Annotated in this window: 51 protein-coding genes and 1 pseudogene (1 of these 52 running past the window's edge); 30 read left to right on the forward strand and 22 right to left on the reverse strand. The window is 62.5% G+C overall.

The features are described from left to right. Positions 1-908: 908 nt before the first annotated feature. Positions 909-1,880: pseudogene (locus tag EKL02_RS16830) on the forward strand (integron integrase); the annotation flags it as partial. Positions 1,881-1,930: 50 nt separating this feature from the next. Here the strand turns inward: EKL02_RS16830 and proC are convergent. Beyond that, positions 1,931-2,755, reverse strand: coding sequence for a pyrroline-5-carboxylate reductase (proC, locus tag EKL02_RS16835; protein WP_128903110.1), 825 nt, complete (start codon positions 2,753-2,755; stop codon positions 1,931-1,933). A gap of 47 nt (positions 2,756-2,802) precedes the next feature. Beyond that, positions 2,803-3,510 carry a YggS family pyridoxal phosphate-dependent enzyme gene (locus tag EKL02_RS16840; protein ID WP_128903111.1) on the reverse strand — a complete coding sequence of 236 codons (708 nt, stop codon included), beginning with the start codon at positions 3,508-3,510 and terminating at the stop codon, positions 2,803-2,805. A gap of 106 nt (positions 3,511-3,616) precedes the next feature. On the opposite strand from EKL02_RS16840, the gene EKL02_RS16845 reads away from it, so the two are divergent. Genes EKL02_RS16845 through EKL02_RS16855 form a run of 3 tightly spaced genes read left to right on the forward strand, consistent with a single transcriptional unit; the run spans position 3,617 to position 6,318 of the window. Further along, positions 3,617-4,660 carry a type IV pilus twitching motility protein PilT gene (locus tag EKL02_RS16845; protein ID WP_128903112.1) on the forward strand — a complete coding sequence of 348 codons (1,044 nt, stop codon included), beginning with the start codon at positions 3,617-3,619 and terminating at the stop codon, positions 4,658-4,660. A gap of 30 nt (positions 4,661-4,690) precedes the next feature. After that, positions 4,691-5,827 (forward strand): PilT/PilU family type 4a pilus ATPase, encoded by a 1,137-nt coding sequence (locus EKL02_RS16850; protein WP_128903113.1) that lies wholly within the window; start codon positions 4,691-4,693, stop codon positions 5,825-5,827. A gap of 5 nt (positions 5,828-5,832) precedes the next feature. After that, entirely contained in the window at positions 5,833-6,318 is a 486-nt protein-coding gene (locus EKL02_RS16855; protein ID WP_128903114.1) for a glutathione peroxidase, read from the forward strand. A gap of 27 nt (positions 6,319-6,345) precedes the next feature. Here EKL02_RS16855 and EKL02_RS16860 read toward each other — a convergent pair whose 3' ends face one another. Together EKL02_RS16860 and EKL02_RS16865 are read right to left on the reverse strand one after the other, a co-directional pair. Then, a complete protein-coding gene (locus EKL02_RS16860) occupies positions 6,346-7,071 on the reverse strand; it encodes an LrgB family protein (protein WP_128903115.1) in 726 nt (241 codons plus the stop codon). Next, complete coding sequence (locus EKL02_RS16865; RefSeq protein ID WP_128903116.1) at positions 7,068-7,400, reverse strand: CidA/LrgA family protein; 333 nt, start codon at positions 7,398-7,400, stop codon at positions 7,068-7,070. The genes EKL02_RS16860 and EKL02_RS16865 overlap by 4 nt, the downstream gene beginning before the upstream one ends. A 64-nt stretch (positions 7,401-7,464) precedes the next feature. On the opposite strand from EKL02_RS16865, the gene EKL02_RS16870 reads away from it, so the two are divergent. Continuing rightward, positions 7,465-8,016, forward strand: coding sequence for a cob(I)yrinic acid a,c-diamide adenosyltransferase (locus tag EKL02_RS16870; protein ID WP_128903117.1), 552 nt, complete (start codon positions 7,465-7,467; stop codon positions 8,014-8,016). A gap of 9 nt (positions 8,017-8,025) precedes the next feature. Here the strand turns inward: EKL02_RS16870 and folE2 are convergent, their stop codons facing one another. Genes folE2 through EKL02_RS16890 form a run of 4 tightly spaced genes read right to left on the reverse strand, consistent with a single transcriptional unit; the run spans position 8,026 to position 11,913 of the window. Beyond that, positions 8,026-8,832 carry a GTP cyclohydrolase FolE2 gene (folE2, locus tag EKL02_RS16875; protein ID WP_128903118.1) on the reverse strand — a complete coding sequence of 269 codons (807 nt, stop codon included), beginning with the start codon at positions 8,830-8,832 and terminating at the stop codon, positions 8,026-8,028. A gap of 43 nt (positions 8,833-8,875) precedes the next feature. Beyond that, positions 8,876-10,750 carry a 1-deoxy-D-xylulose-5-phosphate synthase gene (gene dxs, locus EKL02_RS16880; protein WP_128903119.1) on the reverse strand — a complete coding sequence of 625 codons (1,875 nt, stop codon included), beginning with the start codon at positions 10,748-10,750 and terminating at the stop codon, positions 8,876-8,878. Positions 10,751-10,774: 24 nt separating this feature from the next. Then, complete coding sequence (locus tag EKL02_RS16885) at positions 10,775-11,665, reverse strand: polyprenyl synthetase family protein (protein WP_128903120.1); 891 nt, start codon at positions 11,663-11,665, stop codon at positions 10,775-10,777. Continuing rightward, positions 11,662-11,913 (reverse strand): exodeoxyribonuclease VII small subunit, encoded by a 252-nt coding sequence (locus tag EKL02_RS16890; RefSeq protein ID WP_128903121.1) that lies wholly within the window; start codon positions 11,911-11,913, stop codon positions 11,662-11,664. Before EKL02_RS16890 ends, EKL02_RS16885 begins: the two co-directional genes overlap by 4 nt. Before the next feature lie 161 nt (positions 11,914-12,074). Between EKL02_RS16890 and EKL02_RS16895 the strand changes: the two genes are divergently transcribed. The 3 genes from EKL02_RS16895 to EKL02_RS16905 are packed head-to-tail and all read left to right on the forward strand — an operon-like array spanning position 12,075 to position 15,843. Continuing rightward, positions 12,075-13,076, forward strand: a complete 1,002-nt coding sequence (locus EKL02_RS16895) for an extracellular solute-binding protein (protein ID WP_206732415.1) — start codon at positions 12,075-12,077, stop codon at positions 13,074-13,076. A 7-nt stretch (positions 13,077-13,083) separates the two neighbouring features. Beyond that, positions 13,084-14,760, forward strand: a complete 1,677-nt coding sequence (locus tag EKL02_RS16900; protein ID WP_241687751.1) for an iron ABC transporter permease — start codon at positions 13,084-13,086, stop codon at positions 14,758-14,760. A gap of 48 nt (positions 14,761-14,808) precedes the next feature. Then, positions 14,809-15,843 carry an ABC transporter ATP-binding protein gene (locus EKL02_RS16905; RefSeq protein ID WP_128903566.1) on the forward strand — a complete coding sequence of 345 codons (1,035 nt, stop codon included), beginning with the start codon at positions 14,809-14,811 and terminating at the stop codon, positions 15,841-15,843. 71 nt (positions 15,844-15,914) lie between these two features. Here EKL02_RS16905 and EKL02_RS16910 read toward each other — a convergent pair whose 3' ends face one another. The 5 genes from EKL02_RS16910 to EKL02_RS16930 form a co-directional block, all read right to left on the reverse strand. Further along, positions 15,915-17,183 carry a TolC family outer membrane protein gene (locus EKL02_RS16910; protein ID WP_164932055.1) on the reverse strand — a complete coding sequence of 423 codons (1,269 nt, stop codon included), beginning with the start codon at positions 17,181-17,183 and terminating at the stop codon, positions 15,915-15,917. Between the two features lie 350 nt (positions 17,184-17,533). Continuing rightward, positions 17,534-19,705, reverse strand: coding sequence for a TonB-dependent receptor (locus tag EKL02_RS16915; RefSeq protein ID WP_128903123.1), 2,172 nt, complete (start codon positions 19,703-19,705; stop codon positions 17,534-17,536). Between the two features lie 50 nt (positions 19,706-19,755). Continuing rightward, on the reverse strand, positions 19,756-20,859 hold the full coding sequence (locus EKL02_RS16920) for an ABC transporter ATP-binding protein (RefSeq protein ID WP_128903124.1): 1,104 nt from the start codon (positions 20,857-20,859) through the stop codon (positions 19,756-19,758). Then, a complete protein-coding gene (locus EKL02_RS16925; RefSeq protein WP_128903125.1) occupies positions 20,852-22,606 on the reverse strand; it encodes an iron ABC transporter permease in 1,755 nt (584 codons plus the stop codon). Before EKL02_RS16925 ends, EKL02_RS16920 begins: the two co-directional genes overlap by 8 nt. An 11-nt stretch (positions 22,607-22,617) precedes the next feature. Continuing rightward, positions 22,618-23,712, reverse strand: a complete 1,095-nt coding sequence (locus tag EKL02_RS16930; protein ID WP_128903126.1) for an ABC transporter substrate-binding protein — start codon at positions 23,710-23,712, stop codon at positions 22,618-22,620. Positions 23,713-24,030: 318 nt separating this feature from the next. Here EKL02_RS16930 and EKL02_RS16935 point away from each other — a divergent pair, with 318 nt between their 5' ends. After that, positions 24,031-24,891, forward strand: a complete 861-nt coding sequence (locus EKL02_RS16935) for an alpha/beta hydrolase (protein WP_128903127.1) — start codon at positions 24,031-24,033, stop codon at positions 24,889-24,891. 32 nt (positions 24,892-24,923) lie between these two features. Here EKL02_RS16935 and EKL02_RS16940 read toward each other — a convergent pair whose 3' ends face one another. Together EKL02_RS16940 and EKL02_RS16945 are read right to left on the reverse strand one after the other, a co-directional pair. Then, positions 24,924-25,691 (reverse strand): aldolase/citrate lyase family protein, encoded by a 768-nt coding sequence (locus tag EKL02_RS16940; RefSeq protein WP_128903128.1) that lies wholly within the window; start codon positions 25,689-25,691, stop codon positions 24,924-24,926. Beyond that, on the reverse strand, positions 25,688-26,350 hold the full coding sequence (locus tag EKL02_RS16945) for a GntR family transcriptional regulator (protein ID WP_128903129.1): 663 nt from the start codon (positions 26,348-26,350) through the stop codon (positions 25,688-25,690). Before EKL02_RS16945 ends, EKL02_RS16940 begins: the two co-directional genes overlap by 4 nt. 217 nt (positions 26,351-26,567) lie before the next feature. On the opposite strand from EKL02_RS16945, the gene EKL02_RS16950 reads away from it, so the two are divergent. The 12 genes from EKL02_RS16950 to alr all read left to right on the forward strand — a co-directional run bounded on the left by EKL02_RS16950 (position 26,568) and on the right by alr (position 38,301). After that, the gene (locus EKL02_RS16950) at positions 26,568-27,401 is read left to right on the forward strand and encodes a carbon-nitrogen hydrolase family protein (protein WP_206732416.1); all 834 of its coding nucleotides are present in this window, start codon (positions 26,568-26,570) and stop codon (positions 27,399-27,401) included. Next, entirely contained in the window at positions 27,394-28,296 is a 903-nt protein-coding gene (locus EKL02_RS16955; RefSeq protein ID WP_164932056.1) for a proline iminopeptidase-family hydrolase, read from the forward strand. Before EKL02_RS16950 ends, EKL02_RS16955 begins: the two co-directional genes overlap by 8 nt. 91 nt (positions 28,297-28,387) lie before the next feature. Next, positions 28,388-29,044 carry an energy transducer TonB gene (locus EKL02_RS16960; RefSeq protein WP_128903131.1) on the forward strand — a complete coding sequence of 219 codons (657 nt, stop codon included), beginning with the start codon at positions 28,388-28,390 and terminating at the stop codon, positions 29,042-29,044. Positions 29,045-29,114: 70 nt separating this feature from the next. Then, positions 29,115-30,008: a MotA/TolQ/ExbB proton channel family protein gene (locus EKL02_RS16965; RefSeq protein WP_128903132.1), complete on the forward strand. Its 894-nt coding sequence runs from the start codon at positions 29,115-29,117 to the stop codon at positions 30,006-30,008. Positions 30,009-30,010: 2 nt separating this feature from the next. Beyond that, entirely contained in the window at positions 30,011-30,442 is a 432-nt protein-coding gene (locus tag EKL02_RS16970) for a biopolymer transporter ExbD (RefSeq protein ID WP_128903133.1), read from the forward strand. A 69-nt stretch (positions 30,443-30,511) separates the two neighbouring features. Continuing rightward, on the forward strand, positions 30,512-30,943 hold the full coding sequence (locus tag EKL02_RS16975) for a biopolymer transporter ExbD (RefSeq protein WP_206732417.1): 432 nt from the start codon (positions 30,512-30,514) through the stop codon (positions 30,941-30,943). A 15-nt stretch (positions 30,944-30,958) separates the two neighbouring features. Continuing rightward, on the forward strand, positions 30,959-32,203 hold the full coding sequence (locus EKL02_RS16980) for a hypothetical protein (protein ID WP_128903134.1): 1,245 nt from the start codon (positions 30,959-30,961) through the stop codon (positions 32,201-32,203). A 70-nt stretch (positions 32,204-32,273) separates the two neighbouring features. After that, entirely contained in the window at positions 32,274-33,665 is a 1,392-nt protein-coding gene (locus EKL02_RS16985; protein ID WP_128903135.1) for an ethanolamine ammonia-lyase subunit EutB, read from the forward strand. 38 nt (positions 33,666-33,703) lie between these two features. Then, positions 33,704-34,525 carry an ethanolamine ammonia-lyase subunit EutC gene (eutC, locus tag EKL02_RS16990; protein ID WP_128903136.1) on the forward strand — a complete coding sequence of 274 codons (822 nt, stop codon included), beginning with the start codon at positions 33,704-33,706 and terminating at the stop codon, positions 34,523-34,525. A 117-nt stretch (positions 34,526-34,642) separates the two neighbouring features. Further along, positions 34,643-35,743, forward strand: coding sequence for a PepSY-associated TM helix domain-containing protein (locus tag EKL02_RS16995; protein ID WP_128903137.1), 1,101 nt, complete (start codon positions 34,643-34,645; stop codon positions 35,741-35,743). Between the two features lie 106 nt (positions 35,744-35,849). Then, complete coding sequence (locus EKL02_RS17000; RefSeq protein WP_128903138.1) at positions 35,850-37,109, forward strand: D-amino acid dehydrogenase; 1,260 nt, start codon at positions 35,850-35,852, stop codon at positions 37,107-37,109. Between the two features lie 16 nt (positions 37,110-37,125). Then, positions 37,126-38,301: an alanine racemase gene (alr, locus tag EKL02_RS17005; protein WP_128903139.1), complete on the forward strand. Its 1,176-nt coding sequence runs from the start codon at positions 37,126-37,128 to the stop codon at positions 38,299-38,301. 55 nt (positions 38,302-38,356) lie between these two features. Here alr and EKL02_RS17010 read toward each other — a convergent pair whose 3' ends face one another. From EKL02_RS17010 to EKL02_RS17020, 3 genes are read right to left on the reverse strand one after another with little or no spacing between them, the layout of a single operon-like run. After that, positions 38,357-39,220, reverse strand: a complete 864-nt coding sequence (locus EKL02_RS17010; protein WP_128903140.1) for a M48 family metallopeptidase — start codon at positions 39,218-39,220, stop codon at positions 38,357-38,359. 1 nt (position 39,221) lies between these two features. Beyond that, on the reverse strand, positions 39,222-39,779 hold the full coding sequence (locus tag EKL02_RS17015) for an SH3 domain-containing protein (protein WP_128903141.1): 558 nt from the start codon (positions 39,777-39,779) through the stop codon (positions 39,222-39,224). Further along, positions 39,776-41,701 carry an adenylate/guanylate cyclase domain-containing protein gene (locus tag EKL02_RS17020; RefSeq protein ID WP_164932057.1) on the reverse strand — a complete coding sequence of 642 codons (1,926 nt, stop codon included), beginning with the start codon at positions 41,699-41,701 and terminating at the stop codon, positions 39,776-39,778. The genes EKL02_RS17015 and EKL02_RS17020 overlap by 4 nt, the downstream gene beginning before the upstream one ends. A 208-nt stretch (positions 41,702-41,909) precedes the next feature. Between EKL02_RS17020 and EKL02_RS17025 the strand changes: the two genes are divergently transcribed. The 5 genes from EKL02_RS17025 to EKL02_RS17040 are packed head-to-tail and all read left to right on the forward strand — an operon-like array spanning position 41,910 to position 46,257. After that, the gene (locus EKL02_RS17025; RefSeq protein WP_128903143.1) at positions 41,910-43,010 is read left to right on the forward strand and encodes an aromatic ring-hydroxylating dioxygenase subunit alpha; all 1,101 of its coding nucleotides are present in this window, start codon (positions 41,910-41,912) and stop codon (positions 43,008-43,010) included. Positions 43,011-43,034: 24 nt separating this feature from the next. Then, a complete protein-coding gene (locus EKL02_RS17030) occupies positions 43,035-43,982 on the forward strand; it encodes a DMT family transporter (protein ID WP_347232093.1) in 948 nt (315 codons plus the stop codon). A 36-nt stretch (positions 43,983-44,018) separates the two neighbouring features. Continuing rightward, complete coding sequence (locus tag EKL02_RS17035) at positions 44,019-44,876, forward strand: sulfurtransferase (RefSeq protein ID WP_128903144.1); 858 nt, start codon at positions 44,019-44,021, stop codon at positions 44,874-44,876. Between the two features lie 9 nt (positions 44,877-44,885). Then, positions 44,886-45,527 (forward strand): alpha/beta hydrolase, encoded by a 642-nt coding sequence (locus EKL02_RS18305; protein ID WP_164932058.1) that lies wholly within the window; start codon positions 44,886-44,888, stop codon positions 45,525-45,527. Continuing rightward, a complete protein-coding gene (locus EKL02_RS17040) occupies positions 45,520-46,257 on the forward strand; it encodes a methyltransferase domain-containing protein (protein ID WP_164932059.1) in 738 nt (245 codons plus the stop codon). The genes EKL02_RS18305 and EKL02_RS17040 overlap by 8 nt, the downstream gene beginning before the upstream one ends. Positions 46,258-46,275: 18 nt before the next feature. Here the strand turns inward: EKL02_RS17040 and EKL02_RS17045 are convergent, their stop codons facing one another. The 3 genes from EKL02_RS17045 to polA all read right to left on the reverse strand — a co-directional run bounded on the left by EKL02_RS17045 (position 46,276) and on the right by polA (position 52,492). Continuing rightward, positions 46,276-48,720, reverse strand: a complete 2,445-nt coding sequence (locus EKL02_RS17045; protein ID WP_128903146.1) for a patatin-like protein — start codon at positions 48,718-48,720, stop codon at positions 46,276-46,278. Positions 48,721-48,859: 139 nt separating this feature from the next. Next, positions 48,860-49,594, reverse strand: a complete 735-nt coding sequence (locus EKL02_RS17050) for a ZIP family metal transporter (protein ID WP_128903147.1) — start codon at positions 49,592-49,594, stop codon at positions 48,860-48,862. A 132-nt stretch (positions 49,595-49,726) separates the two neighbouring features. After that, the gene (polA, locus tag EKL02_RS17055) at positions 49,727-52,492 is read right to left on the reverse strand and encodes a DNA polymerase I (RefSeq protein WP_128903148.1); all 2,766 of its coding nucleotides are present in this window, start codon (positions 52,490-52,492) and stop codon (positions 49,727-49,729) included. On the opposite strand from polA, the gene EKL02_RS17060 reads away from it, so the two are divergent. The 4 genes from EKL02_RS17060 (at position 52,493) to EKL02_RS17075 (ending at position 55,540) form a co-directional block, all read left to right on the forward strand. After that, complete coding sequence (locus EKL02_RS17060) at positions 52,493-53,230, forward strand: TIGR00730 family Rossman fold protein (protein ID WP_128903149.1); 738 nt, start codon at positions 52,493-52,495, stop codon at positions 53,228-53,230. Positions 53,231-53,379: 149 nt separating this feature from the next. After that, a complete protein-coding gene (locus EKL02_RS17065; RefSeq protein WP_128903150.1) occupies positions 53,380-53,793 on the forward strand; it encodes a DUF2782 domain-containing protein in 414 nt (137 codons plus the stop codon). Between the two features lie 9 nt (positions 53,794-53,802). Next, positions 53,803-54,759 carry a homoserine kinase gene (locus EKL02_RS17070; RefSeq protein ID WP_128903151.1) on the forward strand — a complete coding sequence of 319 codons (957 nt, stop codon included), beginning with the start codon at positions 53,803-53,805 and terminating at the stop codon, positions 54,757-54,759. A 1-nt stretch (position 54,760) separates the two neighbouring features. Beyond that, positions 54,761-55,540, forward strand: a complete 780-nt coding sequence (locus EKL02_RS17075) for a BPSS1780 family membrane protein (RefSeq protein ID WP_128903152.1) — start codon at positions 54,761-54,763, stop codon at positions 55,538-55,540. Positions 55,541-55,573: 33 nt separating this feature from the next. Here the strand turns inward: EKL02_RS17075 and EKL02_RS17080 are convergent, their stop codons facing one another. Further along, positions 55,574-56,896, reverse strand: partial view of a UvrD-helicase domain-containing protein gene (locus EKL02_RS17080; RefSeq protein WP_128903153.1) — the 3' portion only. It continues 963 nt past the right edge of the window; only the last 1,323 of its 2,286 coding nucleotides appear in the window; the start codon falls outside the window, past its right edge; the stop codon is at positions 55,574-55,576.

A 56,896-nucleotide genomic window follows, 5' to 3' on the forward strand; every position in this document is an offset into this window, starting at 1 on the left:
TAAGGCAATTGTTCATTACTTTGTATGCTTCAGCACGTAGTTTCTGTGGGTCCGGAAAGGACGCATCTGCCCTTGCGCCAGTGCAGAAAAGACCAATCAACATAAAAGCAAATTTAATCTGCATGTTTTGTCCGTCTAACGCTTCATTGATGGGCCGGCGCCGCCGACCGTTCCGATACCGACTTGGCTTGCATTCCCGTTGAACTCTTTAACGCTATCATCGACGGTCCCGCTCCAATGAAATGTTATACCTAGGACAGGACTCAGCGTCCCGTCCACCAAGCTGCTTGCCAAACCTGCCTACCGCCAAACTGCCACTGGTTCAGGAGGCCCGCAACGTGCTCACTGCATCTCCTGCCAAAAACCGATAGCCTCGTATCGCTGCCAAGGCCGCAGGTCAGTAAAACCACGGCAGGATGGAGCTCGTCAAAACCGCAGGGCGAAAATTCCACAGCTAGACTTGCCTGCCAAGACAACCGCACGTGGCACACTGTCCGGGCCGCCGCAACGGGCTTAATCTTTAAAAACCAATTCCACTTCAAACCGAACGTGTCACTGATGCACCGATGACCGTAACTTGGTATTCAATCGGTATAACTTTAATTAGGTGGAATCACGTGTCCGCTTTTCCCGGCAAGCAGCTGCCTGAATCTGGACACCGAACCGTCTGAAATGCTGTATCCATGCGCCCTCCAACAATGTACTGAACAAAGAAACAGTACTAATTAAATACAAAAACCGTCACAAATCCAATCGCGGTCAGACCTGCTGTCCGCCTAACCCAGCCAGACGCCACCTAACCCCTGCGAGCAAATTTGCGGAAACGCAGTGCCTGCCTGTGTTTTGACAATAAACTGTATAAAAGCACAGTACTAATTAAATGAAAAAAACGTCACGGAGCACGGGACATGTCCTCTTCTGCTAAACCGCCGAAATTGCTTGATCAATTGAAACGTTGTCTTCGTGACAAGCATTATAGCGCGCGAACCGAGGAAGTCTATGTTTATTGGGTACGCTGGTTTATCCGTTTTCACGGGTTGCGTCATCCGGTAGAAATGGGTGCTATAGAGGTAAAAGCGTTCCTGTCCTACCTGGCCAACGATCGCCATGTCGCTGTATCCACGCATCGGCAAGCCTTGTGTGCGTTGCTGTTTCTTTACAAGGAAGTGCTAGGAGTCGAGTTGCCATGGCTGGACGATTTGCACCGGCCGACCAAGCCGGCACGGCGACCAACTGTACTGACGCCGGCAGAAGCCGAAAACATTTTCCAGCGCATGCAGGGAACGCATGCCTTGATGGCACAGTTGATGTATGGCACAGGCATGCGGTTGATGGAATGCGTCGGTTTGCGGGTCAAGGATGTCGATTTTGCCCGGCACGAAATCACTATTCGTCATGGCAAGGGCGGCAAGGACCGCATGACGGTGTTGCCACTGTCACTGACGGCTGCATTACGCGAACAAGTTGCCGCTGCCAGAGCCGTATACGACGCCGATCGCGCAGAACAACGCATGGGGGTTGCGCTGCCAGATGCGCTGGAACTGAAATATCCCCGCGCTGGCATGCAATGGGGCTGGTTTTGGGTCTTTCCTTCAGATCATGAATCCACAGACCCGCGTTCTGGCGTCATACGCCGTCATCATACGTACGAACAAACCTATCAGCGCGCCATCCAGCGCGCCGCCGCTGATGCAAAAATCGCCAAGCGCGTCACTTCGCACACCTTCCGCCATTCGTTTGCCACCCAATTGCTGGAAGCCGGCTATGACATCCGCACCGTTCAGGAATTGCTCGGCCACGCGGATGTTGCGACGACAATGATCTATACGCATGTGCTGAACCGCGGCGGGCGCGGCGTGCATTCGCCCATGGATGCATTAAGACAGTCCCGCTTTACCGCCGAGCAGGAACGTGCCGGATACGCGAGGCCTCAGTCGCGGCCTGATTCCTCGCCCAGCTCGCGCCCGCGCGCGGATGCGGCATGCAGCGCCTTGACGATGGCTTGCTTCACGCCGGAAGCCTCCATGCTGGTCAGCGCCGCGTAGGTGGTGCCGCCCTTGGAGGTGACGCGCTCGCGCAGCACCGAGACTGGCTCGGTCGAATCCGCCGCCAGGTGCGAAGCGCCGACGAAGGTGGCAATCGCCAGTTGCGTGCCCTGCTCCGCCGACAGGCCCATTTCCTGCGCGGCTTGCTGCATCGCCTCGATGAAGTAGAAAACGTATGCCGGGCCGCTGCCCGAGACGGCCGTCACCGGATCGATCAGCGCTTCATCATCCAGCCAGACGGTCTGACCGACTGCGCGCAGGATGGCGTCCGCCGCCTCGCGCTGCGCTGCCGTCACGCCCGGCAGCGCCACCGCGCCGGTAATGCCCTTGCCGATCAGCGCCGGGGTGTTGGGCATGCTGCGCACGATGGCGCCATGCCCGCCCAGCCAGCGCGACAGGTCGGCGGCGCGAATGCCCGCGGCAATCGACAGCACCAGCTGCCTGCCGATATGCGGCAGCAGTTGCGCTGCGACTTCTTTCATTTGCTGCGGCTTGACCGCCAGCACGATCACATCGGATTGCGCCAGCACGGCGTCGGCGCTCTGCGCGGTGGTGACGCCGAACTGTTGCGCCAGCTTTTGCAGCGAGGCGGCATTCGGGTCCACCACATGGATATTGGCGCCGGCGGTCAGCTTGCCGGCCAGGCCGCCGATCAGGGCGGTGGCCATGTTGCCGCCGCCGATAAATGCGATTTTCAGCTTGTCTTGCATGATGGTCTTTCTGTTTCGATGAGTTTCTGTTTGAATTTGTGCGCAAATTATTGTGACGGGTAGCTGCGCCGCCCGAAGATCGCCGTGCCGACGCGCACGATGGTAGCGCCCTCGGCCACCGCCGCTTCGAGGTCGCCCGACATGCCCATCGACAGCGTGTCCAGCGGCAGGCCGGCGGCGCGCAGGGTGTCGAACAGGCGGCGCACCTGGCCAAACGCGGCGCGCTGCTCCGCCACGTCGTCGCTCGGCTCGGGAATTGCCATCAGCCCGCGCAGGCGCAGGCGCGGCATGGCCGCGACCGCCTGCGCGATGGCGGCGACGTCCAGCAGCGGCGCGCCGCTCTTGCTGGCTTCATTGCTGACATTGACTTGCACGCAGACGTTCAGCGGCGGCAGGTGGGCAGGCCGCTGGTCCGACAGGCGCTGGGCGATCTTTTCACGGTCGACCGAATGCACCCAGTCGAAATGCTCGGCGATCGGCCGCGTCTTGTTGCTCTGGATGGGGCCGATGAAATGCCAGGCGAGTTGCGCCTCGGGCAAGGTCTCCCGGACGGCGGCCATCTTGTCGAGCGCTTCCTGCAGGTAGTTTTCGCCAAAGGCGGTTTGCCCGGCTGCCGCCGCTGCCGCCACGTCGCTGGCGCCGAAGGTCTTGGAGACCGCCAGCAGGCTCACCTCGTGGGGCTCGCGCGACACTGCGCGCGCTGCTTGCGCAATCCGTGCCTGCACGGCTTGCAAGTTATGAGCGATTACGGACATAATCGGATTACTTTACAGGATGTAACATTTCAATTTGAACAACACGCACCGCCCACGCTTGTGTCACCATGACATTGGCGCCTTCCGAACGGCTCAGGGATTATAAATGGACATTTCCGAACTCCTCGCTTTTTCCGTCAAGAACAACGCCTCCGACTTGCACCTGTCGGCCGGCTTGCCGCCCATGATCCGCGTGCATGGCGACGTGCGCCGCATCAACCTGCCGCCGCTGGAGCACAAGGATGTGCACGGCATGGTCTATGACATCATGAACGACGGCCAGCGCAAGGTGTATGAAGAAAAGCTGGAAATCGACTTTTCCTTTGCCATTCCGGGCCTGGCGCGCTTCCGTGTGAATGCCTTCAACCAGGACCGCGGCGCCGCAGCCGTGCTGCGCACCATTCCTTCCAAGATCCTGAGCCTGGAGCAGTTGAATGCGCCGAAGATCTTTGGCGACCTGGCCCTGAAGCCGCGCGGCCTGGTGCTGGTGACCGGCCCCACAGGCTCGGGCAAGTCCACGACCCTGGCCGGCATGGTCAACCATGTCAATGAAACCGAATACGCCCACATCCTGACCATCGAGGACCCGATCGAATTCGTCCACGATTCCAAGAAATGCCTGATCAACCAGCGTGAAGTGGGGCCGCATACGCATTCCTTCACCGCCGCCTTGCGTTCGGCGCTGCGTGAAGATCCGGACGTGATCCTGGTGGGCGAATTGCGCGACCTCGAAACCATCCGCCTGGCGCTGTCCGCCGCGGAAACCGGCCACCTGGTGTTCGGCACCCTGCACACCTCGTCGGCCGCCAAGACCATCGACCGTATCATCGACGTCTTCCCCGGCGATGAAAAGGAAATGGTCCGCGCCATGCTGTCGGAGTCGCTCCAGGCCGTCATTTCGCAAACGCTCCTGAAAACCAAGGATGGTTCGGGTCGCGTCGCCGCCCATGAAATCATGATCGGCACGCCGGCGATCCGCAACCTGATCCGCGAAGCCAAGATCGCGCAGATGTATTCAGCCATCCAGACCGGCTCCAACGTCGGCATGCAGACGCTGGACGGCAACCTGACGGACCTCGTGCGCCGCAATATCATTTCTCCGGCAGCCGCACGCTCCGCAGCGAAGACCCCGGAAAATTTCCCAGGCTGATGCCCGCGGCTTATAGATTAAGGAAGCACCATGGAACGCGATCAAGCAACCAAATTCATGAACGACTTGCTGCGCCTGATGGTCAGCAAGAATGGCTCGGACCTGTTCATCACCGCAGAATACCCGCCGGCCTTCAAGATCGACGGCAAGATGACGCCGGTATCGAACCAGCCGCTCTCGCCCCAGCACACCATCGAGCTGGCGCGCGCCATCATGAGCGACAAGCAGGCAGCCGAATTCGAGGCGACCAAGGAATGCAACTTCGCCATCAGCCCCGGCGGGCTGGGTCGCTTCCGCGTCTCCGCCTTCGTGCAGCAGGGCCGCGTAGGGATGGTGCTGCGGACCATCACCACCAAGATTCCCAAGCTCGAAGACCTGGGCGTGCCGGACATCCTGAAGGAAGTGGTGATGACCAAGCGCGGCCTGGTGATCATGGTCGGCGCCACCGGCTCCGGCAAATCCACCACCCTGGCCGGCATGGTCGGCTACCGCAACGAAAACAGCTACGGCCACATCATCACAGTTGAAGACCCGGTCGAATACATCCACCCGCACCACAACTGCATCGTCACCCAGCGCGACGTCGGCGTCGACACCGAGGGCTGGGGCGTGGCCCTGAAAAACACCTTGCGCCAGGCGCCGGACGTGATCCAGATCGGCGAAATCCGCGACCGCGAAACCATGGATTTCGCCATTGCCTTCGCCGAGACCGGCCACCTGTGCCTGGCCACCATGCACGCCAACAGCTCCAACCAGGCGCTCGACCGCATCATCAACTTCTTCCCGGAAGAGCGCCGCCAGCAATTGCTGATGGACTTGTCGCTGAACCTGAAAGCCATGATCTCGCAGCGCCTGATTCCGCTGCGCGACACCAAGGGCCGCTGCGTGGCAGTCGAGGTGATGCTGAATTCGCCGCTGATTTCCGACCTGATCTTCAAGGGCGATGTCCACGAGATCAAGGAAATCATGAAGAAGTCGCAGGAGCTGGGCATGCAGACCTTCGACCAGGCCCTGTTCGAGCTCTACGAAGCCGACAAGATTTCGTATGAAGACGCATTGCGCAACGCCGACTCGGTCAACGACCTGCGCCTGACGATCAAGCTGCGCGGCAAGGACGCAAAGGGCCGCGACCTCTCCAAGGGCACGGAGCACCTGGGCATCGTATGACCGGCGTGGCGAGCGTTTACGACTTCGCCGCCGAGAGCCTTTCCGGCGGCAAGGTCGAACTCGGCCAGTATCGCGGCCGCGTGCTTTTGATCGTCAATACCGCCAGCCAGTGCGGCTTTACGCCGCAATACCAGGGCCTGGAAAACCTGCACCGCGACTATGGCGGGCGCGGCCTGGCGGTGCTGGGGTTTCCCTGCAACCAGTTCGGCCGGCAGGAGCCTGGCGACGCCGCTGCCATCGGCGCCTTTTGCGAAAAGAATTACGGCGTGAGTTTCCCGATGTTCGCCAAGGTCGATGTCAACGGCGGCCATGCCCATCCCCTGTACGTGCAGCTGAAACGCCAGGCCCGCGGCATTTTCCGCACGCAGTCGATCAAGTGGAATTTCACCAAGTTCCTGGTGAAAAAGGATGGCAGCGTGTACCGGCGCTATGGCCCGCGCACCGCGCCAGAGGCGCTGCGCGCCGATATCGAGAAACTGCTGGCCGAGTAGCCCCCCGGGGACACTTCCCCGCCTTCCTCAAATCACCCCGAACAGTTTCAGCGCCAGCGGCAGCAATACCGCCGTCAGGGCGCCGGTCACGCCCATCGCCAGGCCGGCGAAGGCGCCCATCTCCGCGCTGACCTGGAATGCCCGCGCGGTGCCCAGGCCATGCGCGGTCACCCCCATGGCAAAGCCGCTGATGCTGTCATCGCGGATCTTAATGCGCGGCATGATGAATTGCGCCAGCGAGGCGCCCAGGATGCCGGTGACGATGACCATGACGGCGGTCAGCGACGGCAGGCCGCCGATTTTCTCGGCAATGCCCATGGCGATCGGCGTCGTCACCGATTTCGGCGCCAGCGACAGCACCACCGCCGGCGAGGCCCCGAGCAGCCAGGCGATGCCCATGGCAGTGACGACGGCAGTGGCTGACCCCATCAGGGTGCCGACCAGGAACGAGAGCCAGTGACGCTTCAGTTTTGCCAGTTGCTGGTAGAGCGGAATGGCCAGCGCCACCGTGGCCGGCCCCAGCAGGAAGTGCACGAATTGCGCGCCGTCGAAATAGTTGCGATAAGGCGTCCTGGTGATGGCCAGGAGCACCACCAGGATACCGACCGCAATCATCACCGGGTTAACCAGCGGGTTGCCCCTGGCGCGCACGTGCAGGGCCAGCGCCAGCTGGTAGGCCAGCAGGGTGGCCGCCAGCCACATCAGCGGCGACGTGGAAAGATAGACCCAGACGCTGTTGAAATCGGGATTCATTTTTGCAGCCACTTGATGGATAGGGCCGTGACGACCATGCCCAGCACCGTGGACACCACCAGGGCGGCGGCAATCGGCAGCCATTCGTCGGCGATGCGCTGGCCGTGCAGCATGACGCCGACGCCGGCGGGCACGAACATGACCGACAGGTGGCGCAGCAAGCCATTGGCGGTGGGCGCCAGTTGTTCCGCGGCATTGCCTTTCACCATCAGGAAAATCAGCAGGAGCAGCATGCCGATCACCGGCCCCGGAATCGGCAGGTTGAAGCCGTGGGCGATGACTTCACCGGCCAGCTGGAACAGCAGGAGGATGACAAATGTATTGATCATGTTCGCGCGTGGGCAATATCTGGAATAATGGGGTCCGTCAAAGCACACATCTTACTGCAAGAATATGGGAAACCGACTCTCGAAAATCGCCACCCGCACCGGCGACGATGGCAGCACTGGCCTGGGCGACGGCAGCCGCACCGCCAAGGACAGCCTGCGCGTGCACGCCATGGGCGACGTGGATGAACTCAATTCGCACCTGAGCGTGCTGCTGTGCGAAGACCTGCCGGCGGCGCTGCGGGAAGAATTGCTGTCGATCCAGCATGACCTCTTCGACCTCGGCGGCGAACTGTGCATTCCGGGCTACAGCATGGTGACGGACGAGCACGTGGCGCGGCTCGACGGCTGGCTGGAAAAATACAATGCAGATCTACCGGCACTGCAGGAATTCATCCTGCCGGGCGGCGCCCGCGCTGCCGCCCTGGCGCATGTCTGCCGCACGGTGTGCCGGCGCGCAGAACGCAGCGTGGTCGCGCTCGGTCACGCCGAAGCCTTGCACGCGCATCCGCGCCACTACCTGAACCGCCTGTCGGATTTGCTGTTCGTGCTGGCGCGCGTGCTGAACCGCCACGCCGGCGGCGGCGATGTCCTGTGGGACCGCAGCCGCGCGCGCTGACGCCGGGGCTTATTGCTTGCGCTTGTCGTGCTCGATGAGCGCGTAGGCGGAGTGGTTGTGGATCGACTCGAAGTTTTCCGCTTCCAGCGTGTAGGCGGCGATGCGGCTATCGGCATTGAGCATGCCGGCGACGTCGCGCACCAGGTCCTCGACGAATTTCGGGTTTTCGTAGGCGCGCTCGGTGACGTATTTCTCGTCCGGGCGCTTCAGCAGGCCATACAGTTCGCAGGACGCCTGCGCTTCGATCCTGGCGATCAGCTGGTCGATCAGGATCTCGCCGGCCAGGATGGCGCTGACGGTGATGTGCGAACGCTGGTTATGGGCGCCATAGGCGGAGATTTTTTTCGAGCAGGGGCACAGGCTGGTCACCGGCACCATCACTTTCAGGGTGACTTCGATTGCGTCGCCGCGGATCTCGCCGGTCAGGCCCACTTCGTAATCCATCAGGCTTTCCACGCCGGACACCGGCGCGGTCTTGTTGATGAAATACGGCAGGGTCAGTTCGATGCGCCCGGCGTCGGCGTCCAGCAGCTTGACCATCTTGCGCAAGAGCCCGGAGAAATGGGGAATGTCGAGCGGCGCACGATTGCCTTCCAGGAGCGCGATGAAGCGCGACATGTGCGTGCCTTTCTGCGCTTCTGGCAGCTGCACGTACATGTTCCAGGTGCCCACAGACGGTTGCGCGCCCGAACTGGTCTTGATGGTGACGGGATAGCGCACGCCCTTGACGCCGACGCGCTGGATCGCCAGGCGACGCGTATCTGGCGTGCTCTGCACGTCGGGAATGGTGGTCAGGTTCAGGTCGCGGCTATTCATCGCAGTGCTTTCAAAGTGTGCCGCATTCGGCGGCACGGATCATTCAGTTGTTGACGACCAGGCGCGGCTCGCCCTTGTCATCCTTGCCGAAGCGCCGTCGCACGGCAGCTTCGATGCCGGCGGCGTCCAGCCCGCACATGGCCAGCAGCTGGGCTGCGTCGCCATGGTCGATGAACTTGTCCGGCAAGCCCAGGTGCAGAACCGGCTTGACGATGCCCGCTTCGGCCAGCGCCTCGGCAACCGCCGAACCGGCGCCGCCCATCAGCGCACCCTCTTCCACCGTCACCAGCGCATCGTGGGTCTGGGCCAGTTGCCGCACCAGATCCGCATCGATGGGCTTAACGAAGCGCATGTTGGCCACCGTCGCATTCAGGGCGTCGCCTGCGGCCAGCGCCGGCGCCAGCATGGTGCCAAAGGCGAGGATGGCAATGCCTTTGCCTTCGCGGCGGATTTCACCCTTGCCCACAGGGAGGGTCTGCAAATCCTTCTGCACCGCAGCGCCGACGCCTGCGCCGCGCGGATAGCGCACGGCAGCAGGACCATTATATTGGAAAGCGGTGGAGAGCATCTGCCGGCACTCGTTTTCATCGGACGCCGCCATGACCACCATGTTGGGGATGCAGCGCAGGAAGGCCAGGTCGTAATTGCCGGCGTGGGTGGCGCCGTCGGCGCCGACCAGGCCGGCGCGGTCCAGCGCAAAGGTCACGTCCAGGTTTTGCAGGGCGACGTCGTGGATCAGCTGGTCGTAGCCGCGCTGCAGGAAGGTCGAATAAATCGCCACCACCGGCTTCAGGCCCTCGCACGCCAGGCCTGCGGCAAACGTCACGGCATGCTGCTCGGCGATGCCGACGTCATAGTAACGGTCGGGGAAGCGCTGCTCGAACGCGACCATGCCGGAGCCTTCGCGCATGGCTGGCGTCACGCCGATCAGGCGCTTGTCGGCCGCGGCCTGGTCGCACAGCCAGTCGCCGAAAACTTGCGTGTAGGTCAGCTTGCCGGCCTTGGCGGGCTTGATGCCTTCGGCGGGGTTGAACTTGCCGGGGCCATGGTAGAGCACCGGGTCGGCTTCGGCCAGCTTGTAGCCCTGGCCTTTTTTGGTCACCACGTGCAGGAATTGCGGGCCCTTCAATGCCTTCAGGTTTTGCAGGGTCGGCACCAGCGATTCGAGGTCGTGGCCATCGATGGGGCCGATGTAGTTGAAACCGAATTCCTCGAACATGGTCGCCGGCATGATCATGCCCTTGGCATGTTCTTCCAGGCGCTTGGCCAGTTCCAGCATCGGCGCCGGCAGCACGGTCTTGCCGACGTTGCGCGCGGCGGCATAGAACTTGCCGGACATCAGGCGCGCAAGATACCGGTTCAGCGCGCCCACCGGCGGCGAGATCGACATGTCATTGTCGTTCAGGATCACCAGCAGGTTGATGTCTTCGTACACCCCGGCGTTGTTCAGCGCTTCGAAAGCCATGCCGGCGGTCATGGCGCCATCGCCAATGACGGCGATGGCATGGCGGTTCTCGCCCTTGGTCTTTGCCGCCAGCGCCATGCCGAGCGCCGCCGAAATCGAGGTCGAGGAGTGGGCCGTGCCGAAGGTATCGTATTCGCTCTCGTCGCGGCGCGGAAAGCCGGAAATGCCGTTGAACTGGCGCAGCGTGGCCATGCGGTCGCGCCGGCCCGTCAGGATCTTGTGCGGATAGGTCTGGTGGCCGACATCCCAGACGATGCGGTCTTCCGGGGTGTTAAAGACATAATGCAGCGCAATCGTCAGCTCCACCGTGCCCAGGTTGGACGACAGGTGGCCGCCGGTCTTGGAGACCGAGTCGAGCACGAAGGCGCGCAGTTCGTCCGCCAGCGGCGGCAGGTCGGCGCGCGCCAGGGTACGCAGGTCGGCGGGGCTGTTGATTTTTTTTAGCAAGTCCATGGGATATTTTCTAATATTCTGTTCTTAAGACTGTCTCTCGACGATCAGGTCTGCCAGCTGGCGCAGGCGCAAGCCCTGGTCGCCAAACGGCTGCACCGCGCGGTGGGCATCCGCCCGCAATTTTTCCGCCAGTGCGCGCGACTGCGCCAGCCCCAGGATCGACACATAGGTCGGCTTGTTGTCGGCCGCATCCTTGCCGGCGGTCTTGCCGAGCACAGCCGAGTCGGCGGTGGCGTCGAGGATATCGTCGACCACCTGGAATGCCAGGCCCACTGCCGCCGCATAGGCATCCAGCGCCGCCGTGTCGGAGGGCGTCAAGGCCTTGCCGCACCAGGCGCCCAGCAATACCGAGGCGCGCAGCAGCGCGCCGGTCTTCAGGCGGTGCATCTGTTCCAGTTCCTCCAGCGACAGGGCCAGGCCGACGCTGGCCAGATCGATCGCCTGGCCGCCGCACATGCCCGCCGACCCCGATGCCTCCGCCAGCAGGCGCAGCATGGCCAGCTTGCGGGCAGGGTCGCCCGTGCCCTCGGCCAGCACCAGGAAAGCCTGCGACTGCAGGGCGTCGCCCACCAGCAGCGCGGTGGCTTCACCATACTTGACATGCACCGTCGGCTTGCCGCGGCGCAGCGCATCGTCATCCATGCAGGGCATGTCGTCATGCACCAGCGAATAGGCATGGATCATTTCCACGGCCGCCGCCGCGCGTGCCAGCTCCGCGTCGGACGCGGCAAACAGCGCGCCGGCAGCAAAGACCAGCAGCGGGCGCACGCGCTTGCCGCCATCGAGCACGGCATAGCGCATGGCGGCATGCAATTCTTGCGGGAGGGCTGCCTCGGCCGGCAGGCACTCCGCCAGCGCTTGTTCCATGCCGGACTGGACGCTGCGCATCCAGTCGGCAAACCCTGCCGCGCTCATGCCTCGTCCCCTGCGCCATCGGCGGCAAAGGGCTTGAGCATGTCGCCCTCGAGCACCTTGACCTGGTTTTCCACCTTGTCCAGCTGGGCAGCACAATATTTCACCAGTTCGGAACCGCGCTGGTACGCCGCCACCGAGGCTTCCAGCGGCAACTCGCCTTCCTCCATCTGCGTGACCAATCGCTCCAGCTCCGCCATCGCCTGCTCAAACGATGCCGGTTCACTGGCGGGAACATTCTTTTTTGACATAAAGATCCAAACTGAAAGCTAACCCGTTATTTTAGAACAAACCAACCCGGCTGGGACTGAGCGGCAACGAACGAATATAAACGATAATGATTTTCATTTACATAACTCGGCTTTTTACCTATACTGGCAGTAATTCGTTTTCTGCACTTGGAGGAAATATCATGAAATTGCTGTCCACCCTGCTTGCCGCTGCCATCGCCACCCTGGGCTTTGCTTCGGGCGCGGCGGCCGACGAAGTCGTCGTCTATTCCGCCCGCATCGAGCAATTGATCAAGCCGATGTTTGACGCCTATACCAAGCAGACCGGCACCACCATCAAGTTCGTTACCGACAAGGAAGGCCCGCTGCTGGAAAAGCTCAAGGCCGAAGGCGCCAATACCCCGGCCGACATGCTGATCACGGTCGATGCCGGCAACCTATGGCAGGCCGCCCAGGAAGGCTTGCTGCGCCCGGTCAATTCGCCGGTGTTGGGCGCAAACGTGCCGCCCCACCTGCGCGACCCCAACAACCTGTGGTTCGGCCTGTCGGTGCGCGCCCGCACGATTTTCTTCAACAAGAAGAACGTCAAGCCCGAAGAACTGTCGACCTACGAAGACCTGGCCAGCCCGAAATGGAAAAACCGCCTGTGCCTGCGCACCTCGAAAAAAGTCTATAACCAGTCGCTGGTCGCGATGATGATCGAGGAACACGGCGAAGCCAAAACCGAGCAGATCGTCAAGGGCTGGGTGAACAACCTCGCCACCGATGTTTTTTCGGATGACAGCAAGATGCTCGAAGCGGTCGGCGCCGGCCAGTGCGACATCGGCATCGCCAACACTTATTACTATGGCCGCCTGATCGAAAAGAAACCGAACCTGCCCATCGGCATCTTCTGGGCCAACCAGAAAACCGGCGGCGTGCACGTGAATGTCTCCGGCGCAGGCGTGACCAAGCATGCCAAGAACCCGGCCGGCGCGCAAAAGCTGATCGAATGGCTGTCGTCGGAGCAGGCGCAAAACCTGTATACCGACTCCGGCATGGAATATCCGGTCAACCCGAAGGTTAAGGCGGATCCGGTCCTGGTCGGCTGGGGCAACTTCAAGCCGAACGTGATCAATGTCAGCAAGGCTGGCGAACTGCAGGCCGTCGCAGTCAAACTGATGGACCGCGCCGGCTACAAGTAATCCTTCGATGAAGGACGTCACTGCCATCGCCGCTCCCGCCTCCCCCGCCATTGCCCAAGCCCTGCGCCTGCCGCGCATGGCGCTGGCGCGCTGGCTGACAGGCTGGCGCCTTGCTGCCTTCCTGGTCTCGCTGGTGACCCTGGTGCCGCTGGTGGTGGTGCTGTCCTCCTTCATGTACCCGCAGTCCGACACATGGCTGCACCTGTCGCAGCATGTCTTGCCCGGCATCCTGCTCAACACCCTGTGGCTGTCGCTGGGCGTGGCGGTCGGCACCGGACTGCTGGGTGTCACACTGGCATGGCTTACCGCCGTGTGCGAATTTCCCGGACGCCGCTTCTTCGCCTGGGCGCTGATGCTGCCGCTGGCCATGCCCGCGTATGTCACCGCCTTCGTGGCCATCGGCCTGCTCGACTTCACCGGGCCGCTGCAAACCCTGCTGCGCGAATGGTTCGGCACGAGCAGCTGGTTTCCGCGCATCCGCTCGCGCGGCGGCGTGATCCTGGTGATGACGCTGGCCCTCTACCCTTACGTCTACCTGCTGGCGCGCAATGCCTTCCTGACCCAGGGCAGGCGCGCCCTGGAAGCCGGGCAGTCGCTGGGACTTTCCCGGCGCAAGGGCTTTATCAGGATCGCCTTGCCGATGGCGCGCCCGTGGATCGTCGGCGGCATCATGCTGGTGCTGATGGAAACGCTGGCCGACTTCGGCACCGTCGCCATCTTCAATTACGACACCTTCACCACCGCCATCTACAAGGCCTGGTTTGGCCTGTTTTCCCTGTCCACCGCATCGCAACTGGCGTCGATCCTGGTGCTGATCGTGTTTGCCCTGGTGGCGGCCGAACAGCACTGGCGCGGCGTGCGCCGTTACCATGGCAGCGGCCGCAGCCAGGCCACGACCTATCGCCTGAAGCCGGCGCTGGGCTGGACCGTAAGCGCCGCGCTGGGCCTGTTCTTTTGCGCCGTTTTTGTCATTCCACTGCTGCAGCTGCTGATCTGGAGCGCCAGCGTATTCGCGGAAGAATTCGATGCCCGCTATCCGCTATTCATCTGGCATTCGGTGCTGCTGTCAGGCATTGCCGCCGCCCTGGTGGTCATGGCCGGCCTGATCCTGTCGTACGCGCTGCGCCTGTACCGCGACTGGCCGACGCGCTTTTTCACGCGCCTGTCGACGCTCGGCTATGCCGTGCCCGGCACCGTGCTGGCGGTCGGCATTTTCATTCCGGTGGCCTGGCTGGACAATACCCTGCTGGCGTGGCTGCCGGTGCTGGGCGGCGGCGACGGCAGCGTGCTCAAGGGCACCCTGACGGTAATGCTGCTGGCGTACGTGGCACGCTTCCTGGCGCCCGGCTTCAACGCCATCGACAGCGCCATGCAGCGCATCACGCGCAGCCAGGAAGAAGCCGCGCGCGGCATGGGGCTGTCCGGCTGGCGCCTGCTGGCAAGCGTGCATGTGCCGCTGCTGCGCGGCGGCCTGCTGACCGCGGCGCTGCTGGTATTCGTCGACGTCATGAAGGAAATGCCGATCACCCTGATGACGCGGCCGTTCGGCTGGGATACGCTGGCGGTGCGGGTATTTGAAATGACGTCCGAAGGCCAGTGGGAACTGGCAGCCCTGCCTGCCGTGGTGCTGGTGCTGGTCGGCTTGGTGCCGGTGGTGCTGCTGACCCGGCAGTCGGGCAAGTAAAATAGCGTAATGGATACTCTTAATTCGATGGACGCCGGCGGCGACACCATGCTGCAGCTGACTGGCATTTCCCACATCTACCAGCACACCGCCACATTCTCCGACCTCAGCTTCACGCTGGCGCGCGGCCAGATCGGCTGCCTGCTCGGCCCGTCCGGCTGCGGCAAGACCACGGCGCTGCGCTGCATTGCCGGCTTTGAAACCGTCAGCGCCGGCGCCATCCACGTCAATGGCCGCCTGGTCAGCAGCCGCGATTTTTCCATGCCGGCAGAACAACGCCACATCGGCATGGTCTTCCAGGACTATGCGCTGTTCCCCCACCTGGACGTGCGGCGCAACATTGCCTTCGGACTGCGCGGCCTGGAGCGCGACGCGATTGCGCGCCGCGTCGATGAAATGCTGGAAGTGGTCGGATTGCAGGCGCTCGGCAAGGCGTATCCGCACGAACTCTCGGGCGGCCAGCAGCAGCGCGTGGCGCTGGCGCGCGCGCTGGCGCCCAAGCCCGACCTGCTGCTGATGGACGAGCCGTTTTCCAACCTGGATGTCGAGTTGCGCGAGCGCCTCTCCGTCGAAGTGCGCGCCATTCTCAAGCAGCAGAATGCCACCGCGGTGCTGGTCACGCACGACCAGCACGAAGCCTTCGCCATTGCCGACGAAATCGGCATTGTGCACCAGGGCGTCATCCAGCAGTGGGATGCGCCCTACCGGCTCTACCATGAACCGGTCAACCGCTTCGTCGCCGATTTCATCGGCGAAGGCGTGCTCATACCCGGCAAGGTGCTGGCGCCGAACCGCATCGAAATCGAACTCGGTGCGGTGCCGGCCAGGATGCCCGAAGACTGCTGCCTCGGCTGCACGGTGGATGTGCTGGTGCGCCCCGACGACCTGATCCACGATGACGCCAGTCCCCTGCAGGCCAAAGTGCTCGCCAAGGCGTTTCGCGGCGCGGAGTTTCTGTATACGCTGGAGCTGCCCGGCGGCGCCAGGGTATTGTCGCTGGTGCCGAGCCACCACAATCATGCGCTCGGCGAAAAGATCGGCATCCGGCTTGAAATCGACCACGTGGTGGCCTTCAAGCGCTAAGGCTTCACGAAGCAGGTATCGCCTGCGCCGGGACCGATGCAGCAGCGCGCTGCTTGCCAGGTCGCCTGCTGTCATTCGCGTGCGGCCAGCCAGCCGTTGACGTTCGCCAACTCGGCTTCATTCAGCTTGCCGACCGCAGCCGCCAGCTGCAGCCGGTTCAGCAAAAATTGGTAGCGCGCCTCGACCAGGTTGTAGCGGGCCTGGTAAACATTTTGTTCGGCGTCGATCACATCGACGGTTGTTTTTGCGCCCACCTCGCGCCCCCGCTTGATCGAAGCCAGCCACGATGCGCTGGATACCTGCGCCTGCTCGAGCGCCTTGATCCGTGCCGTGCCGCTTTCGACCGCCAGGAAAAATTGCCTGGTCCCTTGCACTGCATCGCGCCGCACGGCTTCCAAGGTGTGTCGCTGTTGCTCCCGCACCGCCACTGCCTGCCGCAGCTGCGCGCTGCGGCCGCCGCCGGTATACAGCGGGATCGACAGTTGCAAGCCGATCGCACCGCTGGCCTTGCGCTCAGGCGCACCGGCTGCGGCAATGCTGCCATCCCATTTCCTGCCGTAGCTGGCAACGAGCGAAACCGCAGGGGCGCTTTCAAGGCGGTAGCGATCGATATCCTGGCGGGCATGGTCGAGACCGAGTTGCTGCGCCTGGAGTGCCAGGTTGCTTTCCTGTGCCAGCAGCATCCATGCACCCAGCGAAGCCGGTTGCAAAATGGTAGCGGCATGCTCTTCCGACACTGGCGCCAGCTGCGCCGGGTCCAGATCGGTCAGTGTCTTGTAGACATCTGATTTGGTCGCCAAGTCGTTGCGGGCGGCGATCTCAATCGCAATGATTGCGTCGAAGCGGGCTTGCGCTTCATTGGCATCGGTAATGCTCGAGGAGCCGACCTCGAGCATTTTTTTTGCTTGCGCCAGCTGCTGGCCGACCGCTTCCTTCTGGGCGGCGACCAGCTTCAGGTTTTCTTGCGCCAGCACGGTGTCACAATAGGCTTTTGCCACGCGCAAGATCAAATCCTGTTCCTCCGCGCGATATTGCACGGCAGCTTGCCGCGCCTGCAGTTTCAACTGGTCTCGCCCCACCGTCGCTGCCGCATCGTAGAGCGGCTGAATCAGCGTCACGCCCACTTCATATTGCGGCCCGCGCATGCGGGTGGGCGGCGCGGCGGGATTGGCTTGTACGGAATCCGAAGTGCTGGCGGTCTGACCGGCATTGCCATTGAGCGCAATCTGCGGCAACATCGCGGCGGCACCCAGGTTGGCGTTTTCCAGCCCGGCGTTGCGTGCCTGTTCCGCGGCGGCGAAGCGGGCGTCATGCGTGCGGGCCGCCTGCCATGAGGACAATAGATTTGTGGCGCTCGCTGGCGTGCATAGCATTGGCAAAACCAGCAGCGCAACCGAATATGTTTTCGCCAACGATTGAAATGCTCTGTGCATCGTTATGGTCGTTTTTAAAAAAAACCGGGCGTGCCGAGACGCCCGGTAAACAGCGCCGGAGGTACGCTGGGGGAGAATAAGTTAAAGCAACATTGACTAAAAAATCGCGCGCGAACGAAGCATGGCGCTGCAAGGCAAGCCGCGCGGATTCATCGCTTCAGCATTGCTGCCGCTCATGAAAAACGCCACCGGCGCCCTGGGCAGTTCCCTGGGTGAGCGGGAACTGCCGCAGTGCATCCGGTGGCGTAATCATTGCATTAAAACTTCTGTTGGTAGCTCAACGTCAAGGTACGTCCGCGGCCAGCGAAATAATTGTCATTGGCCGTCTGCGATCCAGCGTCTGCCTGCGCAAAGTAGCCGATGTACTGGCGGTCGAGCAGGTTTTCGATGCCGACACCGAAAGTGCCCCACCGGGTCTTGTAACTGCCGCTCAGGTCGAACAGGGCGTAACCGTTGAAATGCTCTTCCTGGCTGCTTGCGCCGATGAAGCGCCCCACGTTGATATGGCGCGAGAACAGTTGCGTCCCTTGCAAGCGGACACTGCCTTCCGGCGCGAAGGCCCAATTGACGCCCATGACCAGCTTGTCGGGACCCTGCGAACGTGCCCCCTGGTCGAGGTCGAGCGGCGCACCTTGTGCAGCGGCACGTTTGCCGATGGTCTTGGAATAAGTGCCATTGACGGTCCATGCCTTCGCCAATCGGAGCTCACCCATCAATTCCCATCCCCGGACATCGACTGGGATGCGTTGAACGGTACCGACGCCGGTCGCCGCATTGACGGTCACGCTCGAACCCAGTTCAGACGTTGAAATGAAGTACGAAATGCCGACATTGCCCCAGGCTCCGCGCTGCGTCAGGCCGATTTCCTTGTTCTTGGTGATTACCGGCTTCAAGTCGACCAGTGTGGCGGCCGACTTGCCTGCGGTATTGACGCTGCGCAAAACAACGCCGACATCAGCGATACCGAATCCTTCGTTGTACGAAGCATACGCCGACCAGCCGCCGCCGAACCGGTAGATACCGCCGATATTCGGAATCACCTTCTCAAACGACTGGCTGCCGCCCTGGACATCATGCGCGCCGTTGAACCACAAGGTGCGATAGGGAGCGACGTCCAGCGTCGCTTTTTCATAGCGCAAGCCGCCTTTCAGCGTCGCAGCGCCAATGTCGTATTCAAGTTGCGCAAACGGCGCAATGCTGACGTACTCCATTGGCGGCACCCAGGTACGGTTGGTCAGCGCAAGACGCTGCTGGGACTCGTCGCGCAACCAGTCCAGACCTGCTGTCAATTCGAGCCCTTCAACCACCAGGTCCGGACGCACCCAGGTGAAGCGCGCGCCAAGCTTGTTGTCGGTGATCTCGGATTGCTCGACGAGGGTGCCGACTGGCGCAAACGCCGGATCCTGGAAAGCCGCCCGCCCGACGCTCGCGCCGAACATCGAGGCAAACTGCTGGCGGTATAACTGCGCCGTGAGCTCGCCGCCGAGCACGTCCTGATGGCGCCATTCCAGGCTGGTGCTTTTTACATCGTTGGTTTGTGGCATTCCTGGCGGCTTACCCGGCACCGATGTCGTCGGCACGCCTGCAGCGCGGTTGCCGTTGACGACCACGTAGTCATCGTTCGGATCGAGCGCAAATTGATTGTGCGAGAACTGGATTCGCTGGTTGCCGAAAGTGCGGCCGAGCTTGATGAATACGTCGGTAGCCTTGGAATCCATGGTGTCGCCGCGCTGGGCGTCCACGCCGATTCTTCGCCCGGAGGCATCATAGGACATGCCGCGGCTGGTGTAGCCGACATACGCCAGGCCATCGAAATCGTCGTTTTTATGAGCGACGGAGTATCCGGTTTTCCATGACAGGCTGTCAGACTTGAATTGCGATGTAAGGCGGGCATCGACCTGGAATTCCGTGCCGTTTTTCTTCGGCGCCTTGGAAATGTAATTGATGATGCCGCCGGTGGCGCCGAGTCCCTGGACCGCCGAAGCGCCAGCAATCACTTCGACCCTCTCGATCACTGCCGAATCGACAAAGGTGCCTTCGCGGGTGCCTACACGCAGCGGATTGGATTGCGGTATGCCGTCGAACAGGATCAATGCAGCGCGTCCGCGCATGGATTCGCCGAACTGGTTCGACTTCTGCGTCGGCGGGGCATAGCCCGGAACGAACTGGGTGAGCGCAGCGGAGGGATCATCGGCAACCAGCATTTGTTGCGACAACTCCTTTTCAGTGACGACGCTGACCGCGCCGGCGATCTTGTCGATCGCCTTGGCGGTGCGGGTGACGGAAACCACGACGGACTGCACCTCGCTGGATTTGGCGCCGGCGGCCGAGTCGGCCTGTTGCGCCATTGCGGGAACACTCAGGGCCGCACACCACAAAGCCGAGTGAACGGCGCGGCTGATGGCGGTACGTGAATACGGTATGTTCATCATTTACTCCTAGTTTTACTGCGGCTAATAAAAAAACCAAATACGTCAGTTCAATGGCTGGCTTGCTGCGCCTGGTGGTTATCGCCCCAGAACGGCATGCAGGCGGCAGCAGGAAGCTCGGCGAGAACCTCGCCCTGCTCGACTTCCTGCGTGCTCGTCACACGCAGCAGGTGCTCGCTGACCGCCACCAGATATTCATAGTGGGTACCGAGAAAATCGCGCTGGATGATGCGGCCCTTCAGAAAATTCTCGTCCTGGAGTTGGGATTGCCGCGTGTGCAGAACGATATGCTCCGGGCGAATGCCCACGGTGACATTGCTGGCTGCCGTACCGTCGGGCGAGCGCGACAGCACGATGCGCTGTTCGTCGCTCAGCAGCACGGCGAGGCCGGAACCATGCGCCTGGGCCCGGCCCGAGAGCAGATTGCTGTGTCCGACGAAGTCGGCAATGAAGGGCGATTTGGGTTCCCGGTAAATCTCATGCGGGGTGCCGAGCTGAATGATGCGGCCACCGCTCATGACGGCAATCCGGTCGCTCAACGCCAGCGCCTCATCCTGGTCATGCGTGACATACAGGGTCGTGATCTTCAGGCGCGTCTGCAGCTCCCGCAGCCAGCCGCGGGCGCGCAGGCGCAGCTTGGCGTCGAGATTGGACAGCGGTTCGTCGAGCAGCAGCAACTGCGGCTCGTACACCAGCGTGCGTGCCAGCGCCACGCGCTGCTGCTGGCCGCCCGAGAGTTCATGGGGATAGCGGTCCGCATAGGCCCCCATTTCCACCAGGCCCAGCGCGCGGGCCACCTTGTCGCCGGCTGTGTTGCCGGTGATCTTGCGCAGCTTCAATGGGAATTCGACGTTCTGCCTGACCGACATATGGGGCCACAAGGCGTACGACTGGAACACCAGGCCGCAATTCCTGTTCTCCGGCGCGAGGTGCAGCTTGCTGCCGGAATCGAAGAACATGTCGCTGCCGAGCTGGATTCTGCCGGTCGTGGGGCGATCCAGGCCCGCGATGGAAAACAGCGTGGTGCTTTTGCCGCAGCCGCTGGGCCCGAGCAAGGTCAGGAATTCGCCATCCTTCACCGTGAAGGAGACATTGTCGATGGCCTTGACGGCGCCATAGGTGCGCGTCAAGCCGCTTACGATTAGTTCAGCCATGATTCAGTTTCTTTCCGAAACGCGTGGCGATTGCCACCAGAATTAAAGTGAGGATGAGTTGGATGACCGACAGGGCGGCAACCGGACCTGCATCGCCCTTGGCCCAGACATTCAGCAGGGTCGTGCCGATGATTTCCGTCCCCGGGGAGTACAGGAACACCGCAGAAGCGTATTCCTTGAAGAAGGAAATGAAGGTCAGCAGGTAGCACGCGATCAGCGCCGGCCGGGCGATCGGGAACACGATCTTGCAGCAGGTGGTCCACCAGGTGGCGCCGACGACGCGCGCACTCTGGTCGATTTCCTTGCCGATCTGCATGAACGAAGGCGCGACGGAAACGTAGGCGGAAGGCAGGTTGCGCATGGTGAACGCCACGATCAGAATCGCCAGCGTGCCGTGCAGTGCGCTGAAGCCGGGAATCCAGAGCACCAGCCACAGGAAGCCGACACCGACGATCATGCCGGGAACCGCGCGCGGAAACATGGCCAGCATTTCCAGCGGCCGGGCAAAGCGTGATTCCGAGCGTTGAATCACCGCTGCGACGATGGCGATCATGAGCGTGGCGACCGCCGCGCCGATTGTCGACACCTTCAGGCTGTTCCAGATCGAGCGGCCGTAGAGTTCCTGTTCCATCAGCATCTTGTAGTTATCCAGGGTGAAGAACTCCCAGGGCGACACCAGCGGGGTCAGGTACTCCACGAACGAACGGACGATCAACGCGATCAGCGGCAGAATGACGACCATCAGCATGTACACGACCATCAGCGCGAGCACCGCCCAGCGCCATGCGCCGATATCCAGCGGCTTGGGGCGCTGCGATTTGCCGCGCACGGTGATGTAGCGCTGCTTGTGGGCCAGCAGTTTTTGCTGCACCAGGACCAGCGAAGCCACCAGCGCGAGCAGCAGCAGGGCCGCGGCGCCCAGCAAGCCATAGTCGGGCGTGATCTGGCTGTTGCCAACGCGCAGCAGGAAGGTGGTGAAGAACTCAAGTCCGGCCGACCAGCCGAAAATCAGCGGGATGGACAGCAGTTCGATGCCGCCGACGAAGGTCAGCAGGGTGCTGTAGACGATCGCCGGCCGGAGCAAGGGAATTGTCACGGATTTGAGCACTTGCCATGGCCTGGCGCCGACGCAGCGCGCCGCGTCTTCCAGCGAGGCGTTGCCGAGCGCGAGCGAGCTGGCGCAATACAGCATGACCGCAGGCGCCATTGCGATGCCGCCCAGCACGCCCATGCCGGTGATGGAGGTCAGATTCCACGGCACGGCGCCGAATATATCGCGCACCAGGAGACTGATGTAGCCGGATGGCCCGTACAGCACGTACCAGCCCAGCGCCAGCACCAGTTGCGAGATATAGATCGGCCCCAGCATCGCGCCTTCGAGCCACGACCGGAAAGGCAGGTCGAAGCGCACGATGGCGATGGCGGCCGCAACGCCGATGCTGGTGGCCACGATCGTCGCGACGATGGCCAGCTTGAACGAGTTCGCCACCGCCACGAAGAACTCGGGCATCGAGAACAGATGCGTGAAGCTGGCGAAGGTCCAGATCCGCTCGGGATCATAGAGCGCGTTCGATTGCAGCGACTGGTAGCCGATCACCACCAGCGGCGCGGCCACCAGCAGCACCGTCATCAGCATCACGGCGAACTGGATCAGCCCCGACCAGTCGCGGCCGCGCCAGCTTTGTTGCGGGCTTGGCGCAAGCGACTGCATGCCCGCGCCCCCCAGCCTGATTGGAGAAGTGTTCATGGCCTTCTCGATTATGGTTTGACAGGCTTGTACGCCGCGACCCAGGCATCGGTGAATTGCTTGGTGTCGTCGACCATTTTCTGGTTGTAGTCCACCATGATCATGTTGCGTTCGCCGATTTTTTCCCGAATCATGTCGTAAGTCAGGAAGGGCACTTCTCCCTTCTTGATGTCGCTTCGGTAAGGCGTCAGTCCGCCGACGCCGACGGCGACCTGGCCGGCATGCGACACGACAAAATCGAGGAACAGCTGGGCCGAGTACTTGCTCTCCGCCTTCTTGGTGATGGCCACGCCGCGCATCATGACCGGCGTACCGTCTTCGATCAGATTCCAGCCCAGGATGCGGTCGCTGCGGCCGTCCTGGAGTCGCTTGACAAAGGGCAGCGGCGAACCGAAATAGATCAGCGAATATTCACCGGTGACCACTTTCTCGACCATGGCCGCGCCACCACCTTCCGGGCGCGTGATGGGACCAAGCTGGTTGATGAGGTTCCAGCCGGCAGCCCCGGTGCGGTTCGCGTAGGCCCAGTGCGCGGCATAGGCGAATGGATGGCGCGCGGCGTCATACGTCGAGATGCGGTTGGCGAAATCCTGCGGATGCTGCTTGGCGAGAACAGCCAGCTGCGCCAACGACTTGGGTCTCTTGTTAGCTGGCAAGATGAGTTTGTTGTACACAAACACCAGCGGGTCGGTGGAAATCGTATACAAGCCCGGGAACGGGCGACTCCACTCCGGCAATTCCTTGCTGCCTTCGGCGACATAAGCTTCGATCCCCTGCTTTTCTTGCATGCGCAACCACCCGCCGGGCGATGCGACCGCCAGGATATCGGCACTGCGCTTGCCGACCGAGGATTCCGAGTAATAGCGTTCAAAGGTGGGGGCCGGGCCGAGATCCAGCGTTTCGACTTTGATCCAGGGATATTTCTTTTGGAATGCCGCGACTGCAGGCGCGAAATTCTCAGCCGAAATGTTTCCGTAAATAAGTAGCCCTTTTTCTTGCTTCGATTTGCTCACCGCATCGGCGCTTGCGGCAATGGCGGCATGACTGACGACGGCGGTTACGGCGAGCGCCATGACTTGAATCGCGCGGGAAATTCGGTGTTTCATCGTGTTCTCCAAAACTGTCCATAGAAAATGCAAGCATCGTGGCCCGCATTTCGTACAAGCAATCCTCAGACCACGTTTTGATAGTAGCCAATTATGGATACCATTGTCAAGCGCAAATTATTTTTTATTCAGTACAGGCATCCGCCTAGCAAATACATATAACTCATTGAATATAAATGAAATTAAATTTATTCTCAGGCGAAGAACGAAAGGGATGAAAATAATTTTGGCGAATTATCGCGAAATATTCCCTTTGCAGATGGTAAATTTTGGAGGTAAAATTGGCGACTATTAATGATAATGAATGGTTAAACCCTCATGACTTTATCGAAATCGCCATTGTCTGTTTTTCATTTCGGCAAGACAGCCAGCTTTGCATGCCAGTTCGACCAGCGCTTTTCCTATTGCCTGTACGTGCCCCGCAACTTCAATGTTGCACTGCCGATGCGCCCCCGCGTCCTGGTCGCCGTGCACGACACGGCGCGCCACAATCAAAGCCTGCGGGACCAGTTTGCCGATTTCGCCGAGGCAAGCGGAACGATCGTGCTTTGCCCGCTTTTCCCGGGCAACGTCGGCATAGATGATGATTTGGATGGCTATAAATATCTGCGATACGCGGATGTGCGGTACGACCAGGTACTCATCGCCATGGTGGAGGAAGTCGCCGGGCGCTACGGCTTCGAGGCGCCGAATTTCATGCTGTTCGGCTTTTCAGGCGGGGGGCATTTCGCGCACCGCTTCGCTTATCTGCACCCCGAACTGGTTACCGCCACGGTAGTTGCTTCGCCCGGCTCGGTGACGCTTCCCGTCAAGCAGTACCAGTGGTGGGCCGGCGTGGGCGATTTCAGCCAGCGCTTCGGCAAGGCATTCGATCTGGAGCGCCTGCGGCACGTGCGCATGCATCTGGTGGTCGGCGCGAACGACACCAATCCGGCGGGCATCGTGCAATCGCCGGCAAGCAAAAACTGGGTGCCCGGCGCCGATGCCACAGGAACGAACCGGGTCGAGCGCCTGCAGACTCTCTACCGTCACTTGCTGGAGGAACGCGTGCCGGTGAGCCTGGAAGTCGTCGACGGCGTGGGCCACGAAGTGGGGCCGATCGTCACCGCCGCCATTCTCTTCTTCTGCGACTATTTCATCGAAGCCGTCCGGCTGGCGGACGGCGCGGCGACGGCCTGAGGCGAGAGCCTGCCGCGAACCTGCCCTGGGCTTCAGGCGCCAAGCAAGGCGCTTGCCGCGCCGGCGCGCAGCAAGCCGACATCGCTGCCCACGGTCACGAAGCGAAAGCCTCGCGCAAAGCAATCCGACGCCCTTTCGCCAGGCACCATCGCGCCGCCGAGCAGCTTGCCTGACGCCAGCGCGCCCTGCTCGGCCTTCTTCATCAGCGCCGCCACTTCCTCATCCCGGTACTGCCCCATCTTGCCAACGCTGCCGGTCAGATCGAGCGGCCCGATGAACAACATGTGCAAACCCTCGACCGCGGCGATTTCCGCGATGGCGTCGGCGCCTTTTTTACTTTCTATCATCGCCACCAGCAACAACTGCTGATCGATGTTGCGATAATATTCATCGCCGGCGCTACCCCAGGCCGCCGCGCGCGACACCGTGAAGTGCGCGCCGCGGATTCCCGCGGGCGGATACTGGCACGCAGCGACGAAGCGGCGCGCGTCCTCTGCGCTTTCCACGTTCGGCAAGAGCAAGCCTTCGACGCCGGCATCCAGCAGCCGCTTGATTTCCGCAACATTGTTTTCGCCCAGGCGGGCCAAAATCGTCGCATCGCCGGCGGCGCGAATCGCCCTCATTTGGTGAATCGCCGTTTCCAGCCCGCCCGGTGAATGCTCATGATCGATCACCAGCGCATCGAACCCGGCCAGGCCCATCACCTCGGTCGCATCCGGACTGCCCAGAAACAGCCACGCGCCACGGCACGCCTGGCCGTTTTTTAATTTTTGCAAAAGCGAATTGGAACGAAAAATCATATGGACTCCGCAGGTGAAATCGGCTTGGCGTATTTGCGCCAGCGATTCAAGTGGTTATAGACGACGGCCGCCAGCCCTTCGGCATCGCGACGCCTGAGCATGTCGAGCATTTCGACATGGTCGGCATTGCTGACCTGGACGGATTTGACCGTGTCCCAGACGCCTTTCCGGCCCGGAATGCCGCGCTCGCGCAAGTTCTTGATCTGGGCAGCCAGCATGGGATTGCCGGCCATGGAATACAGGCAGGCGTGCAATTCGAAGTTAATTTCGCGCATCTTGAGCTGCCCTTCGTTTTCGGCGGCGAACTGGAAGGCGCGCACCAGGCGCTCGAATTCCGCGATTTGATCATCGGTGGCGCGCTGCACGATCAGGCGGCAAGCCGCCGTTTCGATCAAGGTGCGCACTTCATAGAGCTGCTCCCGATCCTGGTCGGTGTAGTTGCAAACCCGATAGCCGCGGTTCGGCAAGTGCTCGATCAAGCCGCGGATATTCAACTCTGCCAGAGCGATCCGCACCTCGAAACGATTGGCGCCATAGTTGCCTTCCAGCTCCGCCTGCTTCAACCATTCACCGGGGGAGTATTTCCCGGCAAGAAGGTCCGCCATCAGCGCTTCCGAAAAGTTCTGTTCCTTGTCCCCGTGCACAGTATTTTTCATCATATATGAATAGTCGCCAAAATTGTTCGCGAGTATAGCAGATTTTTTGCACTAAGAATGCCCATCCAGATGGCATCTTTTATGCTTTCCCTTTACACAGCCAGCACTTCCTTCCCTATTATTTTTTTGTTGACATTGATTTGGATAGCATCTAATATTGTAGCCAATTTAGTAGCCAATATTTCCCAGCGATTTCAGCCGGGAGCAAGAAAGGATCTGTATGCTGAAGGTCGGCCTCCTACAAACTTGCGCGACACCCGACGTGCACGCAAACCGGGCCCGTGTCGTTGCGCAAATCCGCCAGGCGAGCGCCCTGGGGGCCGACTTGATCGCCATGCCGGAAGCGGTGGATTTCCTGCATCCGGACCCGCGCGAGTTCGCGCGCTATGCCCAGCCCATGGCGGCGCACGAATTCCTGGCATTGCTGCAATCTACCGCCAGTGAATTGCGCGTGTGGCTGCTGGCGGGGTCGCTTACGACCCGCAATGACCTCGGCCAGCCGGTCAATCGCACGATCCTGATCGCGCCGGATGGCAAGGTCAGCGCCTGGTACGACAAGATCCATCTGTTCGATGCGGCGGCGACCAAAAACGCCGTTCTTGAATCCAGCATTTTTTCGCGCGGCAAGACCGGCGTGGTCGCCACCATCGGCGAGGTCGCGCTGGGCCTGAGCATTTGCTACGACGTCCGCTTTCCTTATCTGTACCGCGCCTTGGCGTTGCATGGCGCCAATGTCATGTGCGTTCCGGCGGCCTTCATGAAGGTGACCGGGGAAGCCCACTGGCATGCCCTGCTGCGTGCGCGCGCCATCGAAACCGGCAGCTACGTGATCGCGCCGGCGCAATACGGCAGTCCTCATGACGGCCGCGAAAGCTACGGCCGCTCGCTTGTGGTCAATCCGTGGGGAGAAGTCGTCGCAGAGGCGGGAGGCGATGCGCAAGTCATCACCGCTGACATTGATCTTGCGCTCGTCGCCGAAGCGCGCCGGCGCATTCCGAGCCTCGTTCAAACGAAGGACTTTGATGTTATTAAAATTCGAGCAAGCCATGACTAAGTATCCAATCAGCCAGGTCGCGACAAAAGATCTCACCCTTTCCAGCGGATTCACCGTCAAGACCTACAAGGCCGAACCGTCCGTGCCGGACAGCGGCAAGGTTCTCGTTCTCCTTAATGGCGGTCCGGGCCTTCCCTGCGAATACCTGCTGGCGCCGCATCTGCGCCTGCTCGAGCATGGCTGGACCGTCATCTCGTACGACCAGTTGGGGTGCGGCCAGTCCGATCGTCCCAAGGACGACAGCCTCTGGACACTCGAACGCTATGTGAGCGAGCTCGAGGAGATCGTCGCATTGCTGGGCCTCGATCGCTACTGCCTGCTGGGGCATTCCTGGGGAACCTGGCTGGGCACCGAATTTTCATTGCGCAATCAGCGCGCCATCCGCAAGCTGATCCTTGCCGACGGCGCATGCGACATTCCCCACCTGGTTTCGGAATTGAACCGGCTGCGCTACGCCCTCGGTAACGATACGGTGCAGATGATGCTGCGGCATGAGGCGCAAGGCACCCTGGATCACGAGGAATACCGGGCTGCCATCACGATCCTGAATTACCGGCATGTCTGCCGCCTGCCCGTGTGGCCCGAGCCGCTGGTGCGCTCCATCGCCGCCTGGAACATGGATCCTTACGTTGCGATGCAGGGGCCCAACGAATTCACTTATACCGGCAACATGCGCGCGTGGAACCGCATTCCCGCGATGTCCCGGCTGCAGCTTCCCTGTCTGGTGATCTCGGGCGAATTCGATGAATTGCCGCCCTCGTGCAGCTACCTCATCCATAACGCATTACCGGACTCGCGGCTGCATATTTTCCCTGGCTGCTCGCACATGCCGTTTTATGAAGACCCCGACGCCTATTTCACACGCCTGTTGGATTTCTTGAATCTGGATAAATAAATACCGGCCACATGCTGGATCGGCATGCACGGCCCCAACTTGGCTGACTGGCGATTCGGCCGGCATGCCGACGGTATAGGAGGAAGCAAACATGAATTTTTCGCAGAACGATGAGCGCAGCGCGGCCAAGAAATTGGGCGGGATAGGGCTGGTCATCGCTTTTCATATCCTGATCGCCTATGCCTTGCTGACCGGGCTGGCGCGCAAGGTGGTGGATGTCCTCAAGGAACCGGTTGACGTCCATTATATTGAGGAAGTCAAGCCGACACCGCCGCCGCCTCCGCCGCCGGAGCGGCAGGTCCAGCCGCCTCCTCCGAAGACTGCTGCGCCGCCGCCGCCCTTCGTGCCGCCGCCCGAAGTGCAAGTCGCGCAACCACAACAGCAGAACGCGATTGCCGCCGTTTCCAACGCCAAGCCTGACAATCCCGTGATGCCGTCGCCCAGGACCGAAACGGCTCCCCCTGGCCCCGCAGTTGTCGCTGCCGTGGTCGACTTCAACAGCTGCGCCAAGCCGGAATACCCGGCGAAATCGCAGCGCAATGAAGAGCAGGGCACGGTCGTGCTGCAGTTCCTGATCGGCGTCGATGGGCAGGTCGCCGATTCGAAGGTCGAAAAAAGCAGCGGTTCGCGCGATCTCGACAAGGCTGCGCGCTCGGCGCTGAGCCTGTGCAAGTTCAAGCCTGGATTGGTGGACGGGAAACCGCAGCCATCATGGACCAAGGTGCAGTATGTCTGGAAGCTGGAATAAGGAATCCGCGACCGCAACCCCATTGCAGTGAATGCCGTCAATTTACATCGTCAATCATAGAAAGCCTGTCATGAAAATCCGTTCTCGCTTATCGGCCCTTGTTGCCATAGTCACGTTCACCATGATCGCAGCCACCCTGACTGCCCCGCATGCATTCGCCGAGGAGGCGATGCCGGCTGCTGCATCCAGCCTGCCCGCGCCGGCGCAAGAATCGACGCCGGCAGCCGCGCCTGCCGCTGCCCCGGCCGCCGACACCGTCGCCGTCGATAACCCTTATGGCCTGGACGCCCTCTGGAATGCCGGCGACTTCGTCGCCAAGGGCACCCTGATCATCCTGGTGCTGATGTCGATGGGATCGTGGTACATCATCATCACAAAACTGATCGACCAGATGCGCATCGGCCGCCAGGCGGCGGACGCGCGCGAAAAATTCTGGAAGGCGCCCTCGCTGCAGGGCGGCATCGGCGCCCTGGCGTCCGGCAGCCCGTTCCGCTTCATCGCCGAAAGCGGCGTCAAGGCCAGCGAGCACCACGATGGCGCGCTGCTGGAACAGATCGACCTGAACACGTGGGTCACCATGTCGGTGCAGCGCACGGTCGAAAAAGTCCAGAGCCGTCTCCAGGATGGCCTGGCCTTCCTCGCCACGGTCGGATCGACCGCGCCGTTCGTCGGCCTGTTCGGCACCGTGTGGGGCATTTACCATGCCCTGACAGCGATCGGCGTCGCCGGACAGGCATCGATCGACAAGGTGGCCGGCCCGGTGGGCGAAGCCCTGATCATGACCGCGATCGGTCTCGCGGTGGCGGTGCCTGCGGTGCTGGGTTATAACTGGCTGGTACGCCGCAACAAGGCCGCGATGGAAGATGTTCGCTCGTTCTCCGCTGACCTGCACATGGTCCTGCTCTCCGGCGTGATGTCTACCCGCCAGTCCGCCCAGGTCCAGAGCGCCAAGAAGATTGCCTGATCATGGCTATGTCATTGGGCTCCCCCGACGGGGATGATGATGAAGTGATCGGCGCGATCAATACCACGCCGCTGGTCGACGTGATGCTGGTGCTCCTGATCATTTTCCTGATCACGATTCCGGTGGTGACGCATACCGTGCCGGTGAAGCTGCCGAACGAAGCGAACCAGGCGTACAAGACCAAGCCGGAAAACATCAATATCGCCGTCAACAGGAAGGGCGAGGCATTCTGGAACGAGGAGTTCATGCCGAACGAGGCGGCGCTGCTGAACCGTCTCAAGAGTGCGGCAGTGCTGGTGCCGCAGCCGGAAGTGCATATCCGCGGCGACCAGGATGCGCGCTATGAGTTTGTCGGCAAGGTGATCCTGGCGGCGCAGCGCGCCGGCATCGCCAAGGTCGGCTTCGTGACCGAGCCGCCTGCGCGCGGCGGCTGATCGCGGCTGATCGATTGCCAGCGAATGAACTTATTTTCGAACAACCAGTTCACACACAAGGAGTAAGCCATGGGCATGAATGTCGGGTCAGGCAGCAAGTCCGCCGATCCGGAACCAATGATCGAGATGAACATGACACCGCTGATCGATGTATTGCTGGTGCTGATCATCATGCTGATCATTACGATTCCGATCCAGAATCACGCGGTCAATCTGAACATGCCTGCGGGCACACCGCCGATGCAGACCACGCAGCCGGAAGTGGTCACGATCGACGTCGCTGCCGACGGCACGATAATCTGGAATGGCGAGGTGGTGCCGGACCGCGCGCAGCTCGAAGCCAGGCTGCAAGGCCTGGCGGCGATGCCGGACCAGCCGGAAGTGCACCTGCGGCCGAACAAGATGGTGTCATACAAATCGGTGGCCGCGGTAATGGCATCAGCGCAGCGCCTCGGCGTGACCAAGCTTGGCATGGTCGGCAACGAGCAATTTATCAAGTGATTGAGAGAATCCCCGATGTCCCGGTTTCAGTTTGCACGTGCCGGCCTGCTGCTGGCCGCCCTGGGCTTGAACGCCGCACCCGTCCTGAGCGGCGCCGGAACGGCCCATGCCGCCAGCCAGGAACAGGCGCAGGCAGTGCGCGCCGAAGTCGGCAAGCCGCTCCAGGCCGCGGCCGAACTCGTCAAGGCGAAGAAGTACGCCGAAGCGCTGGCCAAACTGCAGGAAGCCGACGCCGTCACCGGCAAGACGGCCTATGAAACATTCGTCCTCGATCGCATGCGCGGCGCGGCTGCGGCCGCGGCCGGCGACATCGAACTTGCCGCCGCCGCCTTCGACGCAGCCATCGCCAGCGGCTTCATGTCCGCGACCGAGCAATTGAAGCTGATCGAAGCGATGGCCGGCGCGTATTACCGCGCCGCCTCGTATGGCAAGGCAGGCGACTGGGCCCGCCGCTACCTGAGGATCAGCGACAGCGCGGCGGTGCGCGGCCTGCTGACCCAGTCGCTGTACCTGCAGGGCGACTATGGCGCCGCCCTCAAGGGCCTGGCAGCAGAATTCGTCGAGGACGAGCAGGCCGGCCGCGCGCCAGTCGAGGAACGCCTGCGCCTGCTGGCTTCCTGCTATCTGCAGCTCAAGGATGCGGCCGGCTATGCCGGCGCGCTGGAGCGCCTGCTTGCGCATTATCCGAAAAAGGAATATTGGGCAGACAGGCTGGCGCGGCTTCAGGCCAGGGCGGATTTCGCCGAGCGCCTGCAACTGGACCTCTACCGATTGCAGCTGGCGACCGACAGCCTGAACAGCGCAGCCGGCATCACCGACATGGCGCAACTGGCGCTCCAGGCCGGCTATCCGTCCGAGGCGAAGAAGGCGCTGGACACAGGATTCGGCAGCGGCGCGCTGGGCACGGGCGGCGATGCCGAGCGTCACCGGCGCTTGAGGGACCAGGTGAACAAGCGCGCGGAAGATGACCTCAAGACCATCGGCGCCGGCGATGCCCAGGCGGAAGCGGCTCCGGGCGGCGCCGGCCTCGTCAATACCGGCTACAACTATGTCGTCAACGGCCGCTTCGACAAGGGTATCGCCATGATGGAGCGCGGCCTCGCCAAAGGCGGGCTGAAGCGCCCGGAAGACGCCAGGCTCCATTTGGGCCTGGCCTATCTTCTGGCCGGCGACAAGGCCAGGGCATCGCAAGTGCTGAAATCGGCGCAAGGCGCCGACGGCGTCGCCGACCTGGCCCGCCTGTGGATGCTCGTGCGCTGACTTGCCGACAGCCGGATGCCGGATGCCGGATGCCGGACATGCTTCCCGTTAGGTAAAAGGACAAGACACGATGAACCGAATCGCACACATGGTCGGAAGTAAAACCTATACGTTCCGCGACTTGCGCGACTTGATGGCGAAGGCAACACCGGCCCGCTCGGGAGATTACCTGGCCGGCGTCGCGGCCGAAAACGCGGAACAGCGCGTGGCGGCGCAGATGGCCCTCGCCGAACTTCCCTTAAGCGTCTTTCTCGACGAAATGCTGGTGCCGTACGAAACCGACGAAGTCACGCGCCTGATCGTCGATGGCCACGATGCTGCCGCATTCGCCCCGGTCAAGCATCTGACCGTGGGAGATTTTCGCAACTGGCTGCTGAGCGATGCGGCGGACGCGGCGAGCCTGGCCGCGCTCGCCCCTGGCGTCACCCCGGAAATGGCGGCGGCCGTGTCCAAGATCATGCGGATCCAGGACCTGATCCTGGTGGCAAAAAAGTGCCGCGTCATCACCCGTTTCCGCAACACGATCGGCCTGCAGAACCGCCTGTCGACGCGGCTGCAGCCGAACCATCCGACCGACGATGCCGGCGGCATCGCGGCAAGCGTGCTGGACGGCCTGCTTTACGGCAGCGGCGATGCCGTCATCGGCATCAATCCCGCCACCGACAACGTGCCGCAGGTGATCAAGATCGTCTCCATGCTGGACGAAATCATCCGTCGTTACGCCATACCCACCCAGTCATGCGTGCTCACCCACGTCACCAACACCATTGCCGCAATCGAGCGCGGCGCGCCGGTGGACCTGGTGTTCCAGTCGATCGCCGGAACGGAGGCGGCCAACGCCAGCTTCGGCATCAACCTGAACCTGCTTGCCGAAGCGCGCGACGCTGCCCTCTCGCTGGGGCGCGGGACCGTCGGCAACAACGTGATGTATTTCGAAACCGGCCAGGGCAGCGCCCTGTCGGCCAACGCCAACCACGGGATCGACCAGCAGACATGCGAAGCGCGCGCCTACGCGGTGGCCCGCAAGTTCGAGCCGCTTCTGGTGAACACCGTGGTCGGCTTCATCGGCCCCGAATATCTCTATGACGGCAGGCAGATCATCCGGGCAGGGCTGGAAGACCACTTCTGCGCCAAACTGCTGGGACTGCCGATGGGCTGCGATGTGTGCTACACCAATCATGCGGAAGCCGACCAGAACGACATGGATATCCTGCTGACGCTGCTGGCGGCGGCGGGTTGCAACTTCATCATGGGCATCCCTGGCTCGGACGACATCATGCTGAATTACCAGACCACCTCGTTCCACGACGCCCTTTACGCGCGCCAGGTGCTCGGCTTGATGCCGGCGCCGGAATTCGAGGCATGGCTCAGGCAAATGGGCATCTTCGCCGGCGACGACGGCGCAAGGCTCGGCGACGGCGTGCCCGCGGTCTTCGAGAAGGCATTTCTGCGACTGGCGTGATGCGCAATTTTGAGCTCAAGGAAAAGGAGTGCCCCGCGATGACAACCCCGGTTACCAATAATCCCTGGCATTCCTTGCGCCGCCACACGGCAGCCAGGATCGCTCTCGGACGCGCAGGCGTGAGCCTGCCGACCGCCCCCCAACTCGAGTTCCAGCTGGCGCACGCCAGGGCGCGCGACGCCGTTCATCTCGGACTCGACGTGAATGCGCTGGCTTCCGCCCTGTCGCAGCCGCTCGCGCAGGACGGCACGGGCCTGCCGTGCCTCGCGTTGAGCAGCTCCGCGCCTACGCGCAACGTATATCTGCAACGCCCCGACCTGGGACGCAGGCTCTCGCCGGAATCCCGGGCGGCGCTCGAGGCCCTGGAAACGGCGCCGGGCGCAAGCGGCTACGACGTCGCCTTTGTGGTCGCCGACGGCCTGTCCGCGGTTGCGATCGAGCGCAACGCCAGGCCGTTCCTGCGCGAGGTGATCGGCTGGCTGGCGCCCGAAGACTGGTCGATCGCGCCGATCAGCATCGTCACCCAGGGCCGCGTCGCGATCGGCGACGAGGTCGGGGAGTTGCTCGGCGCGAAAGCGGTGGCGGTGCTGATCGGAGAGCGGCCCGGACTGAGCTCGCCCGACAGCATGGGGCTGTATCTGACCTGGGCTCCCCGCACGGGCCTGACCGACGAGAGCCGCAACTGCATCTCCAACGTCAGGCCGGCCGGCCTGACTTATCCGGACGCGGCCCTCAAGCTGCATTACCTGCTATCCGAAGCGCGCCGGCGCCAGCTTTCCGGGGTCGAACTGAAGGACGAAACTGTGCCCGCCGAAACGCAAGTGAAGCAGGCGCGGCCCAACTTCCTGCTGGAGGAATGATGGCCGCCCGGATGGTCGCCAGACGGCAAATGCGCCGTCAATACCCGAAGCGAAGCGCACCGGGAATCGATTATTAGCCCGCATATTCACGAACTTCATTTATCCGTAAAGTCAGCAATGCAGAAAATCATCCTTCTCGTACACCGGTATCTCGGCCTGACGCTGGGAGCCATTTTGCTCGTTGTCGCCTTCAGCGGCACGGCAATCGTCTTTAAAAAGCCCATCGACAAATTTTTAAACCCGGCCCTGCTGCAAACGGCGGCCGGGGCAGGCCGCGCGCCGATCGACGACATCATTCGATCGGCGCAGGCAAGCGTCGCCGGCAAGCGGGCAAGCCAGGTCCTTCTTCCGCAAAGCGCTGGTGATGTCATCGAAGTCCAGTTTCAGGGCAGCGACCTGCGTGCTTACGCCGACCCTTACACTGGAAATTTGCTGGGGGTGCGCGATGTGAAAGCATCCCTGATGGGCATTTTGGCGGACCTGCACGTCCATCTCCTGTCCGGAAAAACCGGCGAGCGGATCATGGGCTGGACGGGAATGGGTTTGCTGTTGCTGTCGGCAATGGGCGCTTACCTGTGGTGGCCAAAAAACGGCAGATGGGATCAGGCCTGGGCCGTCAAATGGGGCGCTGCGCCGCTCAGGGTCTGGATGGACTTCCACAAGCTTGTCGGCTCGCTCGCGTTTGTGCTGATTGCCCTGACCGCAACGACCGGGGCAGCGCTCGCGCTTTACGATATCGTCACTGAACCCGTCCTGGCCGCATTGACCGGCGAAGGAACGCGAAAGCCAGCGCCAAAATCGCGTCTTCATGACGGCGGCGCTGCAGCCATCGCCCCCATGATGGCGCATGCCGCCACGCTCTTCCCTAACGGGAAAATCACAAGAATTGCCCTGCCCGGCAAAACCGATGGCGCAGTAGGAATACGCATGCGCCTGGAAGGCGAAATTCAGTCCTCGGGCCGAAGCTTCCTATGGTTCGATCAATACGATGGCGCCCTGCTGCGTCTGGATGATGCGCTGCAGGCGAACCAGGCGGCAAAAATCCAAAACTGGCTGTTCCCCTTGCATACGGGCGCGTATGGCGGACTGCCCACCCAATTTTTGCAGGTTCTGGTCGGCCTGTCCTTGTTCCTGCTGAGCTTCTCCGGGGTTTGCCTCTGGTGGAAAAGGCGCCGCGCCCGTGCGAGCGCGAAGGCGCGCCTTCGCAATCCGGCTTGAGGCAGGTTGCATGAATCTTCCAGCGGCAATGCCAGCGCCTGGCAAATGGCGTTGAGCACAGTCATAAATTTCGTTTATTCAGAATCTTCAATTTTTAGGAAGCAGCATGCGCGTCATCATTCTCGGCGGCGGTGTAATCGGCATCACCAGCGCCTACTACCTCGCCAGGGCAGGCCACGAAGTCAGCGTCATCGAACGGCAGCCGGCGACGGCGATGGAAACCAGCTTTGCCAACGCCGGCCAGATTTCACCCGGCTACGCGGCGCCCTGGGCCGCGCCCGGCGTCCCGTTGAAGGCATTGAAATGGATGATGCAACGCCATGCGCCGCTGACGATCCGGCCCGACGGCACCGCGTTCCAGCTGAAATGGATGTGGCGCATGCTGCAAAACTGCAATGCATCGAAATATGCGGTGAACAAGGAAAGGATGGTGCGCCTGGCGGAGTACAGCCGCGACTGTCTGGGGCAGTTACGCTCTGCGCATGCCGGACTGGAATACGAAGACCGGCAAAAAGGCACCCTGCAACTGTTCCGCACCCGGCAGCAGTTCGACGATATGGCCAAGGATACCGGGGTGCTGAAGGATGCCGGCGTGCCCTACGAAGTGCTGTCGCGGGACGAACTGAAGCTGGCCGAACCTGCGCTGGGTCCGGTCAGCCACAAGCTCGTCGGCGGCTTGCGCCTGCCCAACGACGAAACCGGCGACTGCCAGCTCTTCACCACGCGGCTGGCGCAATTGGCGGCCGGTCTCGGTGTGCAATTCCATTACAACACGACGATCGATTCGCTCCAACCGGGTAATGGCGAAATCGCCGGCGTCCTGTGCAATGGGCAGCTGATGCAGGCTGACGCCTACGTGGTTGCCCTCGCCAGCTACTCGCGCGGCTTGCTCGATGCGATCGTGGATATTCCGGTTTACCCGGTGAAGGGCTACTCGATCACGGCCCCCATCGTCGATCCGGCTGCGGCGCCGGTATCCACGATACTCGATGAAACCTACAAGGTCGCCATTACCCGGTTCGACGACCGGATTCGCGTCGGCGGCATGGCGGAACTGGCAGGCTTCGACCACAAGCTGAATCCCAGGCGGCGCCAGACGCTGGAGATGGTGGTCAACGATCTGTTCCCGGGCGGTGCAGACACGCTGAAGGCGAGCTTCTGGAGCGGCCTGCGCCCGATGACACCCGATGGCACGCCGATCGTCGGCGCCACCAGGATGAGAAACCTCTTCATCAACACAGGTCATGGCACGCTGGGGTGGACCATGTCATGCGGATCCGGTCGGCTGCTTTCCGATCTGGTCTCCGGCAAGACGCCGGAAATCCCCGCATCCGACCTGTCCGTATCGCGCTATGCGCACCACTGAGCGGGAGGGGGCTGCCATGGCAAATGCCGCATATTCAGCTTATCCGTCGAGCGCCCATGCGGGCGCAAGCCTGTGCATCGACCTGGGAGCAATCCGCCGCAACTACCGTCTGCTGTGCCGCCAGGCAGGAAAGGCAACTTGTGCCGCCGTGTTGAAGGCCGATGCGTATAGCCTGGGCGCGGGCAGGATTGCGCCGGTTTTGGAACAGGACGGTTGCCGCCATTTTTTTGTGGCGCATCTGGACGAGGGCATCGCGCTGCGCCGGTGTCTTGCCGCCCGCAGCGAAATTTTCGTTCTGCATGGCCCGCCGCCGGGCGCAGAGCAGGAATGCATCGAGCACGGGCTAATCCCGGTGCTCAACAGCCTGCAACAGGTTGCAGGCTGGCGCAAGCTGTGCCACCGTCTCGGCCGGCGGCTTGCCGCAGTGATTCAAGTCGATACCGGCATGTCACGCATGGGCTTGGCGCCCGATGAAGCCGAGCTGCTGCTTCTGTATCAGTCTTCTCTGAATGCCATCGACCTGCGCTATTTGATGAGCCATCTCGCCTGCGCCGATTTGCCGACGCATTCCATGAACGAGATGCAATTGCGCCGTTTCTTGACGCTCCGGTCCCGCTTCCCGGCCATGCCCGCAAGCCTCGCCAATTCGTCGGGTATTTTTCTAGGCGGGCCCTACCAGTTCGACCTGGTGCGTCCCGGGGCGGCGTTGTACGGCCTGGCGCCAATCGCAGGCGAAGCCAATCCAATGCATCCGGTCGTCACATTGCAGGGCAAGATCATTCAGACACGGACGATCGGCGCGGGGAATTGCGTCGGCTATGGCATGACATACCGCGCCGCCGGAAAACGCGTGATTGCGACGGTCGCCATCGGTTACGCGGATGGATGGATGCGGTCGATGAGCAATCGGGGAATGGCATTCATCGACGGGATATGCGCCCCCATCGTGGGGACGGTATCGATGGACAGCATAACGCTGGATGTCAGCGGCATCAATGAAGGCAGGCTGCTCCCGGGCACGATGGTCGAGTTGCTCGGCCCGCACCAGTCGGTGGACGCGGTCGCCGCACACTCCGGAACGATCGGTTACGAAATCCTGACAAGCCTGGGCAACCGCTTTCATCGCACGTATCGGGATGTATCCGCCGCCTGCGAAGAAGCGCCCTACGGCGAAGCCGTTTCATCCCTGTGAGCGCAGACATCGGTGGCGCCATCAGCCCGTTGCCTGCGCCCGTGCGCACCCTGGCTTACTTGCCGAATTCCTTCAGGCGCTCCTTGAGCGGCTTGCCCTGGCTGGACGGCAGGGCATCGAAACGCCCCTGCATGAGCGCATCCAGCCGGCCAAGGCGGTCCGCCGGCGCCGGGTGGGTTTCGAACATCAGCGCAAAGCCGGAATCCTGGCTGCTTTCGCCCTGCAGCACCTGCAATACCGCCGGCAGGCCAAAGGGGTCATAACCGGCGCGCGCGGCAATCACCACGCCCAGGCGGTCCGCCTCGAATTCATCTTCCTTGTCGAGGCCGCGCGCCATGATGCCCTTGGCAAACTCGGTCAGTTTCGCATTGCCGCCGGTTTTCGCGTTCACCAGTTCGCCGGCGATGCCGGACCAGCCGCTCGCCTTGACCGCATTCAGGTGGTGCTTCTTGAGCACATGGCCGATTTCATGGGCCAGCACGCCAGCCAGCTCGGCTTCGCTGCGCATGCGCTCCATCAGCCCGCGGGTCACGAAAATATAACCGCCCGGCGTGGCAAAGGCGTTATAGCCATTGTCATCGAGCACGCCGAAAGTCCACGGCAAGTCGGGGCGCTCGGTTTGCGCAGCCAGCCAGCGTCCCAACGTATTGACATAGCGCTGCATGCCCGGGTTGTTCAGCAGGGGCTTGGCGCCCAGCAGGGTGGCGGCGAACTCTTGCCCGAGCGCGATTTCTTCCTGCTCGGTCGGCTCGGCCACGGCCTTGCCGAGATTGCCCAGCAGGTTGCCGAAATTGACGCCCTTGCCGCTGTCCGCGCCGCGCCCGAAGCCTGGCAGGTTAAAGCCGCCAAACTGTGCAAGAGCGCCGCCCGACACCAGTACCAGGGTCAGCGCGCAGGTGATCTTTGCCAGCGTTTTCATGTCAGCCGCCTCCCATGCCGGGAACCATGTCGCCCGCCGGCGAGGGCGCCGCAGCCGGCTTGGCATCCTCAAGATAGCCAAGTTGCGTCGGCGCCAGCTTGCTGCGCCGGGCGAACTCCTGGCCGGCACTGCCGGCAACGGCATAGCGCTGCATTTTTTTGAATTCTTCGGGATTGGCGTGGGCGTTTTGCAACTCTTCTTTCGTCAGGCCGCGCACGCCGGTCGTCACGGTGGCGTTATTGGCGCGGCGCCCCGAACCCAGCAGGTTGGCCAGTGCGTCGGCCGGATTGGACGAGGCCGTGCCGGGTTTGCCGGCGGCGCCGGACGGTTTCAGGTGCATCATGCGCACCCAGCCGGCCTGCCCGGCGCCTGTCTTGACCTCGCTCCAGGCGCCACTGCGGCGCAGCACCTCGACCCGGTCGTTTTCCGCCAGGGAGGCCAGCTTGTTCGCATCCGATTGCGGCTGCGCCATCAGGTCGGTGGCGCGACTGGTCAGTGCCGGCTCGGCCTGCGCCGCGCAGGCCAGCAGCAGGAGCGCCAGGCCATATCCTCTCATCATGACTTCCTCACGGGTTCGAACAATTCAACGGCGGCGGCGCGCCCCTTGACCGCGAACGCGCCGCGGGCAATAAAATCAATGGCGGCATCCGCGCCGCACGCCTGCACGGTGTCGCGCGTGACCAGTACCCGCGCCACGCCCTTGGTCAAGCCTTCGACCCGGCTGGCGAGGTTGACGGTATCGCCGATCGCCGTGTAGTCGAGTTTCTTTTGAGCACCAATAAAGCCTACCACAGCGGGTCCGGAGTGTACACCGATGCCCACATCGAACCCGGCGATATCGGCGCCCTCGCCCTGCAATTCCTGTTTGAATTCCAGCAGCACTTCCTGCATTTCCAGCGCCGCCGCCACGGCGTGCGCGGCATGCGCGGGGTCATCCACCGGCGCGCCCCAGAATGCCATGATGCAGTCGCCGATGAACTTGTCGAGCGTGCCGCCATGCCGGAACACCACATCGACCTGGCGCTCGAAATAGCGGTTCAAGAGGTTCACCACTTCATGCGGGTCGCGCGTCTCCGACAGGGTGGTAAAGCCGCGGATGTCCGAAAACAGCACCGTCAGTTGCGAGGTGCGGCCGGACATGCTTTCCACGGTTTCGCCCTGCTCGACGATCTGCCGCACCACGTTCGGATTCAGGAAGCGGCCGAACAGCGCCACCGCCTGCTCGCGCGAGCGCCGTTCGCGCAGGTAACCGCCGATCGCTGCCAGCAGATACCACGCCCAGGCAACTGCCAGCGGGGTCGCGACCGGCAAGAGCCGGTCGCGCGCCAGCGCGGCATCGGCCGCCGCGAGCGCGGCCAGCGAAACCAGCGCCAGCGCCAGGCCGATCGCCATGGGATTGCTGCGCAACGCAAAGGCCCAGGCCAGCGCGGCGATCAGCAGCGCGCCAAAGGCAAATGGCACGACGACAGGCACCGGCCGCACGACATGCCCGTTCTTGAGGTTGTCGATCGCCGTGGCAAGGATATCGACGCCGGGAATATTGCTCCCCAGCGGCGTCAGGTGATGGTCGAAGGAGCTCGATGCCGACGAGCCGATGACGATGATCTTGTTCTGAAACAGCGGCGCCAGCGTCGCATCGTATGCACGGCGCTCCGCCTCGCCCAGATGCATGCGATTTTGCGTCAGGGTCTTGTACAGGGTGCCATAGGAAATGTGCCGATGCAGGTCGCCAGCCCAGCGCATCAGGAAATCGCCGCCGTCCGGCAAGCGGCCGCCCTGCCCTCGCGCTTGCATCCGGCCTGGGGCCAGGCCTTGCACGACCCGCGCAGGCAGCGACGGCAAGCGCCAGCCCTGCACGTCCGTATATAAACGGTAACGCCGCAGCCTGCCATCGTCATCCTTGGCGCTGTTGATCAGGCCCAGGCGCCAGACGCCAGGCTCGATTGCGTGCGGCAACTCAATGGCTGCCCGGGCGTTGGCAGCCCCACTACCAGCCATGCCGAAGGCGGCTGCCAGCGGGGCCAGTTGCGCACCGGCCGCGTCCCTGTCTGCAGCCAGGCGCGTGGCCGCCAAATAAACGGCGGCCGACGCGTTGACCGCCTCATCCAGGCGTGCATCGCCTGCCGGCCGCCGCGCATCGCGTACTGAAAACGTCATGTCGAACACGATGGCGCGTGGCCGGAATTCATTCAACACTTCCAGCAAGTCGGCATGAATTTCGCGCGACCACGACCACAGACCGGCAATTTCCTGCATCTCGACCATGCTGGCGTCATCGATATCGACCACCATGATGTCGGGGTCCGGCGCCAGTTCGGCAGCGTGGCGCCGCTGGTAGACATCGGCCAGGCGCGATTCGGTCAGGGCGAATAACTGCACGCCAAACAGTTCGAGGGCCAGGGCAGCAACAAACAACAGCGCCAGCAATCCATGCCAGCGCCACGACGAATGATGATCCTTGGAGGAAAAGAGAAAGCGCATGCCCAAGCCAGAATTGATTATAGGAAATCTTATCCGGAAGCATGCCATTCTCGCAACCACAGCCTGTTCCGCGGCGGGATACCCCTTCCTGGCGGGGTCGGGTATAATTGCGGGTTCTGTCCAAAATTTCCGTTTCATATTTATTTGAACACAGGTTTTTGCGGATTCTTTCTCTCTTAGGTTGGTGCAAATTAATTTGGGGGTGGGGATGTCCGATCTGGCTACTATTGCCAAGCTTGCGCGTTCGCATGCGCAACTTCCGGTCCACGTATACTTCGACGAACGCCTGCTTCAGCAGGAAATTCAACAACTGTTTCGCAGTGGCCCGCGCTATGCCGGCCACGAATTGCTCGTGCCCGAGGCGGGCGATTTCGCCACGCTGCCCTGGGAAAACGAGGGCCGCATGCTGGTGCGCGGCCAGCAGGGCATCGAACTGCTGTCCAACGTCTGCCGCCACCGCCAGGCGAAAATGTTCAATGGCCGCGGCAACGCGCACAATATCGTCTGCCCGCTGCACCGCTGGACCTATGACCTGAAGGGCGAACTGATCGGCGCGCCGCATTTCGCCGACACGCCCTGCCTGAACCTGTCGAAGACGCCTTTGCAGAACTGGAACGGCCTGCTGTTCGAGGACAATGGCGTCAAGGTGCGCGACATGCTGGCCAATCTTGGCGTGGCCCGTGACCTGGATTTTTCCGGTTACATGTTCGACCACGTCGAAGTCCATGAATGCGACTACAACTGGAAGACCTTCATCGAGGTCTATCTCGAGGATTACCACGTCGAGCCTTTCCATCCGGGCCTGGGCAGCTTCGTTTCCTGCGACGACCTGCGCTGGGAATTCGGCCCCGACTACAGCGTGCAGACCGTGGGCGTCCACCGCGGCCTGCAAAAATCCGGCTCGCCCGCGTACCAGAAATGGCAGGAGCAGGTGCTCAAGTTCCGCAACGGCGAAGCGCCCAAGTACGGCGCCATCTGGCTCACGCTCTACCCGAACATCATGGTCGAGTGGTATCCGCATGTGCTGGTGGTCTCGACCCTGTGGCCCAACGGCCCGCAAAAGACCACCAACGTCGTGGAGTTCTACTACCCCGAAGAGATCGTGCTGTTCGAGCGCGAATTCGTCGAGGCCGAGCGCGCCGCCTACATGGAAACCTGCATCGAGGATGACGAGATCGGCCAGCGCATGGATGCCGGCCGCAAGATCCTGATGGACCGCGGCGAAAACGAGGTCGGCCCCTACCAGTCGCCGATGGAAGACGGCATGCAGCACTTCCACGAGTGGTATCGCGCCAAAATCGACGTGTAAGCGCCGCAAAAACCGGAGTACCGTTTGCCAGCCCAGTCGATGTGGATGCTGTTCGCATCCCTCATGTTTTCCATCATGGGCGTGTGCGTCAAGCTCGCTTCCGGGTGGTACTCCGCTTCCGAAATCGTCACCTTCCGCGGCCTTTTTGGCGCAGTCGCGATGGCGTCCCTGATTTTCCTGCGCGGCGGCAGTTTCCGCACGCGCCATCCCTGGGGCCACCTGTGGCGCGGCGCGGTCGGCTCGACCGCCCTGTGGCTATGGTTCTATGCGATCGGCAAGCTGCCGCTGGCCACCGCCATGACACTCAACTACATGTCGCCGATCTGGATCGCGGCCATCGTCTTCGGCCTCGCCTGGCGCCGCGCGCAGCAGCGCTTCGAGTGGGGCGTGGCCGGCGCCATCATCATCAGCTTCATCGGCGTCGTCATGCTGCTGCGCCCGAGCATCCATGCCGAACAATGGACAGGCGGCATGATGGCGGTGGCGTCGAGCTTCCTGAGCGCGCTGGCGTACATGCAGGTGCGGCGCCTGGGCCAGATGGGCGAAGCCGACCAGCTGATCGTCTTTTATTTTTCCGTGACCGGCATGGCCACCGGCCTGCTGGGCATGTTCTTCGACGCCGCGATTGCCGGCCCCGCCGCCAGCGCGCCGGCGGCAGATCCGCAGGTGCTGCCGGGCCTGTGGCTGTTGCTGGGGGTGGGGCTGTGCGCCACCATCGCCCAGATGGCCATGACGCGCGCCTACCGCCTTGGGCGCGTTTTGCTCACTGCCAACCTGCAATACAGCGGCATCGTTTTTGCCAGCATCTGGGGCATCCTGCTGTGGGATGACCTGCTGCCGGCCATCAGCTGGGCCGGCATGGGGATCATTCTTTTGAGCGGAATTGCCGCAACGTATTACAATGCGCGCAATACCCCGCCAGCCAGGACCCCTGCCGCTGGCGCAGCCGACCCGATTGCCGCGGAAATGTAGATGAGGCCGGCGTCAGCCCGACTCCAGGAGCCCGAGATGCGTCACACCACCCTGATCTCTGCCAGCGAACTGGCCCACCACGCGCTTGAGCCGGACTGGGTCGTCATCGATTGCCGCCATGACCTCGCCCTGCCCGATGCCGGCCGCCTGACCTACGAGGCAGGCCACATCCCCGGCGCCCAATTTGCCCACCTGGACCGCGATCTGTCCGGCGGCAAGACGGATGCACAGGGCAATTTCCTCGGCCGCCACCCGCTACCCGAGCGCGCCGCCTTCATTGAAACCCTGCGCCGCTGGGGCATCAACAACAAGTCCCAGGTCGTCGCCTACGATGGCCAGGGCGGCATGTTCGCCGCGCGCCTGTGGTGGCTTTTGCGCTGGGTCGGGCATGAGGCGGTCGCGGTGCTGGACGGCGGCGTGCAGGCATGGACGGCCTCGGGCATGTGGCTGTCGGCGGAATTGCGCGGCAAGCCCTATGGTGACTTCATCGCGCAGGCGCCGCTGGTCGCCACAGTCGATGCCGCCGCGCTGGTCGCCAACCTGCAGGCGCAGGCACGCACCGTCATCGATGCGCGCGCGCCGGACCGCTTCCGCGGCGAGAATGAAACCATCGACCCGGTCGGCGGCCATATCCCCGGGGCGAAGAACCGCTTTTTCAAGGATAACCTGCAGGCCGACGGCAGCTTCAAGCCGGCGGCGCAATTGCGGGCGGAATGGCAGCAGCTCCTGCCTGCGCCGCAAACCGGCGTCATGCAGTGCGGCTCCGGCGTCACCGCCTGCCACAACCTGCTGGCGCTGGAAGTGGCAGGCTTGCCGGGCGCGGCGCTCTATCCGGGTTCGTGGAGCGAATGGTGCGCCGACCCGACCCGGCCGGTGGCGCAAGGACCTGAATAAAAAAATGCCATGATTGGTTTTGCATTCTGTCATGGCTGGTCCTTTGACGCGCAGGCAATCGCGCCGCTGCGGCAGGCCTTGCTGCAGCGCCTGCCGGATGCCGCCTGCGCCAGTTTCGACCTCGGTTTTCACGGCGCGCCGCAAGCCCCGCAACTGGCCCAGGGCATACAATGGATTGCGCTCGGCCACTCCTATGGCTTCGCCTGGCTGCTGCAACAGCCGCAGTCCTGGCATGCCGCCATCTCGCTGAATGGCTTTACCCGCTTTTGCCGCCACCCCGGCCACCCGGAGGGCACGCCGGTGCGGTTGCTGCAAGCCATGCAGGCGCACCTGGAACGCGATGCGCAGGGCACCGTGCGCGACTTCCAGGCGCATTGCGGCATGCCTTCGGCACCTCCCGCGGTTCTCGACCAGGCCTTGCTGCAGGAACATCTGGGCCGCTTGCGCGACCTCAACCTCGCCCTGCCCGACTGCCCGATACTGGCGCTGGCCACCCGCGCAGACGCCATCGTGCCGCCCGCGCTGACCCATGCCTGCTTTGCCGGGGCCGGCACCCTGCAGGAATTTGGCGGCGACCACATGCAGCTGCTGCGCGAGCCGGCAACGGCCGCGGATGCCATTGCCGCCTTTATCCGGAACCTTCATGCCTAGCCACATCGCCACACGCTTTTCCGCTGCCGCCGGACGCTACGAACAGGCCGCCAACATCCAGAAAGAAGCTGCCAGCCAGTTCGACGCATGGCTGGCGCAACTGGGCCTGGCCGCGCCAGCCAGCATTGTCGAAATCGGCTGCGGCACCGGCTTTTTCACGCGCCTGCTGCACGCCCGCTATCCTGGCGCCAGCCTGCGTGCCACCGACCTTGCCCCCGCCATGGTCGCGCAATGCCAGGCAGGCTTCGCGCCTGCCCCCGGGCTGCAATTCTCCGTCTGCGACGGCCGCGAGGCCAGTTTTGATCCGGCGCCGGACTGGATCGTCTCGACCATGTGTTTCCAGTGGTTCGACCCCTTGCCGCCGGTCCTGGCGCGGCACTTCGCCGGCAGCCGCGTGCTGGCCTTCAGCGTCTTGCTGGATGGCTCCTTTGCGCAATGGCGCGCCGCCCATGAACGCTTGCATCTACCGGCCGGGCTGCATCCCTGCCCGGATTACGACGCGCTGCTGGCGAGCATCCAGGATTTGCACCCGGGCCGCCTGCACGCCCGGAAAATTTCGCTCACCGAGCAGCATGCCAATGGCAGGTCATTTGCCCACAGCCTGCGCGCCATTGGCGCCGACCAGCCGCGCCCCGGCCACCGGCCTGCTGCCTTGAGGCCGGTATTGCGGCAACTCGAACAGGGCATCGCCGCCAATTACGAGATCGGCTTTTTTTGCCTGGAAAAGTGACCGCGGCGCGCCGCCTCGCTACAACGCGGCAATCGCTGCGCGGATGCGCGCCACGAGATCGGGGATCAGGGTCAGGCGCGCCGCCTCTTCTTCGATCACGCATGCAAATGCCGCTTTTTTCAAGGCTGGAAAGTCGATCGGCGTCGGCACGGCTTCTGCCGCCGTGGCGGCGAGTATGTCGAACAGGCGGTCGACGGCATGCAGCCGTCCCCACAGATAATCGTTCTCGCGCGTGGCACGGCTCAGGAATCCGCCAAATCCGGCAAAGGTCCCGCCCAGCAGCATCCTGGTCGCCTCGGGCGGCGCCAGCGCCAGGGCATCGTCCGGACTGATGCGGTCGATCAGGACTTCTTCGATCGGCCCGGCTTCCAGCGCCAGGGCACTGACCACCGGGCGCAGGATGATGTCCCAGTAAAAATATCCCAGGTAGCTGGCCAGGATGGCGCTGCGGCAGTGCGGTGCGAGATTCTGCACCAGCGCGGACGACAACACCGCGTCGGCATCATCAAGGCGGCGGGCCAGGTCGGATTCGATGCCCAGCCGCTTGACCAGCGCCGTCAAGGCGGCAGTGTCGACCGGGATCCCGCCAGGCAGCCGGCCCGGCTCCGCCGGGAACAGCTTGCGGCACATTGCGACTGCCTGCGCACTCAGGAAGCTGCTGTCGTCGTACATGGCCATTTCATCGATGAGCTTGTGGATCTGTATCTTGAGCAGATCGAGGTCCTCCGGCACCGGCGAACAGGCGGTCGCCGAAGCGTCATTGCCATAAAGGTCATTGATTTCATGCAGCACGAAATGCAGCCGGCGCCGCTTGTATACCAGCCCGAAGTCGATCACCATCCTGGCGAAAGCCGGCATATCGGTATTTTCCTGCGCGGCGTCGGGCATGTGGTAAGAATCGGCCAGCAAGATCCCCTGGTGTACCGCCCAGCCTTCCACCGCGTCCTGCACCCGGTGCGACGCCGTGGATTCCCTGGCAAAGCCGCAAGCGTCGCTGATCAGGACCGCGACGAAATCCAGCGCCTCCAGCACCAGCGCGCGCATGTACGAGTCGTAGACGATCGGGGTCCCGGCCAGGAGGTTGGTGGAAATCAGGCGCCAGTGGCGCAGCTCATTGAGCGTGAAGTCGCCGCTGAGGCGCCCGCCGGTGGATTGTTCCAGCAATTTCGCCACCTGCGACCTGGCGTGCAGAATGGTTTCCTTCAGACGCCGCACCTGCTTGTTGTAGCGGCTGACGTTGGCCAGTTCGTTGTAGGTCGGCGCGGTGCGCGGCAAGTCGGAAAGCGCGCCGCGCAGGGTAGTGAAAAATCCCGGCACGCTGCTGCTGGGCGGCGGCTTGTCCATGCGCGAGTGCGGGTCGATATACACCAGGCGGCGATCCACCTCGCGGTAGGCGCTATGCGTGCGGATCGCCTCGAGCGTGGCCATGATCGGCTTGTTGTCGAGGATGCTGCCATCCAGCAGCACGGCATCTTCCGGATGCATGCCCTGTTCGCGATAGCCACTGAAATTGTTGGCGACAAAGCGTGCGCGCGCCGGCCAGGGCTGGTGCCGTGACGCCAGCAGGTCATCCATCTCGCCCAGCTGGGCCGGCGGAAAGGCGCCTGGGTAGGACGCCGAGGCACGGGCGGCAAACGCCAGCGAGGGCACGTTGTCGAGATCGAAATCGCTTTGCAGATGCCCGGCTCTGTCATGCTCGAGGCGAAACCGCATGATATGCCGGTGCTCGCGCTCCTTGATGACCGGCGGATCGTGAATGAAGATCGGCCGGTCCAGCCCGCCATAGTCGGTTGCCGTGACTTGCAAATCGAGCCTGGTCCCGGGCGGCAGCAGCGAATTGCGCTGCCCGCCGGGTTTTTCCATGGCGCTCAGGCCATCCAGCACCAGGGTGGCAAGACGGCGGCCATCCAGCGGCGGCTTGAACCAGCGTGAACGCAGAAACACGGAGACCCGCTCCGCCATTTCCTCGTCGATCTTGCCGGCGATTAAGCCTTCGCGATGCAGGCGCGTCAGCATGGGCCGCACGAAGGGCCAGAAAATCCACTTGTTCCAGAGTTTCGCCTTGGCTTCCGGCGCCAGCAGCTTGAGCATGTCGGCGTCATTCAGCCACATGTCGGTCAGCGGCGCGAGGCTCAGGTCATGCGCCAGCGCGCGGGCCAGTGCGATGCCGTTCATGCCACCCGCGGAAGCGCCGGAAATCACGTCCACGATCACGCGCAGGGACAAGTGCTGGCCGATTTTCTCCAGGAACTGCAGGTAGACGCTGCCGGTCGAGCGCGACGGTTCGTCAGGATAGCTGTCGTGAAAGGCAGCGGACGCGCTGCCCCCGCCTTCCAGAGTGCGGTGATAAAACCCGGAGGCCCGCACCAGGTTGAGGATTTCGCGATTGATGCCATGCTGATACACGGCAAGCGATACCCCGCCGAAGAACACGATTGCCAGCCGTAGTTCTTTCTCTTTCATGGTCAAGCCCGACTTTGCCGGAGGAAAGGAAATTCTTGTGCGGCATATCGCCCCGGCCTGGGGCGCATACCTGCGCCGGTACCAGTCTGATCTTATCGATTACCGGCGTCAAGCCCGGCTTGACGGGCGCCAGCGCTACTCAGTGGCTGTGGGCGCCGCCGGTCAGGAACAGGACGATCGCCACGCCCAGTGCGATCAGCAGCACCTGGGGGATCGTCTCGCGCAGGGTGGCGCGGCGCTGCATCTGCGGCATGAGGTCGCTCACCGCGATGTAGATGAAGCCCGAGGAGGCAAACACCAGCACGTAGGGAATCCAGTCGGTGGCCTGCTGCAGCGTGAAATAACCGAGCAGGCCGCCGACCACCGCCATCAGGCTGCACAGCAGGTTGTAGATATAGGCGCGGGTGCGCGAAAAACCGGCGTTGAGCAAGACGATGAAATCGCCGATTTCCTGCGGAATTTCATGGGCAATGATGGCGACCGCGGCGATGATGCCCAGATTGGGGTCGGCCAGGAAGGCCGCGGCGATCAGGATGCCGTCGGTGAAATTGTGCAGGCCGTCGCCCACCAGGATCATCCAGCCGGACTTGCCGGCTTCGTGGGCATCGTGGCCATGCTCGTGATGGTGGCCGTCGCCTTCGTAATGGTGGGAATGGCGCAGGATCGCCATTTTCTCCAGCAGGAAGAACCCCAGCAGGCCGCCCAGCAGGATGGCGAACAGGGTGTGCGTGTCGGCGTGCGAATCGAAGGCTTTGGGCAGGGCGTGCAGCAGGGAGGTCGACAGCAGGATGCCGACCGACAGGCTGACCATGCGCTCCACCATTTTCCCCAGCAGGCCGAAGGAAAGGATGGCGGCGGCGGAGATGCTGATCACCCCCGCCAGCGTGGTGGTCAGCAGGATGGAAGTCAGCGTCGAGTTAATTTTGCAACCTGTACAGTACGGAAAGGAGGCAAATTAAAACACATGCGGGGCATTTCGGCAAACGCCGCCGCGCATTTGAAAACATCAATGCGCCTCGTCCCAGTTGCTGCCCACGCCGACTTCGGCGATCAGCGGCACCTTCAGCTGCGCCACACCGGCCATCAGTGCCGGCAGCTTTTCCTGCACCAGCGCCAGTTCCGCCTGCGGCACTTCCAGCACCAGTTCGTCATGCACCTGCATCACCATTTTCGATTGCATGCCATCGCGCTCCAGCCAGTCCTGCACGGCAATCATCGACAGCTTGATCAGGTCGGCGGCGGTGCCCTGCATCGGTGCATTGATGGCGGCGCGCTCGGCGCCCTGCCGGCGCGGGCCGTTGGGCGAATTGATTTCCGGCAACCACAGGCGGCGGCCGAACACGGTTTCGACATAGCCGCGTGCCTTGGCCTGGGCACGGGTGTCGGCCATGTATTGGGCTACGCCGGCAAAGCGCTGGAAATAGCGCTCGATATACATTTGCGCGGCGGCGCGCTCGATGCCGAGGTTGGCGGCAAGGCCAAAGGCGCTCATGCCATAGATCAGGCCGAAATTGATGACCTTGGCATAGCGGCGCTGCTCGCTGGTGACGTCGCCGGGCGACACGTTGAAAATCTCGGCGGCGGTGGCGCGGTGGATGTCGATGCCCTCGGCGAAGGCGCGCAGCATGCTGGCATCTTCCGAGATATGCGCCATGATGCGCAGTTCGATCTGCGAATAGTCGGCCGAGACGATCACGCTGCCTTCCGGCGCAATGAAGGCTTCGCGGATGCGCCGCCCTTCGGCATTGCGAATCGGGATATTCTGCAGGTTCGGCTCGTTCGACGCCAACCGCCCCGTCACCGCCACCGCCTGCGCATAGTTGGTATGCACGCGCCCGGTGTTGGCGTCGATCATCTTCGGCAGCTTGTCGGTATAGGTCGATTTCAGCTTGGACAGGCCGCGGTAGTCGAGCAGGATCTTCGGCAAGGGGTAATCCTCGGCCAGCTTTTGCAGCACGTCCTCGTCGGTGGAAGGTGCGCCGGAGGGGGTCTTTTTCACCACCGGCAGGTTCAGCTTGCCGAAAAAGATTTCGCCGATCTGCTTGGGCGAATTCAGGTTGAACGGCTGGCCGGCCAGCGCATACGCTTCCTGCTCGATTTCCAGCATGCGACGGCCGAGCTCGCCGGACTGCACCGCCAGCCGGTCCGGGTCGATCAGCACGCCATTGCGCTCGATCTTTTGCAGCACCACCGAGGTCGGCACCTCGATTTGCTGGTAGACGTAGGTCAGTCCGGCATCCTTGCTGATGCGTGGCCACAGCGACTGGTGCAGCTGCAGGGTGACGTCGGCATCCTCGGCGGCGTATTCAGTCGCGCGGCCAAGCTCGACTTCATCGAAGCACAGTTGCGAGACGCCCTTGCCGCACACCTCTTCGAAGGTAATGGTCTTGCGGTTCAGGTGGCGCAGCGCCAGGCTATCCATGTCGTGGCTCCTGTGCGACTCGTAGACGTAGGATTCGAGCAGGGTATCGTGCACGATGCCGCGCAAGGCGACGCCATGGTTGGCGAAAATGTGGCTGTCGTATTTCAGGTGCTGGCCGACCTTGGGGCGGGCCGGGTCTTCCAGCCATGCGCGCAGCTTGCCGAGGACGAATTCGCGCGACAGCTGCGGCGGCGCATCCTGGTAGCGGTGCGCCACCGGGATGTAGGCCGCCTTGCCGGCTTCGCAGCACAAGGAGATGCCGACCAGCTGCGCCTGCATGGGATTCAATGACGTGGTTTCGGTATCGATCGCAGTCAGGTCGGCGGCAGCGATCTTGTCCAGCCAGAGGTCCAGCTGCGCCTCGGTCAGCACGGTTTCATACTCGACGGCGGCCGGCGGCTCGGCAGCGAACAGCCCGCCCTGGGCGTCGCCCTGCTGCTCGGCATGAGCGCCGGACTGCCCCGCTCCCGGCGACGCTGCAGCCCCGTCACTCCCGGTCGCCTCGCGCAGCCAGGTCTTGAAGCCATAGCGCCGGTACACCTCGATCAGCGCGGCGCGGTCCGGCTGCTGCACCGGCAGCGATTCGGCGATCGTGGTCATGTGCCTGACCAGGTCGCAATCGGTCTTGACGGTCACCAGCACGCGCGCCTGCGGCAGCCAGTCCAGCGACTTGCGCAGGTTCTCGCCCACCACGCCGCTGATCTTGTCGGCGTTGGCAATGACGCCATCGAGGTCGCCGTATTGCGTGAGCCATTTGACCGCCGTCTTGGGGCCGACCTTGGGCACGCCCGGCACGTTGTCGACGGTGTCGCCCACCAGGGTCAGGTAATCGACGATGCGTTCGGGCGGCACGCCGAACTTGGCGATGACGCCGGCGCGGTCGAGCGTCTCGTTGCTCATGGTATTGACCAGCGTGACCTGGCCATTGACCAGCTGCGCCAGGTCCTTGTCGCCGGTGGAAATGATGCATTCCATGCCGTGCCTGACTGCCTCCACCGCCAGCGTGCCGATGACGTCGTCGGCCTCGATGCCTTCGACCGTCAGCACAGGCCAGCCCATGGCCTTGACTGCCGCGTGGATCGGCTCGACCTGGAGCGCCAGGTCGTCCGGCATGGAAGCGCGGTTGGCCTTGTACTCGGCATACAGGTCGTCGCGGAAGGTCTTGCCTTTTGCGTCGAATACACAGGCGATGTATGCTGCCGGGTAATCATTATGCAGGCGGCGCAGCATGTTGATGATGCCGTACAGGGCGCCCGTGGGCGCACCCTCGGCATTGCGCAAGTCGGGCATCGCATGGAACGCACGGTACAGGTAACTGGAACCGTCAACTAACAGTAAGGTTTTTTGCATATGGAACAGAATGGAAAAAAGCTGCCGCGGCTGCAGGAGCTTGCGCACAGGGAGCGCGCCACCGAGAAAAAGGCGCGCGAATCATGGCATATGTTCACGATTATGGCAGAATTTATCGAGGCCACGGAACACCTGTCTGAACTGCGCCCGGCCGTCTCGGTCTTTGGTTCTGCCCGCACCAGGCCGGAAGACCCTTATTACCTGAAGGGCGTCGAAATTGCCCGCCGCCTTTCCGACGCTGGCCTGGCGGTCATTTCCGGCGGCGGCCCCGGCATCATGGAAGCTGCCAACAAGGGCGCTTTCGAAGGCAAGTCGCTGTCGGTGGGACTGAATATCGAACTGCCGCGCGAACAGACCAGCAATATCTGGCAAGACGTCTCCATCAGCTTCCGTCACTTCTTTGCGCGCAAGGTTGCCTTCGTCAAGTATGCCGATGCCTATGTGGTCTTGCCCGGCGGCTTTGGCACGCTGGATGAAATGACCGAAGTGCTGACCCTGATCCAGACCGGCAAGACGCGCCGCATTCCTGTCATCCTGGTCGGCACGGCATTCTGGGGCGGCTTGCTGGACTGGTTCCGCAATACGCTGGCCAAGGATGGCATGATCAGCCCGGAAGACCTGGACATCGTGCAATTGATCGATGAACCGACGAATATTGTCGATGCGATTTTTGCCTTTTACGAAGAACGCGAATTCGAGCCGAGCGACGAAGAACGGCAAAAAACCCTGTATCTGTAGCAGCGGCGCGGCATAACGCGCATTATTTGCAGAAAAGGCAGCGCGGTTTGCTACAATGAACAGGTTAATGGCAATCCGCCCGCGCCGGCGAAGCGCCATTGGCAATTTATTCAGCAACCTGGATGTCGCTCATGCGACCGAAGAATTCTATGCGCCAGATTCGTTCTCACCTCCTGGTCGGCCTGTGGCTGACCGCCGCGGCAAGCCTGCCCGCACTTGCCCAGCAACGCGCCGATGCACCGCCGCCGCCGCGCATGGAAAAACTGGAAGAAGGCGCAGCGCCCGCCGTCACCATCACGCCGCCGAGCGAAAAAAGCACGGTCACTGAAAAACGCGCCCCGGGCGGCAAGCGCACCGAAGTCAAGGTCAAGACCGGCAAGAGCACCTACCGTGTCCAGCCGGCCGACGAACCGGGCAATGCCCAGCGTGGCGATGGCCAGAGCATTGCCGCCAAGCCGGCACAAGTTGAAGTGATGCAATTTGACATGAGCGGCAAAAGGAAGCTCCAGAAAGAGCCGGTTGAGCCGACACCGACATTGCAGCCCGCCCCGGAAAAAAAATAGAACCGACTCATGGCAGTTTTTACTCCCGTCAGCCTGGACGATCTCACCGCATGGATGACCCAGTTCCCGCTCGGCAAAGCGCTGGCAATCAAGGGCATTTCCACCGGCATTGAAAACAGCAATTTCTTCCTCACCACGGAAACCGGCGAATACGTCCTGACCGTGTTTGAAAAGCTGACGTTCGAGCAATTGCCGTTTTACCTGAACCTGATGCGCCATCTGGCCCAGCATGACGTCCTGGTGCCGGCGCCGGTCGCCAACCATGACGGCGCCATCCTGCACAGCCTGCATGGCAAGCCGGCCTCGATCGTGACCCGCCTGCAGGGCGCCTGCCAACTGGCGCCGCAGCCTGCGCACTGTGCCGCAGTGGGCGCGATGCTGGCGAAGATGCACCTGGCCGGCCAGGACTTTGCCATGGCCCAGCCCAACCTGCGCAGCCTGGACTGGTGGAATGCCACCACGCCCACCGTCCTGCCGTATCTGTCGGACGCCGGCCAGCATTTGCTGCGGGCCGAAATGCACTTCCAGGAAGCCTTTTTCGGCTCTGCCACCTACAGGCACCTGCAGCGCGGGCCGGTCCATGCCGACCTGTTCCGCGACAATGTCATGTTCGAAGGCGAGCGCCTGACCGGCTTCTTCGATTTTTATTTTGCCGGCTGCGATACCTGGCTGTTCGATGTCGCCGTCACGGTCAACGACTGGTGCATCGACCTCGCCACGGGCGTGCTGGATACAGCAAGGGTACGCGCCCTGCTCGACGCCTACCACGCCGTGCGGCCGTTTACCGGGGACGAGCAGGTTGCCTGGCAAGGCATGCTGCGCGCCGGCGCCTTGCGCTTCTGGCTGTCGCGCCTGTACGACTATTATCTGCCGCGTGACGCCCACATGCTGACGCCGCACGACCCGACCCACTTCGAACGCATCCTGCGCGAGCGCATCAGCGGCGACATTCCCACACTGTTCTGACATGGATAACGTGCCTGCATCCACCGGCTGGGCCTGGGTCAAGCAAGGCATTGCCTTGTTCCGCCGCCAGCCCGCCGAACTTTCCACGCTCTTCATCAGCTACATGTTCCTGATGCTGGCGCTAAACCTGATCCCGCTGATCGGCGCCATGCTGCCGCTGCTGCTGGTGCCGGTCTTTGCCATGAGCTTCATGCAGGCCTGCGTGCAGGTCGAACAAGGCCAGCGCGTCTACCCCAGCCTCCTGCTGACCGGCTTTCGCTCGCCGGCGTTCCGGGCGCTGCTGCTGCTGGGAACGCTCTATCTGCTGGCCGCCGTGCTGGCCGTGGCCGCCTCACAACTGGTCGACGGCGGCGTGTTCTGGAACGTCATGAATGGCAAGATGAAACTCGATGCGCCCGAAGTGCGCGAGTCTGCCATGCCGTTGGGCATGCTGTTCTCCGCGGCGGTGTATACCCCTGCGGCCATGGCGTTCTGGTTTGCCGCGCCGCTGATCGCCTGGAAAGACATGAGCCTGGCAAAAGCCGTGTTTTACAGCTTTTTTACAGTCAAGAAGGCCGGCAAGGCCTTCCTGGTGTATGCACTGGCCTGGTTTTTCCTCGGCATTATCCTGCCGACCATCGCCAGCGCCATCCTGGCACTCATCGGCAGCCAGATGCTCGGCCTGTTCGTGCTGATGCCGCTGTCGATCGTGCTGACGGTGGTCATGTATTGCTCGTTTTACGCAACCTATACGGAATTTTTCGGGCGCCCCTATGCGCCGCCCGAAGCGCCGCCGGCATAAACCCGGCAGCACCTCCGGCGCGACGCAACCCGTTCAGGCGCGCGCGACTTTCTCCAGCTTCGCCACGCCCAGGTCCAGCAGCTTCATGCCGTGGCGGCCGAAATTGATGTGCGCGCGCGGGCTGCCGCCGCCCTCGATATTGACGATCACGCCCTCGCCGAACCGGTGGTGCGACACCGTCTCGCCGATCTTCCAGCCGATATCCCTGTTGCCGATCTTCTGCGCGATGGCATTGGCGCCGGCCTGCGGCGCATCGACCCAAGCCGCCCTGTTCGTATGCGCAGACCAGTGATGCTGCTGCACGCGCGGCGACAGCCACTTCAGGCAGGCGTCCGGCAACTCGTCGAAAAAGCGCGACTTCATGTTGTAGCGGGTCTGGCCATGCAGCATGCGGGTTTGCGAAAAGCTCAGGTACAGGCGTTTTTTGGCGCGCGTAATCGCCACATACATCAGCCGCCGCTCCTCTTCCAGCCCGCCCTGCTCCTGCTGCGAATTCTCGTGCGGGAACAAGCCCTCTTCCAGCCCGGTGATGAACACCGCATCGAATTCCAGCCCCTTGGCCGAATGCACCGTCATGAGCTGCAAGGCATCCTGGCCGGCCTGCGCCTGGTTGTCGCCGGCTTCGAGCGACGCATGTGACAGGAATGCCGACAGCGGCGACATGATGGTCGACAGGGCTGCGTCGGCATCGATGATTTCCACGCCCCCGGCCGTGGTGATGGCCGCGCCCGCGACGGCCTGGGCCTTGGGACCGGCCTGCGCAGGCGTGTCGATGCCGAAGCCTTCCTCGGACACGAACAGCATGGCGGCGCTGACCAGCTGCTCGAGGTTTTCGATGCGGTCGGCGCCTTCCTTCTCGTTCTGGTAATGCTGCAGCAAGCCGCTCATGTCGAGCACCACCTGCACCATTTCCTGCAGCGGCAGGTTTTGCGTCTCGAAGCGCGCGCCCTCGATAAGCTTGACGAACGCGCCCAGCGAGGTGCCGGCCTTGCCGGAAACATAGGGCACTGCCGCGTACAGCGAAATGTTGTACTGGCGCGCCGCATCCTGCAATTGCTCGATGGAACGCGCGCCAATGCCGCGCGTGGGAAAATTCACCACGCGCAGGAAGGCCGAGTCGTTGTGCGGGTTATCCATCAGCTGCAGGTAGGCGATGGCATGCTTGACTTCGGCGCGTTCGAAAAAGCGCTGGCCGCCATACACGCGATAGGGAATGTTGGCGGAAAACAGCGCATGCTCGATCACGCGCGACTGCGCGTTGGAGCGGTACAGCACGGCGATTTCGCTGCGCGCGGCGCCCTCGGCGATCAGGCTCTTGGCTTCCTCGATGATCCATTGCGCTTCCTGCAAGTCGCT

It is taken from the genome of Janthinobacterium sp. 17J80-10 (genome assembly GCF_004114795.1).
Lineage (GTDB): Bacteria > Pseudomonadota > Gammaproteobacteria > Burkholderiales > Burkholderiaceae_D > Paucimonas.

Bases quoted from the DNA above. Each gene is read 5' to 3' on its own strand.
- folE2 (WP_128903118.1), bottom strand. From the start codon at position 8,832: ATGAATAGCCGCGACCTGAACCTGACCACCATTCCCGACGTGCAGAGC.
- EKL02_RS16985 (WP_128903135.1), top strand. From the start codon at position 32,274: ATGAACCGAATCGCACACATGGTCGGAAGTAAAACCTATACGTTCCGC.
- EKL02_RS18305 (WP_164932058.1), top strand. From the start codon at position 44,886: ATGATTGGTTTTGCATTCTGTCATGGCTGGTCCTTTGACGCGCAGGCA.
- EKL02_RS17015 (WP_128903141.1), bottom strand. From the start codon at position 39,779: ATGATGAGAGGATATGGCCTGGCGCTCCTGCTGCTGGCCTGCGCGGCG.
- EKL02_RS17065 (WP_128903150.1), top strand. From the start codon at position 53,380: ATGCGCCAGATTCGTTCTCACCTCCTGGTCGGCCTGTGGCTGACCGCC.
- EKL02_RS16905 (WP_128903566.1), top strand. From the start codon at position 14,809: ATGCTGCAGCTGACTGGCATTTCCCACATCTACCAGCACACCGCCACA.
- EKL02_RS17020 (WP_164932057.1), bottom strand. From the start codon at position 41,701: ATGCGCTTTCTCTTTTCCTCCAAGGATCATCATTCGTCGTGGCGCTGG.
- EKL02_RS16925 (WP_128903125.1), bottom strand. From the start codon at position 22,606: ATGAACACTTCTCCAATCAGGCTGGGGGGCGCGGGCATGCAGTCGCTT.
- EKL02_RS16980 (WP_128903134.1), top strand. From the start codon at position 30,959: ATGTCCCGGTTTCAGTTTGCACGTGCCGGCCTGCTGCTGGCCGCCCTG.
- EKL02_RS16845 (WP_128903112.1), top strand. From the start codon at position 3,617: ATGGACATTTCCGAACTCCTCGCTTTTTCCGTCAAGAACAACGCCTCC.
- EKL02_RS16960 (WP_128903131.1), top strand. From the start codon at position 28,388: ATGAATTTTTCGCAGAACGATGAGCGCAGCGCGGCCAAGAAATTGGGC.
- EKL02_RS17035 (WP_128903144.1), top strand. From the start codon at position 44,019: ATGCGTCACACCACCCTGATCTCTGCCAGCGAACTGGCCCACCACGCG.
- EKL02_RS16955 (WP_164932056.1), top strand. From the start codon at position 27,394: ATGACTAAGTATCCAATCAGCCAGGTCGCGACAAAAGATCTCACCCTT.
- EKL02_RS16860 (WP_128903115.1), bottom strand. From the start codon at position 7,071: ATGAATCCCGATTTCAACAGCGTCTGGGTCTATCTTTCCACGTCGCCG.
- EKL02_RS16850 (WP_128903113.1), top strand. From the start codon at position 4,691: ATGGAACGCGATCAAGCAACCAAATTCATGAACGACTTGCTGCGCCTG.
- EKL02_RS17010 (WP_128903140.1), bottom strand. From the start codon at position 39,220: ATGAAAACGCTGGCAAAGATCACCTGCGCGCTGACCCTGGTACTGGTG.
- EKL02_RS17000 (WP_128903138.1), top strand. From the start codon at position 35,850: ATGCGCGTCATCATTCTCGGCGGCGGTGTAATCGGCATCACCAGCGCC.
- EKL02_RS16950 (WP_206732416.1), top strand. From the start codon at position 26,568: ATGCTGAAGGTCGGCCTCCTACAAACTTGCGCGACACCCGACGTGCAC.
- EKL02_RS16970 (WP_128903133.1), top strand. From the start codon at position 30,011: ATGGCTATGTCATTGGGCTCCCCCGACGGGGATGATGATGAAGTGATC.
- EKL02_RS16930 (WP_128903126.1), bottom strand. From the start codon at position 23,712: ATGAAACACCGAATTTCCCGCGCGATTCAAGTCATGGCGCTCGCCGTA.
- EKL02_RS17025 (WP_128903143.1), top strand. From the start codon at position 41,910: ATGTCCGATCTGGCTACTATTGCCAAGCTTGCGCGTTCGCATGCGCAA.
- EKL02_RS16895 (WP_206732415.1), top strand. From the start codon at position 12,075: ATGAAATTGCTGTCCACCCTGCTTGCCGCTGCCATCGCCACCCTGGGC.
- EKL02_RS16940 (WP_128903128.1), bottom strand. From the start codon at position 25,691: ATGATTTTTCGTTCCAATTCGCTTTTGCAAAAATTAAAAAACGGCCAG.
- dxs (WP_128903119.1), bottom strand. From the start codon at position 10,750: ATGGACTTGCTAAAAAAAATCAACAGCCCCGCCGACCTGCGTACCCTG.
- EKL02_RS16900 (WP_241687751.1), top strand. From the start codon at position 13,084: ATGAAGGACGTCACTGCCATCGCCGCTCCCGCCTCCCCCGCCATTGCC.
- EKL02_RS16870 (WP_128903117.1), top strand. From the start codon at position 7,465: ATGGGAAACCGACTCTCGAAAATCGCCACCCGCACCGGCGACGATGGC.
- alr (WP_128903139.1), top strand. From the start codon at position 37,126: ATGGCAAATGCCGCATATTCAGCTTATCCGTCGAGCGCCCATGCGGGC.
- EKL02_RS17060 (WP_128903149.1), top strand. From the start codon at position 52,493: ATGGAACAGAATGGAAAAAAGCTGCCGCGGCTGCAGGAGCTTGCGCAC.
- EKL02_RS16965 (WP_128903132.1), top strand. From the start codon at position 29,115: ATGAAAATCCGTTCTCGCTTATCGGCCCTTGTTGCCATAGTCACGTTC.
- eutC (WP_128903136.1), top strand. From the start codon at position 33,704: ATGACAACCCCGGTTACCAATAATCCCTGGCATTCCTTGCGCCGCCAC.
- EKL02_RS17070 (WP_128903151.1), top strand. From the start codon at position 53,803: ATGGCAGTTTTTACTCCCGTCAGCCTGGACGATCTCACCGCATGGATG.
- EKL02_RS16890 (WP_128903121.1), bottom strand. From the start codon at position 11,913: ATGTCAAAAAAGAATGTTCCCGCCAGTGAACCGGCATCGTTTGAGCAG.
- EKL02_RS16915 (WP_128903123.1), bottom strand. From the start codon at position 19,705: ATGAACATACCGTATTCACGTACCGCCATCAGCCGCGCCGTTCACTCG.
- EKL02_RS16920 (WP_128903124.1), bottom strand. From the start codon at position 20,859: ATGGCTGAACTAATCGTAAGCGGCTTGACGCGCACCTATGGCGCCGTC.
- EKL02_RS17045 (WP_128903146.1), bottom strand. From the start codon at position 48,720: ATGAAAGAGAAAGAACTACGGCTGGCAATCGTGTTCTTCGGCGGGGTA.
- proC (WP_128903110.1), bottom strand. From the start codon at position 2,755: ATGCAAGACAAGCTGAAAATCGCATTTATCGGCGGCGGCAACATGGCC.
- EKL02_RS17040 (WP_164932059.1), top strand. From the start codon at position 45,520: ATGCCTAGCCACATCGCCACACGCTTTTCCGCTGCCGCCGGACGCTAC.
- EKL02_RS16885 (WP_128903120.1), bottom strand. From the start codon at position 11,665: ATGAGCGCGGCAGGGTTTGCCGACTGGATGCGCAGCGTCCAGTCCGGC.
- EKL02_RS17075 (WP_128903152.1), top strand. From the start codon at position 54,761: ATGGATAACGTGCCTGCATCCACCGGCTGGGCCTGGGTCAAGCAAGGC.
- EKL02_RS16945 (WP_128903129.1), bottom strand. From the start codon at position 26,350: ATGATGAAAAATACTGTGCACGGGGACAAGGAACAGAACTTTTCGGAA.
- EKL02_RS16995 (WP_128903137.1), top strand. From the start codon at position 34,643: ATGCAGAAAATCATCCTTCTCGTACACCGGTATCTCGGCCTGACGCTG.
- polA (WP_128903148.1), bottom strand. From the start codon at position 52,492: ATGCAAAAAACCTTACTGTTAGTTGACGGTTCCAGTTACCTGTACCGT.
- EKL02_RS16840 (WP_128903111.1), bottom strand. From the start codon at position 3,510: ATGTCCGTAATCGCTCATAACTTGCAAGCCGTGCAGGCACGGATTGCG.
- EKL02_RS16935 (WP_128903127.1), top strand. From the start codon at position 24,031: ATGACTTTATCGAAATCGCCATTGTCTGTTTTTCATTTCGGCAAGACA.
- EKL02_RS16865 (WP_128903116.1), bottom strand. From the start codon at position 7,400: ATGATCAATACATTTGTCATCCTCCTGCTGTTCCAGCTGGCCGGTGAA.
- EKL02_RS16975 (WP_206732417.1), top strand. From the start codon at position 30,512: ATGGGCATGAATGTCGGGTCAGGCAGCAAGTCCGCCGATCCGGAACCA.